Annotated in this window: 58 protein-coding genes and 4 pseudogenes (1 of these 62 only partly in view); 46 read left to right on the forward strand and 16 right to left on the reverse strand. The window is 36.8% G+C overall.

Translation table 11 applies throughout. From position 1 onward, the window contains the following. Window positions 1–1,485: 1,485 nt before the first annotated feature. On the forward strand, window positions 1,486–1,614 hold the full coding sequence (locus RCG21_RS32495) for a hypothetical protein (RefSeq protein WP_308914712.1): 129 nt from the start codon (window positions 1,486–1,488) through the stop codon (window positions 1,612–1,614). Window positions 1,615–1,626: 12 nt separating this feature from the next. On the opposite strand, the pseudogene RCG21_RS32500 reads toward RCG21_RS32495, so the two are convergent. From RCG21_RS32500 to RCG21_RS32510, 3 genes and pseudogenes are all read right to left on the reverse strand, one after another. Beyond that, window positions 1,627–2,022: pseudogene (locus RCG21_RS32500) on the reverse strand (stage V sporulation protein D); the annotation flags it as partial. Window positions 2,023–2,189: 167 nt separating this feature from the next. Beyond that, window positions 2,190–3,113 carry a TIGR03943 family putative permease subunit gene (locus RCG21_RS32505; protein ID WP_308914543.1) on the reverse strand — a complete coding sequence of 308 codons (924 nt, stop codon included), beginning with the start codon at window positions 3,111–3,113 and terminating at the stop codon, window positions 2,190–2,192. Window positions 3,114–3,122: 9 nt separating this feature from the next. Further along, window positions 3,123–4,130, reverse strand: a complete 1,008-nt coding sequence (locus tag RCG21_RS32510) for a permease (RefSeq protein WP_308914544.1) — start codon at window positions 4,128–4,130, stop codon at window positions 3,123–3,125. A 232-nt stretch (window positions 4,131–4,362) separates the two neighbouring features. On the opposite strand from RCG21_RS32510, the gene RCG21_RS32515 reads away from it, so the two are divergent. Together RCG21_RS32515 and RCG21_RS32520 are read left to right on the forward strand one after the other, a co-directional pair. Continuing rightward, window positions 4,363–5,301, forward strand: a complete 939-nt coding sequence (locus RCG21_RS32515; RefSeq protein ID WP_308914545.1) for a metal ABC transporter substrate-binding protein — start codon at window positions 4,363–4,365, stop codon at window positions 5,299–5,301. A 410-nt stretch (window positions 5,302–5,711) separates the two neighbouring features. Then, entirely contained in the window at window positions 5,712–6,341 is a 630-nt protein-coding gene (locus RCG21_RS32520; protein WP_308914546.1) for a L,D-transpeptidase, read from the forward strand. A 303-nt stretch (window positions 6,342–6,644) separates the two neighbouring features. On the opposite strand, the gene RCG21_RS32525 is transcribed toward RCG21_RS32520, so the two are convergent. Genes RCG21_RS32525 through RCG21_RS32540 form a run of 4 tightly spaced genes read right to left on the reverse strand, consistent with a single transcriptional unit; the run spans window position 6,645 to window position 9,720 of the window. After that, the gene (locus RCG21_RS32525; protein ID WP_308914547.1) at window positions 6,645–7,058 is read right to left on the reverse strand and encodes a Fur family transcriptional regulator; all 414 of its coding nucleotides are present in this window, start codon (window positions 7,056–7,058) and stop codon (window positions 6,645–6,647) included. Window positions 7,059–7,073: 15 nt separating this feature from the next. Then, window positions 7,074–8,006 carry a metal ABC transporter solute-binding protein, Zn/Mn family gene (locus RCG21_RS32530; RefSeq protein ID WP_308914548.1) on the reverse strand — a complete coding sequence of 311 codons (933 nt, stop codon included), beginning with the start codon at window positions 8,004–8,006 and terminating at the stop codon, window positions 7,074–7,076. Between the two features lie 48 nt (window positions 8,007–8,054). Further along, on the reverse strand, window positions 8,055–8,900 hold the full coding sequence (locus RCG21_RS32535) for a metal ABC transporter permease (protein WP_308914549.1): 846 nt from the start codon (window positions 8,898–8,900) through the stop codon (window positions 8,055–8,057). Between the two features lie 10 nt (window positions 8,901–8,910). After that, window positions 8,911–9,720, reverse strand: coding sequence for a metal ABC transporter ATP-binding protein (locus tag RCG21_RS32540; RefSeq protein WP_308914550.1), 810 nt, complete (start codon window positions 9,718–9,720; stop codon window positions 8,911–8,913). A gap of 232 nt (window positions 9,721–9,952) precedes the next feature. Between RCG21_RS32540 and RCG21_RS32545 the strand changes: the two genes are divergently transcribed. The 5 genes from RCG21_RS32545 to RCG21_RS32565 all read left to right on the forward strand — a co-directional run bounded on the left by RCG21_RS32545 (window position 9,953) and on the right by RCG21_RS32565 (window position 13,576). Then, window positions 9,953–10,969: a permease gene (locus tag RCG21_RS32545; protein ID WP_308914551.1), complete on the forward strand. Its 1,017-nt coding sequence runs from the start codon at window positions 9,953–9,955 to the stop codon at window positions 10,967–10,969. A 3-nt stretch (window positions 10,970–10,972) separates the two neighbouring features. Continuing rightward, on the forward strand, window positions 10,973–11,326 hold the full coding sequence (locus RCG21_RS32550; RefSeq protein ID WP_308914552.1) for a DUF1980 domain-containing protein: 354 nt from the start codon (window positions 10,973–10,975) through the stop codon (window positions 11,324–11,326). Window positions 11,327–11,680: 354 nt separating this feature from the next. Beyond that, window positions 11,681–11,950 carry a 30S ribosomal protein S14 gene (gene rpsN / locus RCG21_RS32555; protein WP_308914553.1) on the forward strand — a complete coding sequence of 90 codons (270 nt, stop codon included), beginning with the start codon at window positions 11,681–11,683 and terminating at the stop codon, window positions 11,948–11,950. A gap of 74 nt (window positions 11,951–12,024) precedes the next feature. Continuing rightward, entirely contained in the window at window positions 12,025–12,378 is a 354-nt protein-coding gene (locus RCG21_RS32560; RefSeq protein WP_308914554.1) for a hypothetical protein, read from the forward strand. A 22-nt stretch (window positions 12,379–12,400) separates the two neighbouring features. After that, a complete protein-coding gene (locus RCG21_RS32565) occupies window positions 12,401–13,576 on the forward strand; it encodes an FAD-dependent oxidoreductase (protein WP_308914555.1) in 1,176 nt (391 codons plus the stop codon). A 134-nt stretch (window positions 13,577–13,710) separates the two neighbouring features. Here the strand turns inward: RCG21_RS32565 and sufU are convergent, their stop codons facing one another. The 3 genes from sufU to RCG21_RS32580 form a co-directional block, all read right to left on the reverse strand. Further along, complete coding sequence (gene sufU, locus RCG21_RS32570) at window positions 13,711–14,163, reverse strand: Fe-S cluster assembly sulfur transfer protein SufU (RefSeq protein ID WP_308914556.1); 453 nt, start codon at window positions 14,161–14,163, stop codon at window positions 13,711–13,713. A gap of 99 nt (window positions 14,164–14,262) precedes the next feature. Then, entirely contained in the window at window positions 14,263–15,249 is a 987-nt protein-coding gene (locus tag RCG21_RS32575) for a CobW family GTP-binding protein (RefSeq protein ID WP_308914557.1), read from the reverse strand. Window positions 15,250–15,265: 16 nt separating this feature from the next. Further along, the gene (locus RCG21_RS32580) at window positions 15,266–15,658 is read right to left on the reverse strand and encodes a (2Fe-2S) ferredoxin domain-containing protein (protein ID WP_308914558.1); all 393 of its coding nucleotides are present in this window, start codon (window positions 15,656–15,658) and stop codon (window positions 15,266–15,268) included. A 517-nt stretch (window positions 15,659–16,175) separates the two neighbouring features. On the opposite strand from RCG21_RS32580, the gene RCG21_RS32585 reads away from it, so the two are divergent. From RCG21_RS32585 to RCG21_RS32610, 6 genes are all read left to right on the forward strand, one after another. Continuing rightward, window positions 16,176–17,195 (forward strand): CobW family GTP-binding protein, encoded by a 1,020-nt coding sequence (locus tag RCG21_RS32585; RefSeq protein WP_308914559.1) that lies wholly within the window; start codon window positions 16,176–16,178, stop codon window positions 17,193–17,195. Window positions 17,196–17,282: 87 nt separating this feature from the next. Next, the gene (locus tag RCG21_RS32590) at window positions 17,283–18,464 is read left to right on the forward strand and encodes a GTP-binding protein (RefSeq protein WP_308914560.1); all 1,182 of its coding nucleotides are present in this window, start codon (window positions 17,283–17,285) and stop codon (window positions 18,462–18,464) included. Window positions 18,465–18,487: 23 nt separating this feature from the next. Beyond that, window positions 18,488–18,637: a 50S ribosomal protein L33 gene (rpmG, locus tag RCG21_RS32595; protein WP_144548409.1), complete on the forward strand. Its 150-nt coding sequence runs from the start codon at window positions 18,488–18,490 to the stop codon at window positions 18,635–18,637. Between the two features lie 182 nt (window positions 18,638–18,819). Next, window positions 18,820–19,395 (forward strand): dCTP deaminase, encoded by a 576-nt coding sequence (gene dcd, locus RCG21_RS32600; protein WP_308914561.1) that lies wholly within the window; start codon window positions 18,820–18,822, stop codon window positions 19,393–19,395. A gap of 83 nt (window positions 19,396–19,478) precedes the next feature. Next, window positions 19,479–20,006, forward strand: coding sequence for a MogA/MoaB family molybdenum cofactor biosynthesis protein (locus RCG21_RS32605; protein ID WP_308914562.1), 528 nt, complete (start codon window positions 19,479–19,481; stop codon window positions 20,004–20,006). 54 nt (window positions 20,007–20,060) lie between these two features. After that, on the forward strand, window positions 20,061–20,348 hold the full coding sequence (locus RCG21_RS32610; protein WP_308914563.1) for a GTP cyclohydrolase, FolE2/MptA family: 288 nt from the start codon (window positions 20,061–20,063) through the stop codon (window positions 20,346–20,348). Window positions 20,349–20,531: 183 nt separating this feature from the next. Here the strand turns inward: RCG21_RS32610 and RCG21_RS32615 are convergent. Continuing rightward, a pseudogene (locus RCG21_RS32615) lies at window positions 20,532–20,960 on the reverse strand (IS110 family transposase); the annotation flags it as partial. A gap of 950 nt (window positions 20,961–21,910) precedes the next feature. Between RCG21_RS32615 and ltrA the strand changes: the two are divergent. Both ltrA and RCG21_RS32625 read left to right on the forward strand, forming a co-directional pair. Next, window positions 21,911–23,005, forward strand: a complete 1,095-nt coding sequence (ltrA, locus tag RCG21_RS32620; protein ID WP_308914565.1) for a group II intron reverse transcriptase/maturase — start codon at window positions 21,911–21,913, stop codon at window positions 23,003–23,005. Window positions 23,006–23,015: 10 nt separating this feature from the next. Then, window positions 23,016–23,345 carry a hypothetical protein gene (locus RCG21_RS32625; protein WP_308914566.1) on the forward strand — a complete coding sequence of 110 codons (330 nt, stop codon included), beginning with the start codon at window positions 23,016–23,018 and terminating at the stop codon, window positions 23,343–23,345. 449 nt (window positions 23,346–23,794) lie between these two features. On the opposite strand, the gene RCG21_RS32630 is transcribed toward RCG21_RS32625, so the two are convergent. Further along, entirely contained in the window at window positions 23,795–25,171 is a 1,377-nt protein-coding gene (locus tag RCG21_RS32630) for a purine-cytosine permease family protein (protein ID WP_308914567.1), read from the reverse strand. Window positions 25,172–25,565: 394 nt separating this feature from the next. Between RCG21_RS32630 and RCG21_RS32635 the strand changes: the two genes are divergently transcribed. From RCG21_RS32635 to RCG21_RS32690, 12 genes are all read left to right on the forward strand, one after another. After that, complete coding sequence (locus RCG21_RS32635; protein WP_308914713.1) at window positions 25,566–26,213, forward strand: GntR family transcriptional regulator; 648 nt, start codon at window positions 25,566–25,568, stop codon at window positions 26,211–26,213. Between the two features lie 4 nt (window positions 26,214–26,217). Continuing rightward, a complete protein-coding gene (locus RCG21_RS32640; RefSeq protein WP_308914568.1) occupies window positions 26,218–27,366 on the forward strand; it encodes an LLM class flavin-dependent oxidoreductase in 1,149 nt (382 codons plus the stop codon). Beyond that, on the forward strand, window positions 27,366–27,944 hold the full coding sequence (locus tag RCG21_RS32645; protein WP_308914569.1) for an amino acid synthesis family protein: 579 nt from the start codon (window positions 27,366–27,368) through the stop codon (window positions 27,942–27,944). The genes RCG21_RS32640 and RCG21_RS32645 overlap by 1 nt, the downstream gene beginning before the upstream one ends. Continuing rightward, on the forward strand, window positions 27,944–28,750 hold the full coding sequence (locus RCG21_RS32650) for an alpha/beta fold hydrolase (protein ID WP_308914570.1): 807 nt from the start codon (window positions 27,944–27,946) through the stop codon (window positions 28,748–28,750). Before RCG21_RS32645 ends, RCG21_RS32650 begins: the two co-directional genes overlap by 1 nt. 13 nt (window positions 28,751–28,763) lie before the next feature. Further along, window positions 28,764–30,248 carry an aldehyde dehydrogenase gene (locus tag RCG21_RS32655; RefSeq protein WP_308914571.1) on the forward strand — a complete coding sequence of 495 codons (1,485 nt, stop codon included), beginning with the start codon at window positions 28,764–28,766 and terminating at the stop codon, window positions 30,246–30,248. A gap of 37 nt (window positions 30,249–30,285) precedes the next feature. After that, on the forward strand, window positions 30,286–30,846 hold the full coding sequence (locus RCG21_RS32660) for an NADPH-dependent FMN reductase (RefSeq protein ID WP_308914572.1): 561 nt from the start codon (window positions 30,286–30,288) through the stop codon (window positions 30,844–30,846). A gap of 67 nt (window positions 30,847–30,913) precedes the next feature. Beyond that, window positions 30,914–31,222 (forward strand): hypothetical protein, encoded by a 309-nt coding sequence (locus tag RCG21_RS32665; RefSeq protein ID WP_308914573.1) that lies wholly within the window; start codon window positions 30,914–30,916, stop codon window positions 31,220–31,222. 35 nt (window positions 31,223–31,257) lie between these two features. Continuing rightward, on the forward strand, window positions 31,258–32,700 hold the full coding sequence (locus RCG21_RS32670) for an aldehyde dehydrogenase family protein (RefSeq protein ID WP_308914574.1): 1,443 nt from the start codon (window positions 31,258–31,260) through the stop codon (window positions 32,698–32,700). Between the two features lie 13 nt (window positions 32,701–32,713). Continuing rightward, window positions 32,714–32,971 (forward strand): YciI family protein, encoded by a 258-nt coding sequence (locus RCG21_RS32675; protein WP_308914575.1) that lies wholly within the window; start codon window positions 32,714–32,716, stop codon window positions 32,969–32,971. 198 nt (window positions 32,972–33,169) lie between these two features. Beyond that, window positions 33,170–34,132, forward strand: a complete 963-nt coding sequence (locus RCG21_RS32680; protein ID WP_308914576.1) for a D-2-hydroxyacid dehydrogenase family protein — start codon at window positions 33,170–33,172, stop codon at window positions 34,130–34,132. Between the two features lie 19 nt (window positions 34,133–34,151). Next, window positions 34,152–34,556, forward strand: a complete 405-nt coding sequence (locus RCG21_RS32685; protein ID WP_308914577.1) for a riboflavin kinase — start codon at window positions 34,152–34,154, stop codon at window positions 34,554–34,556. Window positions 34,557–34,825: 269 nt separating this feature from the next. Further along, complete coding sequence (locus tag RCG21_RS32690) at window positions 34,826–35,323, forward strand: GTP-binding protein (RefSeq protein ID WP_308914578.1); 498 nt, start codon at window positions 34,826–34,828, stop codon at window positions 35,321–35,323. Window positions 35,324–35,570: 247 nt separating this feature from the next. On the opposite strand, the gene RCG21_RS32695 is transcribed toward RCG21_RS32690, so the two are convergent. Next, window positions 35,571–36,629 (reverse strand): N-acetylmuramoyl-L-alanine amidase family protein, encoded by a 1,059-nt coding sequence (locus RCG21_RS32695; protein WP_308914579.1) that lies wholly within the window; start codon window positions 36,627–36,629, stop codon window positions 35,571–35,573. A 267-nt stretch (window positions 36,630–36,896) separates the two neighbouring features. Here RCG21_RS32695 and RCG21_RS32700 point away from each other — a divergent pair, with 267 nt between their 5' ends. The 5 genes from RCG21_RS32700 to RCG21_RS32720 all read left to right on the forward strand — a co-directional run bounded on the left by RCG21_RS32700 (window position 36,897) and on the right by RCG21_RS32720 (window position 40,878). Further along, the gene (locus RCG21_RS32700) at window positions 36,897–37,370 is read left to right on the forward strand and encodes an HMA2 domain-containing protein (protein ID WP_308914580.1); all 474 of its coding nucleotides are present in this window, start codon (window positions 36,897–36,899) and stop codon (window positions 37,368–37,370) included. Window positions 37,371–37,386: 16 nt separating this feature from the next. Next, window positions 37,387–37,923, forward strand: a complete 537-nt coding sequence (locus RCG21_RS32705) for an HMA2 domain-containing protein (protein WP_308914581.1) — start codon at window positions 37,387–37,389, stop codon at window positions 37,921–37,923. 22 nt (window positions 37,924–37,945) lie between these two features. Further along, a complete protein-coding gene (locus tag RCG21_RS32710) occupies window positions 37,946–40,036 on the forward strand; it encodes a heavy metal translocating P-type ATPase (RefSeq protein ID WP_308914582.1) in 2,091 nt (696 codons plus the stop codon). Beyond that, complete coding sequence (locus RCG21_RS32715) at window positions 40,008–40,589, forward strand: HMA2 domain-containing protein (protein ID WP_308914583.1); 582 nt, start codon at window positions 40,008–40,010, stop codon at window positions 40,587–40,589. Before RCG21_RS32710 ends, RCG21_RS32715 begins: the two co-directional genes overlap by 29 nt. Before the next feature lie 67 nt (window positions 40,590–40,656). Next, complete coding sequence (locus RCG21_RS32720; RefSeq protein ID WP_308914584.1) at window positions 40,657–40,878, forward strand: hypothetical protein; 222 nt, start codon at window positions 40,657–40,659, stop codon at window positions 40,876–40,878. A 45-nt stretch (window positions 40,879–40,923) separates the two neighbouring features. Here RCG21_RS32720 and RCG21_RS32725 read toward each other — a convergent pair whose 3' ends face one another. Next, entirely contained in the window at window positions 40,924–41,352 is a 429-nt protein-coding gene (locus tag RCG21_RS32725; protein ID WP_308914585.1) for an iron dependent repressor, metal binding and dimerization domain protein, read from the reverse strand. 210 nt (window positions 41,353–41,562) lie between these two features. Here RCG21_RS32725 and RCG21_RS32730 point away from each other — a divergent pair, with 210 nt between their 5' ends. From RCG21_RS32730 to RCG21_RS32755, 6 genes and pseudogenes are all read left to right on the forward strand, one after another. Continuing rightward, the gene (locus RCG21_RS32730; protein ID WP_308914586.1) at window positions 41,563–42,930 is read left to right on the forward strand and encodes an Nramp family divalent metal transporter; all 1,368 of its coding nucleotides are present in this window, start codon (window positions 41,563–41,565) and stop codon (window positions 42,928–42,930) included. Between the two features lie 224 nt (window positions 42,931–43,154). Then, a complete protein-coding gene (locus tag RCG21_RS32735; RefSeq protein ID WP_308914587.1) occupies window positions 43,155–43,847 on the forward strand; it encodes a ZIP family metal transporter in 693 nt (230 codons plus the stop codon). Window positions 43,848–45,420: 1,573 nt separating this feature from the next. After that, window positions 45,421–45,513 carry a putative holin-like toxin gene (locus RCG21_RS32740; RefSeq protein ID WP_308914588.1) on the forward strand — a complete coding sequence of 31 codons (93 nt, stop codon included), beginning with the start codon at window positions 45,421–45,423 and terminating at the stop codon, window positions 45,511–45,513. A gap of 596 nt (window positions 45,514–46,109) precedes the next feature. Next, on the forward strand, window positions 46,110–46,604 hold the full coding sequence (locus tag RCG21_RS32745) for a DUF1572 family protein (protein WP_308914589.1): 495 nt from the start codon (window positions 46,110–46,112) through the stop codon (window positions 46,602–46,604). Window positions 46,605–46,714: 110 nt separating this feature from the next. After that, a complete protein-coding gene (locus tag RCG21_RS32750) occupies window positions 46,715–47,206 on the forward strand; it encodes a DinB family protein (protein ID WP_308914590.1) in 492 nt (163 codons plus the stop codon). A 407-nt stretch (window positions 47,207–47,613) separates the two neighbouring features. Then, window positions 47,614–48,032, forward strand: a pseudogene (locus tag RCG21_RS32755) (recombinase family protein); the annotation flags it as partial. A 788-nt stretch (window positions 48,033–48,820) separates the two neighbouring features. Here RCG21_RS32755 and RCG21_RS32760 read toward each other — a convergent pair. Further along, entirely contained in the window at window positions 48,821–50,218 is a 1,398-nt protein-coding gene (locus tag RCG21_RS32760; protein ID WP_308914591.1) for an aminotransferase-like domain-containing protein, read from the reverse strand. Between the two features lie 113 nt (window positions 50,219–50,331). Here RCG21_RS32760 and RCG21_RS32765 point away from each other — a divergent pair, with 113 nt between their 5' ends. Together RCG21_RS32765 and RCG21_RS32770 are read left to right on the forward strand one after the other, a co-directional pair. Beyond that, window positions 50,332–51,249 (forward strand): DMT family transporter, encoded by a 918-nt coding sequence (locus tag RCG21_RS32765; protein WP_308914592.1) that lies wholly within the window; start codon window positions 50,332–50,334, stop codon window positions 51,247–51,249. Between the two features lie 803 nt (window positions 51,250–52,052). Beyond that, a pseudogene (locus RCG21_RS32770) lies at window positions 52,053–52,263 on the forward strand (hypothetical protein). A 259-nt stretch (window positions 52,264–52,522) separates the two neighbouring features. On the opposite strand, the gene RCG21_RS32775 reads toward RCG21_RS32770, so the two are convergent. Beyond that, window positions 52,523–53,761 (reverse strand): IS110 family RNA-guided transposase, encoded by a 1,239-nt coding sequence (locus RCG21_RS32775; protein ID WP_308914593.1) that lies wholly within the window; start codon window positions 53,759–53,761, stop codon window positions 52,523–52,525. Window positions 53,762–54,207: 446 nt separating this feature from the next. Between RCG21_RS32775 and RCG21_RS32780 the strand changes: the two genes are divergently transcribed. The 5 genes from RCG21_RS32780 to RCG21_RS32800 form a co-directional block, all read left to right on the forward strand. After that, window positions 54,208–54,822 carry a YgaN family protein gene (locus tag RCG21_RS32780; protein WP_308914594.1) on the forward strand — a complete coding sequence of 205 codons (615 nt, stop codon included), beginning with the start codon at window positions 54,208–54,210 and terminating at the stop codon, window positions 54,820–54,822. A gap of 601 nt (window positions 54,823–55,423) precedes the next feature. Next, window positions 55,424–55,702: a DUF8220 family protein gene (locus tag RCG21_RS32785; protein WP_308914595.1), complete on the forward strand. Its 279-nt coding sequence runs from the start codon at window positions 55,424–55,426 to the stop codon at window positions 55,700–55,702. Window positions 55,703–55,875: 173 nt separating this feature from the next. Continuing rightward, a complete protein-coding gene (locus RCG21_RS32790; protein ID WP_308914596.1) occupies window positions 55,876–56,226 on the forward strand; it encodes a DUF5412 domain-containing protein in 351 nt (116 codons plus the stop codon). Between the two features lie 121 nt (window positions 56,227–56,347). After that, window positions 56,348–57,598 carry a TraM recognition domain-containing protein gene (locus RCG21_RS32795; RefSeq protein WP_308914597.1) on the forward strand — a complete coding sequence of 417 codons (1,251 nt, stop codon included), beginning with the start codon at window positions 56,348–56,350 and terminating at the stop codon, window positions 57,596–57,598. Further along, window positions 57,595–57,671, forward strand: the 5' end (the start) of a protein-coding gene (locus RCG21_RS32800) for a conjugal transfer protein (RefSeq protein WP_308914598.1). The gene runs 997 nt beyond the window's last position; the window shows 77 of its 1,074 coding nt (coding positions 1–77); it begins with the start codon at window positions 57,595–57,597; its stop codon lies beyond the right edge, outside the window. The genes RCG21_RS32795 and RCG21_RS32800 overlap by 4 nt, the downstream gene beginning before the upstream one ends.

Raw genomic sequence — 57,671 nt, forward strand, 5'->3', positions numbered from 1 at the left:
GAATTATTTTAAATCCAACTAATAATGAAGTATTTATTAAAATATATGTGTAAATATATTTTAACTTTATCATCAAAATATATTTATATTATTAAATTTAATATGTATATTAACATATATGTTAATATACATATTAAATTTAATTGGTTTATTTTTAAATTCCAATAGATATTCATTCTACAATTTTTTCTTTATCTTCTCGATTTACAAGCTTTTAAAAAAGTACCATTATTCAGCTAATAGTAAGTATTTAAAGTTATTTTTAGCTATGCATGTGCTAAGTTTTTTTTATGCCAATTTACTATGTATTTAATAAATTAACATATATATTGTTGTATATTTATATGTGTTAATAATATATATGTATATTCTTAATAAGAATACAGGTTTTTCAAGTATTTTAGTATATCAATAAACTGAAATTGGACAGATTAAATGTTTTCATAGGCCATAACTGAATATTATCAAAGAACTTCCGCTCATCTTGTTTGAAAACTTAAATTTAAGATTTGTAACCTTGGAGTTCCTCTAGCCTTAATATAAAAACCACATAACCAATCCTTCCTTTCTTTCTTTCTTCAGAATTGACTAGTAACTTTCACATAAATGCTACGATTTTAAAAATAGATAAACTGATTTAAATTAGACAGTTCTTAAAATTTTATATACAGTCTTTTAAGGAGGTCGACATCTAATCATTTGAATCTATAAGTTTTGTAGCTTTAAAATAAATAAAAAACTCTAACCCTAATACGGTTAGAGTTTACTGTGTTTCATCTTTTTTATCTCTTTAACAACAAAATATAGTTAGACATATATATTAATGTATACATCTAAGTGTATTTCAAATTTATTATATTTATAAGAGTATATAATGTATTAATAATAACATATATGTCGTCATATATTTATATAAATGTTTATAATATATACATATATGTATATGGTATATATTATATGCTAGGTATAATTAATAAAGAAAAATAAGTGAGTCGAACTAGTGAAGTATCTGACTATAACTACATTCTGGCTGGCTGAGGGTAAATTAAACCTTTATTGACAAGGCTACAATGAAATTTATCAAATAAATCAATAATAACTTCAATAGATAAATTAACATATATGTTATATCTGTATGTGTTTAATAAAAAAACTGCGTTAACAGCAACTTATTCGCCGTTCTACTTAATGAATGATTTATGAATTTAGCCAGTATCCCTTAAAACATGGGGATACTCCAAAGAAGTAGCCATCCAATTTAGTCAATTGATGGCTGCCAAAAACGGTGGCTCCGATACGGAGATGTAGACTATGTTGATTATGTTCTACGCTATTATCATTCAGGAGAAGGAAACGTAGTTGTTGTAGGGGATGGCACTCAACGTTTTGATATGGAAAAGGTCCATAATTTTATGAAAAAATTCCTCTGCCAGCCATATAGCAGGCAGAACACCAGTAGCAGGAGGGTTTGATTGTTCTGGCTTAATGGAATATGCCTTTAGACAAATCGGTATTGATATGTCTGGTACAGCTCAAGCTCAATACGCACAAAACAAAGCCAGTTCCGAAAGATCGTATAAAACTGGGAGACTTAGTCTTTTTCTCTACATATAAGCTGGGACCGTCTTTGGAATCCTCACCGATGTAAACTCCTTCAAGATCCAAAGCCTTTATTTCCTTAGCCTTTTCATGTGAAATTTTTCGTCCTTCTTTTAGCCTGATGATGGATTTTCCTTGAGTAATTTCTTTATAGACAGCTTCTTGAGTAACAGGCAAAACGGATGCAAGTTTTTCAGATGGTTTTGCGGGATTTTTAATTTGCTTAGGAACCACCCAAACAGTCGGGGCACTTATATTTGTGGCCAATTCTACACCATTACGGTCGACAATTTCTCCCCGATTGGGCTCAAATGGGATATTCCGGCTCAAAGAACCTTTTGCAGTATCCGTAAGAAATTTACCAAGCACAATTTGCACATATCCTAATCGGACATCAATGATAAGAAAGACAAGAAGTCCAACAAATTACGGACAGTTACATTTGAACCCCGCATATAAGAACGGTCCTCCTATCTTTGCTTGTTCAATTTATATGTTTGTACTATTTTTACTAGACCGTTTGATAACTCCAGTTAGAACATGGCTATTTCTTTGCCCTTCATTCTTCATTTAGATAATGTTTTAAATGATTATTCAATTTTTATACCTACATCAAATACATATGGCTGCTTTGGAGAAGCAATTTTTGAAATCTGTTTTATTTTAATCATTGGAATTACCTCTCCATCATATCTGGTTTGATCAATCGTACCTGTCACTTGTACCCATTGATCTTTTTGCAAGTTCACTACATTCCCTTTTGCCATGATTCCATATACGGATGCATCTGCAACACAACAGGTAATACTAAATCGTCCTATGATAATTTGATTTTGCATAAAATTCTTTTCTCGATACACAAACCCTTTTGTCGTGATCGTTTTACCAATCATCCCCTTAAGGTTATCTTGAATGATATTCATCATGTTGACATACTGTTGATCTTCAATGTTTAATATTTTTGACTTTAACAATTTCTTCTTTAAAGCGTTGTATTCCAATTTTGTTATCGGCTCAGGTTGATAATCGAGAACACTTTTAGCAGTCGATGAGAAATTGGTTTTGCTCGCATTAGAAGACGAGTTTGATTTAGGATTTTTTTGAACTGTTTGTTTGGTATCATCTGAACCTGCTCCAAGTTTTATGGTTCTGTTCAATGCAACGGAGCTGCCAAGTACATTGTTCGAAAATAGAAATCCCGTGGTGATAGGAATAATAAACAGAAGGTAAAGAAAAAGACTTTTTCCAAAGGAAGTAGGGTAGGAGTGTTCGACGTCACAATCACAATGATAGGTATGTTTTTGACTCGAGGTCCCTCTTACGATTAAAAGAACACCTAATATAAGTAATACAATGAAAGTAAAGTAAATAAAACGAACCATTTTCGGTGCAATGAGAAGAGTAATATTTTGAGTTAAAAGTAATTTAAATAATAGCAATGTAAATCCAATTAGAATGATACCCCTGATAAGATGATGGAAGGAAAAATCTTGAACATCATTTATTTTCTTCATAGTACCCTCCTAGAGAAAAAATAGCTGAAAGAAATAAACAGTGAAATAGACAACAAGTGGAGTGACAATAAGCAAAAATAAAACAAACTTTTTCTTAAAATAGCCGAACAACATTAAGGTGTTTTTTATATCAATCATGGGGCCAAAGACCAGAAAAGCCAGAATAGAACCTTCCGTAAAGGTTGAACCAAATGATGAAGCTACAAAGGCATCTGCTGAAGAACATACGGAAAGGAGGTAGGCTAGTCCCATCATAACTCCTGGGGCGAATGTTGTGCTTGTCCCAATGGATAACAAAGCATTACGGTCTAAAAAAGCCTGAAATAGGCTGGCAAGAAAGGCGCCTATAAATAAATATTTTCCTGTATCAAATAATTCATCACTGGCATGGTAGAGCGTTTCTAAAAGTTTATTTCTTTTTGTGTGGTGGTGATGGTGGTGTTCGTGATGACCTGATTGGTTGGGTTTAAGAATATTTTCCCCTTTAAATCGTCGGTAAATAATCAATCCAATGATGATGGAACTAATAAAACCGATAAACATTCTGGCATTGGCAATATAGGGAGTACTTTTAAAAGCAAAATATGTGGAAGCATAGACAACAGGGTTCAGGATCGGTGCACTAAGCATAAACACAACTCCTACATGTGATGGCATCCCTTTTTTTATTAACCTGCGAACCACTGGAACAACGGCACATTCACAAATGGGAAAGATAATTCCAAGCAATGCAGCTGGGATAAGAGCTAAATAGGCATTTCGAGGCAATACCTTTCGAATCATATTTTCGGATACAAATGATTGAATAAGGGCTGAAACAAATACACCCAGTAGAATAAACGGAATCGCCTCTAAAATAATACTAAGGAAAATGGTATTAATATTAAAAAATGAATTAGGAATTCTATTAAACAAAGAGATGTTTTTTAATACTTCAGCAAAGAGAAATAGAAAAATAAATAAACAAAATAATAGAAATCCTGTGGTATCTTTTAACAGTTTATTTATAAAGGTCACAACAAAAACTCCCTCCTTGAATCTATCATTTCAATTCTATTGATATGCAAGATGGATGATTTAATTTCATTAAATTAAATTTAATTTGACTTATTTACATTACCGTTATAAGATACAATTCGTAATAGTTACGATTTATTGAATCTAAAAATCTGTAATACTACGAAAATATTTATGCATTTTAAATCGTAATAATTCCTAATTAAGACATTTTGGAGGGAGAAAAGCAAGAATGAAAAAATTTGTTTACCCATTTTTGATTTTTATCTTGTTGTTAAGCGGTTGCTCAAATGCAGTTAAGACAAGTGGTGAAAAGGCTAGTGATGGAACAAAAAAACTACAAATTGTCACCACGTTTTATCCAATGTATTATTTTGCCCAAAAAGTGGCTGGTAACTCTGCAAATGTTGACCTTCTAATACCAAATGGAGTGGAACCCCATGATTGGGAGCCCTCTACAAAGGATATGGAAAAAATTCAAAATGCAGATATTTTTATTTACAATAGCCGTTACTTTGAGACCTGGGTCGATAAAGTCTTAAGCAGTATTGACCAATCTAACTTGAAAATTGTCGAGGCTTCTAAAGGAATTAAACTGATCAATGGAATTTCTGAGGAAGAGGGGAACCAAAAAGCGAGTACTTCTTCCAAAGACCCACATGTTTGGCTTTCTCCTGTTTTAGCAGAACAAGAGGTTGACAATATTACGCAGGCATTGGAGCAGAAAGACCCCAAAAATAAAGAGCAGTATGAAAAAAATGCTTCAGCTTTTAAATCACAACTTGTTGATTTAGATCATTTATACAAAGATACAATTGATAAAGCGAAGAAAAAAGAATTTGTGACACAACATGCTGCATTTGGATATTTAGCAAAACAATACGGTTTAACTCAAATTCCAATTGCAGGGTTATCCCCTGATGTGGAACCAAGTCTTGGAAAATTACAGGAATTGGCTGATTTAACCAAAAAGAAAAATATAAAGATTATTTATTTTGAGGGATTAACTTCTTCAAAAGTTGCTCAAACGTTAGCTCATGAAATTGGTGCTAAAACAGAAGTATTAAACCCATTAGAAGGATTAACGAAAGACGAGCAAGAAAAAGGGCTTGACTATATTGGAGTTATGAAAAACAACCTAGAGGCATTAAAACTATCCATATTAGATTGATACACATAGGATTGGCTTATTCAATAAACTTTAATTCAACGACTTTTTGAATAGCCACTTTTTTGCAAGTTTGTGAAGTATATTACTTAAACGGGTGTATGAGTTGCATATCAAGCTGTCATTTTGGCAGCTTTTCTTAATGCACAAAAAGGGCAGTGAAAGCAAAATTATCTTTTAGCTCCCTATTTTAAAATGCCATTACGAAATCTCCCTCCTTAATCTAGTAGCTCTATCATATTGTTATACGTCATTCTGAAGTTCATTCATTAAAAATTGATTTACGTGTTAATAATGTTTAAATACTAAAAAAGATATTTTTTATTAAAAACCATTAAAAATACTCTTTTTTATACTGATGAATTATTTTAATATTTAAATGTAATGATTACTCTAAGAAAGAAGAGATAAAGATGGATAAACTTCGTCGATCATTAGGAATAGGCTTTGGCTTTTTATTATGCAGTATGATTTTTCTATCTGGATGTGGGAATTCTAACACACATGTAAATGAGAAATCAGCAGGAATGGATAAAAAAGTAAATTCAAAACGGCTTGTAAAAAAAAGTTTATCTAGCAAAAACCAAAAAGTTAAAGAAGTTAACTGGTTATTACCTACCGGAGGAGCCTATCCAAAATTAGGATCAAATGATCCAATATGGATAAAAGTTTCAAAAGCAAAGCAACGGGTATACATAATGAAGGGTAGCGCACTTATATATACTATGGTTGTATCTACAGGGATAGATTCTAATCCTGAAACCTCCACACCTGAAGGAACATTTTATATACAAAGAGAGCGAGGAACATGGTTTTACTCTCCAAGAGTAAAAGAGGGTGCTAAATATTGGGTTTCATGGAAGAATCATGGAGAATATTTATTTCATTCAGTTGCAATGGATGAAAATGGTAATGTGATTACAAATGAAGCAAAGAAGTTAGGGCATGAGGCTTCCCATGGTTGTGTAAGACTTGCAATTCCTGATGCAAAATGGATTTATGATAATATAAAATACAATACCAAAGTAGTAATTGGAAGCTAAAGAAAACCGAATTAAAGTCAAGAAAGAAGGAATAAAGATCTTCTTATCTTGGCTTTTTATTTTATTGGAAAAAACGATCAGATGACGTGGGATTTGAATATTTTTACTTGTGAAGAAACTCCCAAAAGATATATTGAAGAATTCGCCTATAGTCAATCTTAAAAAACCCTCGGTAACTCATACTTGAGTTACCGAGGGCTGTAAAGTCTTAATGTGTATAAATTTCTAGCTTAATTTAATGGAATCGCTTAATTGAGAGTTCGGGGGAGGACCCACTCCTATTCTATCGTTAGGTTCTATCTATTAAGCACAATCTTTACAATAACCGTAAATTTCAAATTTATGTCCAGTGATTTCAAATCCCTTGGGTACATTAAATATGTTTTTCATAGGACATTCTACAAAGGATATCGTTCTCCGGCATTTTATGCATATAATATGATGATGATGATGGTGTTCATCGGAACAAGCAAATCGAAAAAGCCTTTCTCCTTTAAATTCTGTCGTTTCTAATATCCCAAGTTCCTCAAATAAGGAAAGATTTCGGTAAATGGTGTCAAAGCTTAGGTTTGGATATTCTTTTTGCATAACTCCCAATACTTCCTTTGCAGACACATATCGTTTTTCATCATAAATACAATGTATCAGCAATTCCCTTTGACCAGTGTATTTATAACCCTTTGCCTTTAACAATTGTAGAGCGCCTTTCGTATTCATTTAACCATCTCCAAGTTACTTGCTTTCTATTGCTTTAGCAACATCGTCCAGTTGATCTACCATCCATTGGAGATAATTTTTCCCTTTTGGCTCAGTCTCGGTTACCTTTACAATTGGTATACTGTTGGAATTTGCTAGTTTAACGATATTATCTACCACCGGAGTTGAATTTTGAGTATTATGGACAAGTAATTTAACTTTCTTTCCATTTAAATCATTTTGCAAAGCTGCAATATCTGATGGTGCAGGATCAGTACCCTCGTCTATTGCCCTAGCAAACTTTGAATTATTAACCTTTAGGTTTAAAGCCTTAGCCATATAGTCAAATACCGGTTCAGAAACATCAATATTAGTTGTAGATTGTTGCTTTAGTTCTTGAACTTTCTCTTTTAATGGTTCAAGCGACTTTATATAAGATTGTGCTCTTTTATTAAAAGCTTCCTTCTGGATCGGATCTAGTTTGGATAAATCATCCGCCAATTTGATAGCTAATTTAGGCATGGTTGTTGGGTCATACCAAACATGTTCATTCTCTCCTTCTTTTACGCCCATGATGTCCTCAGCTACTTGAATTGCAGATTTTGAACTGGCAGAAGATGAAGATTTGATCACCTTATCCATCCACGCATCGTATCCAGCGCCATTATACACAATAACTTGTGCATCATTGACTAATTTCGAGGTTTCAGCAGTAGGTTCATAATCATGTGGATCAACGTTAGGATTATCTAAAATCGACGTAACTTCTACACGATTTCCTCCTACAGCTTTTGCTACTTCTCCGTAAAAATTCTCAGCAGCCACGATTTTGATTTTATTATCGGAATTAGCTGGTGCCGAAGTTGTTGTTTTTGAAGTATCAGCACAACCTGACAGAAGTAGAAGGGAAGCAGTACATCCTCCAGCTAAAATTGAATACCATTTTTTTCGCATGATTTTGTTTTCCATTTTAAGATTGCTCCTCTATTTTAAATATTTATTCCATAATTAAATTGATTAAGATGCAAAAGACTTTGTACTGGTTTTATCTAAAGACCCTTTTGTCCGAATTCGCTCACGGTAGTTCCTCCAACCTAGTGCAGCAAAATAAAAAATTGCTTGTATAGCGGTAATAAAGAAACTAACTGGTAGATTCGTATAATATCCAATTACTAGTCCCAACCATAAACCGATAACAGCAAGGAGAACCGAATAAAGAATCATTCGAGACACCTTTTGACTTAAGTGACGAGCTGTTGCAGCAGGCGTAGTCATCAGGGTAAATACAAGAAGGGCTCCTACAATTTGTACCGCGCCAACCACTGCAATCGAGAGAATAAGTAAAAAGGAAATTGAGATAACACGAACGGGCAAACCTGCAGCCTCAGCACCTACGGGATCAAAGGAGTCAAAGGTTAACATCTTAAACCCTATTAAAAGCAAAATCAGAACCCCAATGGATAAACCTAATACCTCCCATACTTGCTGTGTACTGATACTTAACACACTGCCAAAGAGGATAGAAAATGCATTTGACGCATTCTTAGTCGATAAAGATAAGAAAAGCAGTCCAAATCCAAGAAAAATACTTATGATTACATTGATGGACAGATCCCTTCGAAACACTTTAGTACCCAATTGACCAATCGCCAATGCACTAGTGGTGGTAAAAAGCAGTAATCCGTTTATTGGGTTCCAACCCATATACATAGCGAACGACGCTCCAGCAAATCCGATTTCTGAGAACATGTGGGCAATGAAAGATACACCTCTTGCAATAACATAGACCCCAATTACACCGCACATGATTGCAACGAACGTTCCCGCTACAAAAGCATGTTGCATAAAATTATATTGAAACATCATTTACCTCCTATGAAACTTCAGGATGTGGATGAACGCAGATAGGTGTTACAGGTTCCATTAAATTTGGAGAGGACATCAAAAACTTTGCACCCGACCTCATCACTTCAACCGGTACACCATATAACTTCGTTAATACTTCAGGTTGCATCACATCTTCAACTGTTCCTTTTACATATTTTTCTCGTGTTAAGTACAAGATCTGATGCGCATATTTAGAGATTAAATTCACATCATGACTTACAAATACTACACTGATTCCACGTTCCCGGTTGACTCGTTCAACTACAGATGCAAGGTTTTCTTGTGCACCAGGATCAAGGTTAGAGGTCGGTTCATCGAGTAATAACACCTCGGGGTCTCGAAGTAGTGCTTGGGCTAAAAACAGTCGTTGTCTCTCGCCACCTGAAAGTTTACCAAGTGGTTTATCAGCATATTTTTCTGAATCTGTCAAATGTAAAGCTTCTTCTAGCAGTATACGATCTTGCTTTGTAAGCCAAGGCCTATATTTATGCGGCAATCCAAAGCTTACAAAATCTCTCCCCTGAATAGGGGTTTCCGGATCAATCTGACGTGATTGAGGAACGTACCCAATCAAAGAAGATCCCGCAGACTTAATATTTTTCCCACCTACTTTCACCGTTCCATCCTGTGGTTGAATCATTCCTAATAACACCCGCAGTAAGGTTGTCTTACCTGCTCCATTTGGACCGATAATTCCCATAAATTCTCCAAAGGCTACATTGAATGACAAATTTCGAAGAATCCATTCTCCTCCAAGGTGGACATTCACGTTATTAAGCGTAATGGCATCGTTCACTTAATCCATTCCTTTCATACACTAGATTCAAAGATTACAATAAAAGTTATTCGTAACGATTACGATTTATACTTTAATAATAGTAATCATTACGAATTATAATGTCAACATTTTCTGAAAAAATCCAACTCGGATGATATCTTTTTTGTTGGATTACAAAAAACAGGAATGTCTTAAAGTAGACAAGCGTAATAATAAATCGTAATTATTTCGTTTTAAAAGGGGCTATATTATGACAATTTCATCTTCTTTAAAGGACATATTCCTATTTGGTTTATTTTTGTTTATTGTGTATCTTTTTTTCTTTGGAAATAATGAAATCCCCCAAATCATAGGAGTTATTTTTCAAGATGAATGGAAGACTGTATTTGTTGTTTTTCTTGGGATTTTACTCGAAGCACTTCCTATTATCGTCATTGGTGCATTTATGGCATCGGTGATTCAAATATTTGTATCCGAAGATATCATACAGAGATTGATCCCCAAAAGGCCAATCCCTGCAATGATTACAGCATTACTTGCATCTGTCATCATTCCTGTGTGTGAATGTGCAATTATCCCGGTAGTCAGAAGATTGATTCAAAAGGGGATGCCAGTGCATGCCGGGACCATACTTTTGATTGGAGCACCAATATTGAATTTTGTTGTATTTGGTTCTACCTATTATGCCTTTCAACATCAGCCTGAAATTTTATACGGACGATTTATTTTGTGTATATTTACAGCTGTTATTGCGGGAACAGTAATATATATTAGTTTTAACAAAGTGAACATTCTGAAGAATAATATGGAGGATTTGACTCTTAACAGATCATTAAATCAAAACCGAGGATCTTCAAAGTTAAAGGGGGTATTGCACCATACTTGCCAGGAATTTTTTGCTGTAGGTAAGGTCTTTATGATTGGAGCATTTCTTGCAAGCATTGCTCAAGTATATGTTCAGCAATCTACGCTAATTGAACCAGCTAAAGACCCTGTAAACTCAACAATCATGATGATGGCGTTTGCCTTTATTCTTTCACTTTGTTCAGAAGCGGATGCATTTGTTGCGGCTTCTCTAGGACATGTATTTCATCCAGGTGCGATATTAGCTTTTTTAGTTTATGGTCCAATTTTGGATTTAAAGAATGTATTTGTGATGTTATCTTCATTCAAAAGTAAATTTGTCCTTTTTTATTTTTTTGTTGTTACGATAACAGTACTTCTTCTGTCTTTGCTGGCAGGACACCTAATAAATGGAGGTTTTTAAAGAATGAAGGAAAAGCAAGTTCCTATTTGGCAATTTAACAATGAATTACAAGGAATCCTTTTAATTGGTTTTAGTTTAGTAATTTTTAAGCTTTATGTGTCAAACAAAATCTTGATCATACTGGAACCTAAGATGATTCCTTTTTTGTTGTTTGCAATGATAAGCCTTTTTATCATCGGTTGTTTCCGTCTTTTCAACAGCGATTTAAATGGGGCAGATTGCGATTGTGAAGTTTGTGATCCATCTTCTTCAATGTTCAGTATCTTCATGAAATCTTCTTTTTTCATCTTTGTGATTATATTGTCTCTGGTTTTAAATGATTTAATTGATACTGTTCATATCCCTTTCAAAGAGTAATGTTTTTCTAATTGAGAACGATGTGAACAACATGATTGGACCAATTTCCGTCTTTAGTTAAAGTAAAATCAGTTTTCCTGAAGAAAAACTTGAAAATAGTAATGATTACGATTTATAATAATATGCGATTATCAAAACAAAGGAAAGGAGAATGATCAACCTGTTTTTAATCAAAAAATACTTCAAAATTGATCTATTTTTTTAATGTGTAAATCGTAATAATTTTGATTTGCGTTCATTTAATGTACCGTTACTTGTTTCGGAATAAAGAGTGAAATCGGATGAACATGCTTTTTAAAACGTAATGATTACGTTTTAAATAAGGATGGGTGATAATAATAGGAGGTACTAGTAATGGCAAAAAAATCGAAAATAGTAAAGGAAAAGAAACGTCAGGAAATGGTGAAGAAGTATGCGGAACTTCGTATGGAGCTAAAAGAAAAAGGGGACTTTGAGGCACTTAGGAAACTTCCTAGAGATTCATCACCGACACGTTTAAAGAATAGATGTGAGGTAACAGGAAGACCAAGAGGGTATTTAAGAAAGTTTAAAATGTCTCGGATTGCTTTTAGGGAATACGCTCATAAAGGGCAAATTCCGGGAGTGAAGAAATCAAGTTGGTAGATGTTATATTCGTTCAGCCGTCATTTTGAGAAATTTGATGGCTGAACTTATCTGGAAATATGGAGGTGTACAGAATGAATCCAATTTTAAGGGGATTTTTACATCGTAGTGCTGTTTTAAAATTACCGGATCGGAAGCGAGAAATCTATCAGTTTATAGAGTGTAAAGAAAATCAATTGGAGGAAATCGCTATAAATGAGGAGCAGTTTATTCAGCTACTTGGTGAAAAGTCACCATTTAAAGCGGCAGCAGACCATTTTTCACTCCATATTTCATACATAAAGGATTTAATGGATGAGGCACAGGCAGAAATTGATCAGGTGATAGAGGAAAGGTGTAATCGCATGAACTGGATTGATTGTACTGAGATGATGAGATATGTGAAAGGAAGCAAGGATAACCAGTGGGCTTTTATATTTGTTTCTTAGTCAGTTATAGGCGGTGTTTTTTATGTATGAGTGGGTAATTATAGGCGGTGGAATTCAAGGAGTAACGCTAGCAGTTTTTATGCTGAAAACGGGAAAAACAAAGGTGGATAAACTTGCGATCATCGACCGAAATAACGAACCATTAGCGAATTGGAAGCGAAATACGAAGGTGATCTCGATGCCATATTTGCGTTCCCCATCCGTTCATCATTTGGACGTTGATCCGTTTAGTCTTCAATCATTTGTAAAGAAGGGCTCCTATCATCAAAGTACTGCCTTTTATGGTCAATATAAGCGTCCATCACTGGAAATGTTTAACGATCACTGTGATCATCTTGTAAATGACCTAATGATAAGAGAGACATGGGTTCAAGGAGAGGCACAGGAGGCATTTAAAACAAGTGAAGGCTGGCAGGTACAGTTGAAAAACGGACGTGAAATAAAGGGGAAAAAGCTTGTATTGGCCATTGGAATAAGCGAACAGTTCAATATACCGGATTGGGCAATGGATCTTGAAAAACAATCTCCTGGAAGTGTTTATCATATTTTTGATGAAACGATACCTGAATTCGAAAGGATGATGCTTCCCATTACAATTGTAGGGGGAGGAATTACGTCTATTCATTTGGCACTGAAGTTAAGTGAACTGTACCCAAATCAAGTCACGTTGTTGAAACGGCATTCATTCAGGATCCATGATTTTGATAGCGATCCAGGCTGGTTAGGTCCAAAACTGCAGAATGCTTTTCGAAATGAAAAAAATTATGTAAAAAGGAGGGAGGAGATTTTAAGTGCCAGACATAGGGGTTCCATTCCCCGTGACTTATATATAAAGCTATTAAATCGTATCAAAAATGAATCCCTTGTTGTTGAAGAAGGGGAGATCGTTCAAGGTCATATTAAGAATGCTTGCATTCATCTTTTAGACAAGGATGGAAAATTTATTAAAAAAACAGGGACTGTACTGCTTGCAACTGGATATTTACCATGCCTCCCTGGAAGTGAATGGATATTGCCAATTGTGGAGACTTTGGATTTACCTTGTGCGGAATGCGGGTATCCTATCGTAACGAAAACCTTACAATGGGGTCAGGATTTATATGTTACCGGTGCATTAGCAGAGCTTGAAATGGGCCCGATTGCTCGTAATATTTCTGGAGCCAGACAAGCAGCCGAACGGATCGTAAAGCATTTATAAAAGAATATACCTTTATTAACGGTTATTAATTTGAAAGTATTTATAATAAAATAAAACATAATAAAAGAACAAAAAAACTAATCCCTTGGAATTAGTTTTTTTGTTCTTTTTTGCAATAGTAATCAGTTCCAGAACTAATAACTCCTTAAAGGAGTACAATATTCCTTTTCATTTTTTAAAATCTTATCTAAAGCTTGCCAGGTCATTAATGCACAATTGTGTCTAGCTTTTAACTGATGTACCCCTCGAAGTGATAGGCAGTCACCAAGGTCGATCCCATCAGTTGTATCCCCATGTCGGATTAACTGTTCAAAAGCAGTTCGTAAACATGAAATTTCTTTAACTGATTTATGTTTAATGAGTTCCGTCATCATTGAGGCAGATGCCATACTAATGCTGCAACCCTCCCCTATAAACGCTGCGTTTCGTATCTGATTTTGGTCAAGTTCAATAAATAAAGTCATTACATCCCCACAAGTAGGGTTTTTATAATGCACTTGTCTGATTGTACTACCGTAAAGTTCCTTAAAATTTCTTTTGTGGCTATAATGGTCCATGATAACTTGTCGGTACAGGTTATCAAGCATGGTATAGATGTTTCCCCCTTTTATCGTAACTTTACATAACTTTTCTTTCTAATATCCCGATAGTTGATGGTTAGTATCATAAAGAGATTTGTCAATTTGCTATGCAATGCAATTTTTAAATTGCTGTTCTAATTCTTCTTTATTTAAATCCTTACCAATAAAAACGAGTTCACTGATTCTTTTTTCATTCTCTTTCCATTGTCTGTCAGGTCGTCCTGAAAACAGCATATGAAGTCCCTGAAAAACAATCCGTTCTTGTATACCCTTAACATAAAGTATACCTTTATAGCGTAATAAGTCTTCCCCTTTCTCTTGAATAAGGGAACCCATCCATTTTTCTACCTTGTCAAGATCAAGGGGCTTTCCTTCTTGAAAAGCAACTGATGACACCTTATCATCATGGTCGTGATGATGATGATCCTCTAAGAAATGGGGATCAATTTCAAGCTTTCGGTTCACATCAAATGTGTGAATACCTAAAATGTTTTCTAGCTTTATATTGCAATTTTCTGCATGCAATCTTTTTGCTGTTGGATTCATTTGATTAATCCTTCGTTCCAACATAGTTAAATCATCTTCCGAAACTAAATCTGTTTTATTTAAAATGATGACATCTGCAAAGGCAATTTGTTCCTGCGCTTCATCATAGCTATCCAAATGTTTTGTAATATGTTTGCTATCGACTACGGTTATAATGCTGTCCACTTCAAATTTTTCGGAAAGTAATTCATCCATAAAGAATGTTTGGGCAACTGGAGCAGGATCCGCTAATCCCGTAGTTTCAATCAAAACTCGATTAAAGCTCGTTTTTCCGTGTTCCATTGAAAAAACGAGTGTACGTAAAATGCGAATTAAATCCCCACGTACTGTACAACAGATGCAGCCATTGTTCATTTCTAAAATTTCTTCATCTGCACCAACCACTAGCTGATTGTCGATTCCAACTTCTCCATATTCATTGACAATAACCGCAATCTTTTGGTTATGCTTTTCCGTTAATATTCGATTTAAAAGTGTTGTTTTTCCTGCACCTAAATATCCAGTCAGAATGGTGACTGGGATTTTCTTTGATCCTACAAAAGTCATTATTTTTCCACTCCTTTTAAAGTATTTTCGAAACTTTGCTTACTTTTTCTTTGTCTTTCTGTATCCCGGTGACTACTCCGTTTACTCGTTCAAAACCTTCACCATTAAATAAATGGCTTATCTTTTCTTTATAATCCTTACCTGCAAGAAGGGAATCAATGAAGATGGAGGCATCCTCAGGTTTTAAATCTTTATACCAAGTCCCATTAGGATAGGAGATGACAACACATTTATCTTGGCATCTTCCATTGCAGCGAGTTCGAGTTGTATGGATTGCTTCGTCCGCATTTCGGTCAGAGATTTCTTTACGAATTGCTTGTGTTAGTTCCTCTGCACCCACCCTGCTGCAGCTGCTCCCATTACATATAAGAACATGATTTTTAGACTTACTTAAATCCCATGTAGCCATATTTTTCATTCCTTTCTTTTAATCGAAATCATTACGATTTAAAATTGATAGCTGTCTTTACTCGATTTTTTTACTACACCTATTACATCCTTTCCTTGTATTTACAACTTATTGGAGATAAAACGAAATCATTACGATTTAAATGATGTTATTTTAACCTATGTTTAATCCATTTGCAACATAAATTGGATAAACATGGGTTCAATCAGTAAGTAGGGGACGTGCTGTCTTATTCGCGTTTAAGTAGAGAATGCCACAAGGAGCTAAAATTATAGAACTTACGGTATAACACAAAGGTACAAATAATTTTAATATTTTTAACAAAGAACTTGCTCAAAAAATAAAAAAGTGGTAAATTAACAATTGCTATCATATAAATCGTAATGGTTACGATTTCAATTTCGTTGGGAGAATGGGGTGTTTATCAATTATTTATGGGTGATGTTGGTCATATAAGTTGGAATATAGGACTAAATTTTAGGTTTAATTATCCCATTGATATTCGAGGAGGATTATTTTGAAAAAAATACCGACTTATATTATTTCAGGATTTTTGGGAAGCGGAAAAACAACATTACTGCTACATTTATTAAAATATTGTAAATCACAAAAAAAGAAGGCTGCCATTCTCTTAAATGAGTTAGGAAGTGTGAATGTTGAAAATCACTTGTTTGAAGACGAAAATGTATTTGAGTTATTGGATGGATGTATCTGTTGTTCCATTCAAGAGGATTTAAAAGCTACCTTAACAACTCTGGAAGAGTCACACATGGAAAAACCGATAGATGTATTATTTGTTGAAGGAACAGGTGTTGCCAATCCGTTAGAGATCGTAGAAGTAATCGCCAGTCCCCCTTTTGTGAATTCGTTTGACATACAATCCGTCATTAGTATGATTGATGCAAATGCATACTTAGATAATCAAGATATATTTACTTCGAAAACCATTCGTGATTTGCTTAAAAACCAAATTAAGGGGGCAACAGTGGTTGTTCTCAATAAAGTTGATCTTGTGAAAGAAAAACAATTACAAAAAATTGAAGTGAAAATAAGTAAGTTGCTAGATACCAATACACCGGTAATAAAGACTTCTTATGGAAACGTTGATATAAGAGAATTATTACAAAAACGATCGAACACGACTGTCTTTTCACATCAACATCAAACCAATTGTTGTGGGGATTCACAGCATTCATCTTGTAATGACCATAAACACCATCATGACCATAAACATCATCATGATCATGTACAGCACTCCAGCATTAAAACCATAACATTTCAAGATGTGCCTTCTGTAACGAAAAGACAATTAAAAAAATGGTTAAAATCATTACCAGAAGGGATTATGCGTGGAAAAGGATACATTTTCTTGCAGGATAAACCGGGATTGTATTCATTTCAGTACAGTTCAAATCAAGTGCACATAGGGGATTTACCGCTAAAATTTGTAGTAGATCCTTGTATAGTGCTAATTGGGAAAGATATAGACATTACGACTATTCAAAACTCTTATGCTTCCAAATTTTCGTTATCTTAATTTCGTACGAAAGAATAATTCAGATAATCAGGTGTAAAGGTATATTATCTAAATCGTAATCATTCAGGTTTAAAAGGAGAAATAAAAGTGAAGAAAATACCAGTAACCGTATTAAGCGGATATTTAGGAGCAGGAAAAACAACATTATTAAATCACATCTTAGCTAATCGGGAAAATAAAAAGGTTGCTGTGATTGTTAATGATATGAGTGAAGTCAATATTGATGCGTCTTTAGTAAAGCAGGGAGGCTTTTCGCGTACAGAAGAGAAACTGGTGGAAATGCAGAATGGATGTATTTGCTGCACGCTGAGGGAAGATTTAATCAAAGAAGTAGAGAAGCTTGCTTCTCTAGGAGACATTGATTACATTGTGATTGAATCAACCGGCATTAGTGAGCCGATACCTGTTGCGCAGACGTTTACCTACGTTGATGAAAATTTAGGAATTGATTTATCGGCTTTTTGCAGACTGGATACGATGGTGACTGTGGTTGACGCGAATCGTTTCTGGCATGATTTTTCCTCTGGTGAAAGCCTGCTTGATCGGAAACAAGGGACTGATGAAAGTGATACAAGGGAAGTAGTCGATTTGTTAATTGACCAAATCGAGTTTGCCAACGTTATTTTATTAAATAAAGTAGACTTGATAGAAAAAGAAGATAGACGTGAATTAAAATCAGTCCTTCAAAAACTAAATCCGGATGCTTGCATTATTGAAACAGATCATTCCAAAGTTCCAATGGAACAAGTATTAGATTCAGAACGATTTGATTTTGAAAAAGCAAGCCAAGGTGCGGGCTGGATAAAAGAATTAAATAATGAACATATACCAGAAACAGAGGAGTATGGAATCACATCTTTCGTTTATCGCAGACGCCTTCCTTTTCATCCGGAAAGATTAATGAACTGGTTAGAAGAGTGGCCAGTGGAAGTTGTTCGGGCAAAAGGCTTCATATGGCTGGCATCCCGTAATAATACAGTAGCATTGTTGTCACAAGCTGGCCCGTCCATCACATTTCAAGGGGCTGGAGAGTGGATTGCAGCTTATCCTAAAGAGGAACAACAAGAGATTTTTCAGGAAGACCCTGAATTATTGGATAGATGGGATGAAGTTTATGGTGATCGATTAACAGAGCTTGTAATGATTGGAATCGACATGAACCAGGAAGAGATTGAAAAAACTCTTGATGACTGTTTGTTAACCGAAGAAGAACTAACGATAGAGTGGTCTACATTTAAAGATCCACTACCGCCATTTGTGGAAGCATAAAACAAAATTAGGAGGAATTTATGATGAGAGTAAAAATAACTTTAGCATGTACAGAAACAGGTGATCGAAATTACATTACAACCAAAAATAAACGAACACATCCAGATCGATTGGAATTAAAGAAGTATTGCCCTCGTTTAAAAAGACATACATTACATCGCGAAACAAAATAAAAAAGATTTACGTAATTAGGAACGTTTTATCCCTTGTGCGCCTTTATTCGACAAAGGCGCATACTTTTTAGAATCACTTTAAGGGAACAATACACTAATAGTACTTCTTCTTAGAATAATAGAATTCTACTAACCTAAGCATTTTGGGCAAAAGCAAATAGAATATGATAGGAGGTTAGAGTGTGATTCTTTCTGATAAGACCATTTTGAAGAAGTTAAAAGAGAAGGAGCTAATAATTGAGCCTTTATCACAGTTGCAACTACAGCCTGCTTCTGTTGATTTAAGGTTATCCAATCATTTTTTAACAGTGGATGAAAAGGTTGTTCCACTTATTAAAATTGACAAACCCGCCGACTATAAAGAATTTTGTAGAGATACGATTATTATACCACCTCAATCCTTCGTATTAGGATCTGCCCTTGAGTGGATCCGCTTACCTAATAATATGACTGCTTTTGTAGAAGGAAGAAGCTCCATTGGAAGATTAGGTCTATTTATTCAAAATGCCGGATGGGTGGACCCAGGTTTTGAAGGGCATATCACTTTAGAACTTTATAATGCTAACCGTGTTCCAATCGAATTAAAAGCAGGAATGCGTATCTGTCAGTTGGTCCTAGCTACTTTAGATCAAGAAACGACTCCCTATATGGGGAAATATTGTTGTCAAAACAGGACCACTGAAAGCAGAGTCTATTTAGATGAAGAATCTGTGGAATTAAATTCGAGGTACAACTACAAGTTTAAAGAATTTGATTAACTTTTTCTCTCTATTTTTGGATTTAATGCGAGATTAGTTCTCTAATAGATAAAAATAAAAGTAATCAAAAGGAGGGATAGAAAATGGGTGTTGAGCAGCATAAGAAAGAATCGCCTAAAAAAGTAAATTGCAAAGTTATCACAGTTAGTGACACACGGACGAACGATACAGATAAAAGTGGAAACTTAATTATCAGGTTGTTAGAAGAAAATTCTCATATAATACATGATTATGAAATCGTTACAGATGATTTTGAGGTAATTGAAGAAGCAATTAAAAAGGGATGTCTTGATCAGAAGATTGATGTTGTCTTAATAAATGGCGGAACAGGTATTGCAAGTCGTGATGTTACAGTGGAGGTTGTTCAAAGTTTATTAGAAAAGGAACTGACAGGATTTGGGGAGATATTCCGAATGCTTAGTTATTTAGAGGATATTGGATCTGCAGCGATTTTAAGCAGAGCGGTTGCCGGTGTAGCTTATAATACTGCTATTTTTTCCATGCCAGGATCTAGTGGGGCAGTCAAGCTAGCTATGGAAAAACTCATTATACCAGAGATATCCCATGTAGTCAGAGAAATACGTAAAGACTCCAAAATGGAGAGTTATTAAAATGGTAATAATTTAATAGTTATGTAATGCTTATTGAATTATAAAGGAGTATGTATGAAAGATTTTAAACTTCCCCCGAAGAGTGAGAGATTAAAGCTGTTTGGCTCCATAGAACCAGGATTAAAAACGAAGCCAAGCGAAAAAGATAAGATGTCAGATTTACAAAATATGAAGAAAAATTTCTTGTTTGGACTAGATGCCGTTGGTATTACAAACCTTAAAACTCCTGTTACTGTTATCTCAACGATAGAGCCACTAACGCAAACTACTATTGCTACCTTTACGCTGACATCCACTATTCCTCATAATGTAAAGGGAACAAATATGAGTCGTTTTACATAACAATTGGAGCTGTATCGAAGACAAGGATTAACCTTAACCTTTTCGCAACTATCCGATTTTATTAAAGATTTATCAGAACGTTTGGGCCAAAAGGATGCAAAACTAGAAGTAAGTTTCCCTTGGTTTTATGAACAAACGGCTCCTTCATCTCTTCTTACAGGATTGAACTGTGCTGATGCAAGAATCTTGTTTTCGTATCGAAATGGAAAGATTGTAGAAAGAAAGGTTGAATCGCTTCTTATATGGCTCTAATTCCTCTTTATAAAACAGTTCACAAAGATGATAAGCATCAATTGCATCTGTTTTTACCTTTCGCAGGCTTGAGCTCTTGGCTCTATGTGAGATAAGAGGATTTAAGATAATATAAACATATTTTTCTTCCTCTAAGAATTGAATAACAGGAAAATGGTAGTGTCCAGTTGATTCTAAAACAACCGAAGGTTGATAACCACCAGCTGCTCTTTTAACTTCTTTTAGGAACTCCAATAAATTCCCCAAACCTTCAAGATTATGTTCATTACTAAAGCTCTTACGATATGGTTTACCTTTATCTAAAAATGCTTGGACCTGACTTTCACCCTTTGAAACATCCAGACCAATGACTGGATTCATACTTGAATCTCCTCCTCCTAGAAATACAATATTAGTCGGTTTCCCCTAAAACTCCTTGTAATGTCATAGGTTCGCTTGTTAAACGGGATCTTTGTCCCAACCAGCCTGAAACATGATTATACAAGTAGGGGGTGGACAGTTTACTTGACGGGTTCAAGACCCACGGGTGCTACGTCCTCCCCCGACTACTGATATAATAAAACCAAATAAAAAAAGGTCAACCAGAAAAAAAATCTGGCTAACCTTATATTACGAACGGGTGCAAGAGTTGTAGTTCCACTGCTGCCAATTTGGTGGCTTTTTGTGCGACGGGCAGTCGCATGGAGTGTTGACTTAGTCAACACTCTTCTTTTCTTTATCTGACAGAGACGTCATTTCGATGAAACGACTGGTTCAGGATAACGAGCTGAATCCCAGATGGTGAAAATCCATACCCGAGGAGACTGACCTAGCTCGGGAAGCTTAATAATCTAGGGCAACACCGTGAGGTGTTGTCTGAAGGAGATGCGGAAAATCGAGAGATCCGTAGGCGAATAAGTAGACCCTAATGCAATAAGTGTGAAGCACGGCGGCGAGATAAGGTTGGCGACTTTTCGAAAAGTGAGGAAGCCCACTCATTGGGCATTTTCTTTAGAAGTCAGATCGAGAAAATGTGACTTATAGCGTGATGGTGCAGGGTATGCTTAGAAGGGAAATGCGATGACCCCGTGAGGACTCCATCTTACCGAACAGGCAGGGTTCTAGTCTATAAGGGTAATCCGAAATGACGAAGAACTGGTGGAGTAGTCAGACATTCTCATAGTACGGAAGTACCTTGATGACCATAACATCAAGTGAACGGAAGGGGAATGGCCCATGGCTCCAAGTCATGAACAAGATGTAATGCCAACAATCATGTTACTGCGGTAAAACCGTTTGGATGTACATCAAGGAAAGGCGTGGAATACGCAATGAATCAAGAGTGGAAATTTAAATTACACAGCGTCTATGGACAAATATTATTTGACCGAAAACTAACCCAAAGCTTCGAACAAGTAAAAGCAAATAAAGGAGCGGGCGGGATTGACGGAGAGACAATAGAAAGCTATGACTCTAAATTAGAAGAAAACATCATGTTACTCCTAGATAAATTAAGGTCAAAGTCCTATCAAGCTCAACCAGTTAGAAGAGTATACATTCCAAAGAAGAATGGGAAGAAGCGACCACTCGGGATTCCCACAATTGAAGACCGTATTGTCCAACAAAGTGTAGTGAATGTTCTTCAGCCAAAATTCGAAGATAATTTATTTCATAATTGGTCAGTAGGTTATAGACCAAATCGTGGTGTTCAAAGAGCATTACAAATAATCCTTTGGAACATTGAACAGGGATATAATCACATTTATGACTGTGACATTAAAGGCTTCTTTGACAATATACCCCACAAGAAATTAATAACTGTCCTGAAAAAGTATGTATCGGACCGTACGGTCCTTGGGTTGATCGAACAATGGCTGAAAGCAGGACACATGGAAGAGGGTAAGCTAATCCACTCCAATTATGGAACACCGCAAGGGGGAGTAATCTCTCCACTTTTGGCAAACGTGTACTTGAATGAAATGGATTGGGAATGGGACTTAAATGGAATTCGCTTTGTTCGTTATGCAGATGATTTTCTCCTCTTCGCTAAGTCAAAAGAGGATATTCTGAAAGCAGCTTCTCTAACTAAAGAAAAGTTGGCAGAATTGGGATTGGAAATCTCAAAAGAGAAAACAAGAGTAGTAAATTTTAAAACTGATGACTTCGACTTTCTTGGGTTTACTTTTCATCACTGGGAAACAGGAAAGAAGGATAACAAACCCATCTTTCAAGTTACACCAAAGAAAGACTCTATTAAAGATTTTAGAGTGAAAATCAAAGAGAAAACCAAAAAGACGTTAACATTGAACAAAGAAGAATGGATAAGTCGAGTTAATCCTATTATTAGAGGGAAAGTAAACTTTTACGTGACCATTATCAAAGCAATAAAGGCTAAAGAAGAACACGGACAGAAGAGTCACTGGTAGGACACGATTAATGAGGAATATACTTTCAAGGATAGACGGATACATTAGAAGAAGACTGCGTGTAGCTTTTATTCATAAACACCCTAACCAAAGAACAGGGAAGAAAATGAACAGTCTATGGAACAATGCATTTTTCCTTAGAATTAACCTCATTCCTTCCTACTGGCTTTATTTGAACAAAGCTTACGGTTACACGAAAGAGCAATATCTGAATGATACGATTAATACCTCTAAGAGAAAGACAAAGAAAAGGATTGAGCAAATAAAAGCAAGAGGTGAGGAATACTATACACCTCACCGACTCCAAAAGATGCAAAATGCCTGGAATGCATCCTCTTGATAAACATTGCAACATTTGGTAAGCCGTATGCCTTAATAGGGCACGTACGGTTTGATAAGGGGAAAGCCTTGAGAGAGGTTTCCCTACTTTATTTATCGCATTAATGGGGCGAAAAGGAATATACAAACGAAATAAAGAATATTTAAAAGGCATTGGTATTTAAGGGTACGAAGGGATAAATGGAAATGTATCAAAGTAAAATAAATAAACTGATTAATCAATATGACCAGAGGAGGAATTTTTTTGAAAGTGCAAATTGATGAAATAAATTCGGGAATAAAGGCTATTTATCACTGGGAAAAAATTTTTTATATGCACTGAGATACCTTTGTGAAGATTAGTTAGTTAAGCACCGTAAATCAATTCGGTAGAGCGGATTCTTAGGAGGGTTATACATAATCGTCAAAAAACGAGTGGTGCCAGGCACCACTCGTTTTTTGGCGAATTAACTATGAAATGTTTTCTTGTGCTTCAAGATTAGTTTGCGATGAATTTAATTTTTTCTTCATTGGATAGTAGTATGAAACGGCTGGAACAACTAGTCCAACTGCCCATGCAAGATCAGCCCCGTCAAATGCTTTCGCGAATGGCCCTACATAGAAAGATGCATTGATAAATGGAATTTCCGCGAGAATGGAAAGCAAAAAGGCTATACAAGTAATCATGTTCACCTTTCCGTATTGACCATTCGGGTCAAAAATATCTTTCACATTGTATTTGCCGTGGCGCAGTAAATAGTAATCTACCAAGTTAATGGCAGTCCAAGGGATTAAAAAGTAACTCATGAAAAAGATAAAGTTTAAGAAAAATGATAAGAAGTTACTTTTTCCTAGCAGGCACAAAATCGTTCCGATAACGGTTACTGCGAAGATCATGATTACGCGGACCTTTGCCGTTACTTTCAGCTTCATAAACGGTTCAATCGTCGTAATTGTCGACATAAAGGCACCGTATAAATTAAACACGTTAATAGCAAGCTGTCCAAAAAGAATGACTAAAAACATAATAATCGCAAATTTACCAAACAAATGGGCAAGGTTTGACCCGGAATTGTCAAGAAATTTCGGAATCGCAGTCGTCAGGATTGCTCCTAGAGACATCATCCAAACAGTGCCAATTGCTGTACCAGCATAGCTATACCAAAATGTATAGGAAGTTGGTGTTGTGACTGGGAGATAACGTGAATAGTCTGCAACATATGGAGCATATGCAAGCTGCCAAGTGGCGACCATACTGATTGCTAATAAAAACTGTGCTATATTTACATGTCCGACATTCCAGCTGCCTGCAGGAATGGATAATTGAAAAACAAGAATGGTGGCAATAAAGTAGGCGACCAAAGTGGTCCATGACAACACTTTTTGCATTTTATGGATAAATTGATATCCAAAAATCGTCACAGCAAAACAAATCGCATTCAGGATTAAAATACTATAGGTTTGATCCATGGAAGTTAAACTGCTTAATGTTTGAGCTGCTAGCAAGCCGCTGCTGGCAAAATATCCAAAGTAAACGAACATAACAAGAAATAAAGGAAAAATAGCACCGATTACACCAAATTGTGCCCGGCTTTGGATCATTTGTGGGATGCCGAGTTGGGGACCTTGAGCGGAATGGGAGGCCATAAAAATTGCCCCAATCAAGGTACCGATCACAATCGCTACAAGACTCCAGAATAAATTAAGGCCTAAGGTGATTGGCAATGCCCCTGTAACAAGTGTAGTGATGTGCATATTTGCACCAAACCAAATGGGAAATAAGTCGCTAGCTTTTCCGTGCCTCTCTTCTGGCGGTATGTACTCAATACTACGAGATTCAACTTTCATTCATAAACCCCCTATCAAAATTTTGTTCTTGCATCCACCATGTACCATGCAAGTTGATGTTACAAGAAACACTATAATTGGAAGCGTATCCATATGTCAATATATTCTGAAAAATTTTTAAAATAAAAAAACATTAATCATTTTAGATGAGGGTCTAAAGATCCTTTAACAAATAGAATAGGGTGAAATGGAAGATACTTATAGTTATAATGGATACATTTTAATATATGAAGTTTAATATTCACTGAAATATCACTATTTAAAATTTTCTAAAATTTATGTTGACGTGCTATTTTTAGTAGCATATAATTCCATTTAGAAGCACCTTGTATGGTACATGGTACATAATTAAAACAAGAGGGGGCTGATTATTACGGCGATCTTAACATTAGGAATTACGGCTCAAGTTACAAATGCCATTCGTGAGGCGATTGTTACTGGAGAGTATGAGCCGGGGCAGAAATTATCAGAAACAGCATTATCCGAGCATTTCCAGGTTAGTAGAACACCAATCAGAGAAGCGTTGAAACAACTAGAAAGAGAAGGATTAGTTGAAATTATTCCTAGAGTAGGGACCTGTGTAACCAAACCTACAGAACAAGAGTTAAAAGAGTTATTTACATTAAAGGAAGTTTTGGAAGGACTTGCGGCCGGCTTGTTTGCAGAGAAAGGCGATGCTGCCGAAATCAAAAAGGTGCGGCAAGCTGTTGACGATATGGAAGAGGCATTATTGACATCCGATAATAAACTCTATGTAAATGCAAACAGTGTCTTTCACGATACTATTTTAGAAGGCGCCAACAACTCGAAATTAAGTTACATGCTGAACCTGATGCTTAATCAAATTCCTTATAACCGATATGTTTTTATCACAATCGGCGACCCTGCTCGCCGTGAAAAATCCCTTAATGAGCATAAGGTGATTTTGGCTGCCATTGAAAATGGTGACCGCGAGAAAGCAGAGAAAGCCATGCGTGAACACGTAAGAGCAAGTGGAGAGGTACTTAGAAAAGATATTGAAAAGAAACTTAAGGAGGAATAAGTTTATGAAATTTGGAATTTTTGCTAACCTTGCTGGTCCTGGAAGACACGATGAATATTATAAGGTTCTTGATGAGGCACGTGAGCAGGCAGTCTATTGTGATGAAAACGGGTATGATTCGATTTGGTACACGGAGCATCACTTTGGTCATGAAGGCAATGAGTTAATTTCCAATCCGGTTTTAATGGGGGCTGATATTGCTGCAAGAACAAAGAACATTCGAATTGGACAGGCCGCAAATGTTGCTACATTCTGGCATCCACTTCGTTTAGCAGAAGACGTCGCCATGCTTGACCAGCTAAGCAAAGGCCGTGTTGAGGTTGGTTTAGCACGAGGTTTATACGGAAGAGAAGCTGCCAATTTAAACTCATTAGCCGATCCAACTAATCAACAACAAAACCGTGCTCTTTTTGATGAAACACTAGAGATTTTAAGAAAAGCATGGTCTAATCGATTCTTCTCTCACCAAGGAGATATTTATCAATTCCCTCCACAAGGATTGAAATGGAGTCATCCAATGAGCCCGTCATCCGATGAATTCATGGATATGGAGAAGGGGGAAATTAATAAAATTGCGCTTATGCCTAGACCTTATCAAAAGGAACTGCCAATATGGCAAGTAATTGATTCACCAACTTCCATTATTGCTGCAGCAAAAAATAATATTAAAGGTATGTTCTGGATGCCAACTGTGCAGGAATTAAAAGGCCGTTTTGAATTATACCGTGAACATGCATCAGAAGCCCGTGGACATGAAGTGGCGCTTGGTGAAGGAATTGCCTTAGTTCGTGATGTATATGTAGCAGAAACTATGGAGCAAGCCCGCCAGGACGCAGCAGAAGCTGTGTTAAACAACTACCGTTGGATTTGCCACTGGAGAGGACTTGGTAACCTAATGGATCCAGGCGAACAAGTAAAACAAGGTCAAGTGCTAAACTATGAATTCTTACACCCTAGAAATCTATTATTTGGCACACCTGAATATGTAACTGAAAAAATACAAGAATTACAGAAAGAGCTTAACCTGCAAGAATTATTACTTTGGGTTAATCACAATGGATTACCTCATGACAAAATGATGAGAAGTCTAAAACTATTCACAGAAGAAGTAATGCCTAAATTTTCAAATAAAAATGCGGAGGTACTAGTCTAATGTTAGAAGTTCGTAAAGTTTACACAGCAATTGAAGAAACACGTATCGAAGGTGGAAAAAAAGTAGAAGAACCAATCAGAATGATCATCACCAGTGCTGTAATCAAAAATCCATGGGCGGACAGAGGATTTGTAGAAAACTTGAAACCAGAAATTGATGAATTCGCACCTCAAATTGGCGAATTGTTAGTGAGTGAATTATTTAAGCACATTAACTCTGCTGACGATGTAGAAGCATTCGGAAAAGCTGCAGTTGTTGGAGTTGACGGAGAAATTGAACATGCATCTGCATTCATTCACACATTAAAATTTGGTAATAAATTTAGAAATGCGGTAGATGCAAAAAGTATCTTACCCTTTACAAATAAACGCGGTGGGGCTGGATCAGCTGTAATGATACCGATGGTTCATAAAAATGAAGATTCAGAGCGTTCTCACTTTATTACGTTTGAAGCAACAATTCCAGATGCGCCGAGAGCAGATGAAATTGTTGTAGCTATCGGTGTATCTACAGGAAGCCGTCCGCATCCTCGAACAGGGAACCGTCATTTAGATATGGTGGAAATGGGGCTTGTCTAATGCCAATTGCCGTATACAAACAAGGAAAAATCTTTTACGAAGAAAAAGGATCTGGAGAACCGTTGATTTTCATTCATGGTGTGGGCTTAGACCACACCATGTGGAATCAGCAGATTAATAGCTTATCTGACTCTTTTCGAGTGATTGTATACGACATGGTAGGACATGGGGGATCAGAACATCCCCCTGGTCCGTATTCCCTTTCTCAATATGTTGAACAGCTTTCAGGATTGATGGATTATTTACAAATTGATAAAACCCATCTTGTTGGCTTTTCAATGGGGGGCATGGTCGCACAAGCATTTGCACTGACATATAAAAACAAGTTGAAAACGGTTACCATCATGAACGCTGTTGCAAATCGAACTTACGAGCAGCGAAAAGGAATTCTAGCAAGAGTAGAGGAGGTCCGGGAAAATGGACCATTATCTACAATTGAACCAGCCATTAAAAGATGGTTTAATCCAACTTTCTTACAATCACGTGGGGAAGTAGTGAACCAAGTTCGAAATAGGCTTCAAACTAATCAACCTGCTTCCTATTTAGCTGCCTACACCCTTTTTGCAACGGCAGATGCCGAGTTATGGCCAAAATTGCAAAACATTGAAACACCGGCTTTCATTATTACAGCTGAAAATGATATTGGATCGAATCCAGAGATGGCTAGAATGATGCATGAACGAATTAAAGGATCAGACATAAAAATTATCCCAGATATGAAACACATGCTGCCAGTAGAAGGGGCAGATATCATCAATCAAGAGCTTCGCCTATTCATAGGTAAACAGACGATTTCACTGGGGTAAAGGAGGGGCGAAAATGACACAGTTAAAGAAATACCAAATGTACATTAATGGCGAATGGACAGAGTCATCAAGTGGTGAATATTTCGAAAGCTATAATCCCGCAACAGAGGAAGCATGGTGTCTTGTTGCAAAAGGGGAAGCAGATGACGTTGACCGAGCTGTTCAAGCCGCTCATAAAGCTTTTTTACATTCAGAATGGACGTCCATGACTTTCACACAACGAGGCAAATTAGTTCGAAAACTAGGCGATTTAATCGCTGAACACGCAGAAGAACTTGCGATGGTAGAAACACTTGATAACGGAAAGTTAATCCGTGAAATGCGGGGGCAAGTCAACTATTTACCGGAATTCTTCTATTATTATGCGGGACTTGCGGACAAAATTCATGGCCAAACTCTACCTATTGATAAAAAGGATATGTTTGCCTTTACATCAAAGGAACCGTTGGGAGTTGTAGCTGCCATTACACCTTGGAACTCCCCTCTTTATTTAACAACTTTGAAGTTAGCACCTGCACTTGTTGCAGGGAATACAATCGTTATTAAACCCTCTGAAGTGACTTCTGCCTCTCTTTTGGAATTAGTGAAATTAGTGGAGAAGGCTGGATTCCCGCCAGGAGTCGTCAATGTGGTAACCGGTTTTGGAAATCCAGTTGGTGATGCTCTTACTTCTCATCCACTTGTAAGTCGTATTGCCTTTACAGGCGGCTCTGAATCAGCTCGTCATATTGTTCGAAATTCAGCTAAAAACTTTGCACAATTATCACTTGAACTTGGAGGGAAGTCTCCAAATATTGTGTTTGAAGATGCGAATCCAGATAATGCGGCGATGGGCATTATAGCAGGAATTTTCGGCGCAACTGGTCAAAGCTGTGTGGCTGGTTCAAGAGCCTTTTTGCATAAGGACATTTACGATCAAGTAATGGAAAGGCTGGTTGATCGTGTGTCCAAAATCAAAATTGGCGATCCGTTTCAAGCTGAAACAGAAATGGGGCCATTAGCGACAAAAGCGCAACTAGAACGTGTGGAAAACTATGTATCGATTGGATTACAAGACGGGGCCAAGCTTGTCTGCGGAGGAAAACGGCCGCAGCATTTAGAAAAGGGCTGGTATTTTGAACCGACGATCTTTGAACATCGAGATAATAGTCATCGAATTACAAGAGAAGAAATCTTTGGACCAGTTTTAAGCGTAATTCCTTTTGAAAATGAAGATGATATCATAGAACTAGCAAATAGTACTGATTACGGTCTTGCTGCTGGTATTTGGGTAAAGGATGGGGCAAGAGCTCATCGGGTTGCAAAGGCCATACGTGCCGGTATTGTTTGGGTGAACACCTATCGCAGTATTTCACCAGTTGCAGCAATCGGTGGATCCGGGCTAAGTGGTTACGGTAGAGAAGGCGGTTTAGAAGCGGTTCAAGAATATATGCAGGATAAAACGGTTTGGATCAACACATCAACTGAACCGATTCCGGATCCATTCATCATGAGATAAAAGACATTATTTTTTAAAAAGACTAGGAGGAATTAAGATGAAATTACTAGGAATTTCGGGAACGATTACTGGCTCAAAAACAAAAGTAGTGGTTGATAAGTTATTAGCGGAAGTTAAATGTAACCATCCGGAAATTGAAGTTGAATTACTTGATTTGAAACAATATGATGTTCAGTTTTGTGATGGCCGGGATCCATCGACATATACAGGAGATACAAAAAAAGTAATTGACATCGTATCCTCTGCTGATTTTTATATTATTGGGACGCCGATATTCCAAGGTTCGATTACAGGTGCTCTGAAAAACCTGTTTGATCTTATTCCTCCGCAGGTTTTCCGCAATAAAGTAATGGGATTTGTCGCAACGGGAGGAACATATCAGCACTATTTAGTGATTGAAAATCAGTTAAAACCGATTGCAGGCTATTTCCGTGCATTTGTTGCACCAGGCTTTGTTTATGCACATAATGATCATTTTAATAAAGCCAATGAAATCGTTGACTTGGATGTTTTAGAACGTATTTCTGCACTAAGTGAAGAAGTTGTTTTTATGCAGAAATCACTTAAGGCTGAGAAAAAAGAACACCAATATAATTAGGATTTATCATTCCATGGAACTTATAGTTTTGTTGTTTGAACAACAAATCGAATAAGGAGGCAACAAGATGATGTTTTTTGATATGAGAGAAGCCATCCATTTAACGGATTTATTATTTATTGAACATTGTAATGAAGAATATGGAATAAATCGGGGCGTTTATAATACCATTGATAATTGGTTTTATGAGCAGGGGGTAAAAAACTTATTAAAAAGACGTGATACCATTATTTCCTTTCTTGAATTTATTAAAGGAAAATCTGAGTTTAAAAATAACCGCTGTAAATTTGGCAACGGCGGATTAACGATAAAATTAAACGAATTTTATTTTCAAACATTCGATACGGCTGATGCTAAGAATGCTTCTAATCTTTAAAAACGCAGACCTAGTGAGGGAAGGTTGGCAAAAAAATGACAATCACAGATAAGGTAACAAAAAAAGGTTTATATATTGGCGGACAATGGCTAGAGGCTAAAGAGTATACGTCATTACGTTCTCCCTATTCCGGCGAAACTATAGCGGAAATTCCGATCGCAACGGCTGAGGATGTTGAACAGGCTATTCAAGCTGCTGAACAGGCAAAAAAAGTGATGGCAGAAATGCCGGCATTTGAGCGTGCAAATATTTTGGAAGCATTAGCGAGGAAACTTGAAGAACGCAGTGATGAAGCGGCTAAAATCATTGCACTTGAAGCTGCAAAGCCTTTTACAACAGCAAAGGGAGAAGTGGAGCGTACCATTGAAACCTATAAATTTGCTGCTGAAGAAGCCAAGCGAATTCATGGAGAGACGATTCCGTTAGACGCTGCGAAGGGCGGTGTCAATCGCCTTGGCTATACGGTACGTGAACCGATTGGGATTATTGGGGCGATTACCCCTTTTAATTTTCCAATGAATCTCGTTGCTCATAAAGTGGGACCTGCCATTGCAGCAGGGAATACCATTGTATTAAAGCCAGCGACGCAAACGCCACTTTCTTCCCTTTTCATTGCAGAGCTATTGGAAGAAGCCGGATTACCAAAAGGGGCATTAAATGTGGTAACTGGTGCAGGAAGAGTTGTAGGAGATAAACTAGTGACTGATCCAAGAGTAAGTATGATTACATTTACGGGCAGTCCAAGTGTTGGAATCGGAATTCGTAATAAAGCCGGCTTAAAACGTGTCACATTGGAGCTAGGATCAAATGCAGCTGTCATTATCGATAGAAATGTAGATATTGATAAGATTATCTCTCGATGTGTAACAGGTGCCTTTTCCAATCAAGGGCAAGTATGTATCTCACTTCAAAGGGTCTATGTACACGAAGATGTGTACGATTCTTTTGTTGAAAGATTTGTAGATGCAACGAAAAAATTATCACTAGGTGACCCGCTTAATCCAGGAACAGATGTTTCAGCATTGATTTCACCTAATGATGTGAAGAGAACACTTCTTTGGATTGATGAGGCAAAACAAGCAGGAGCAACGATTGCGACAGGAGGGGTTGCTGAAGGCAATATTGTCCACCCGACTGTGATTTTAAATGCTGATCGCCAATTAAAGGTTTCTTGTCAGGAAGTGTTTGCACCGATTGTGTTAGTTAATAAAGTTAAGTCTGTTGATGAGGCCATTGCATTAGTAAATGACTCTAATTATGGTCTACAGGCAGGAATCTATACAAATGATGTCGATACAGCGCTGGATGCATCAGAAAAGTTGCATGTTGGCGGTGTCATGATCAATGACATTCCTACCTTCAGGGTAGATAACATGCCTTACGGCGGGGTAAAAGAAAGTGGAACAGGACGTGAAGGATTAAAATATGCAGTTGAAGAAATGACCGAAATGAAGTTGGTTGTTTGGAATCGCAATTAAGGAGTGGGAAATCATGCCTTACTATGCAGCCATTTTGCATATGTTGGATAAAGAAAAAAATCTGCAAGTCCGTCCACGGCATATTGAGTATTTAGACAAACTGGATGAAAAAGGAAAGATTTTTGCTAGAGGGCCTTTTTCGGATGAATCTGGAGGCCTAGTAGTTTACATAGCAGATTCATATGAAGAAGCTCTCACATTAGCGGAAAATGATCCCCATGTCGTCTGTGAATCGCGACGCTTAGAGCTTAAAGAATGGAAGGTCTTGTAAAGATACTTGTAGAAGCCTTCAAATATGGAATGTAATCTGTACCTCTGGGTAAGATGGCGAATTTTATTTCATACAAACATAACAAGAGAAGGCTTTTTAAAGGGACTGGCAACGGTCTCTTTATTTATATACGTCGATACTGGTAGAAAAGCTATTTAAAAGAGTTTTATAAATTTAATTAAGGACTAGGTGTGATTAATGGGAATATTTCGTTGCGCAATACTTGATGATTTTCAAAATGTTGCAGCTGACTTCGCAAATTGGTCATCTATCTCAGAAAGAGTAGAAGTTCATACATTTAGTAAGCATTATGACAATGAGGATGAACTTGTCAATGCTATCAAAGATTATGAAATCCTTGTAATTATGCGTGAACGAACTGCATTTGGTGCATCTGTTCTATCGCGATTACCGCGTTTAAAACTACTAATTACAACAGGTATGAAAAACTCATCTATTGATCTTACTGCGGCTTCGTCGCAAGGAGTGGTTGTTTGCGGGACGGAAAGTTATCCAGAGCCGCCAACCGAGCTTACATGGGCATTGCTACTGGGCCTTGCCAGGAATATTGTACCCGAACATAATGCCATTCGAGCGAATGGGCCTTGGCAAAGCTCAGTCGGTACCGATCTATATGGAAAACGGTTAGGTTTATTAGGGCTGGGTAAGATTGGCAGCCGCGTTGCACGCATTGGGCAGGCCTTCGGGATGGAAGTAGCAGCATGGAGCCAGAATCTAACGCAAGAAAGGGCTGAAGAGGCAGGGGTTCGTTTAGTCTCATCGAAAGAAGAGCTGTTAGAAACAAGTGACTTTGTTTCGATTCATCTTGTACTTAGTGACCGAACTAAACACTTGTTAGGCAGAGAAGAGTTTAAAAGGATGAAGAAATCTTCGTATTTAATTAATACGTCGCGTGCTGCTATTGTAGACCAAAATGCACTTATAGATACTTTAAAGAATGACTGGATAAGAGGAGCGGCTCTCGATGTATTTGAAAAGGAGCCTTTATCACAGGAAGATGTATTCCGCTCACTACCCAATGTACTAATGACACCCCATCTTGGATATGTCTCCGAAAGAAACTATCTGGCATACTATCGACAGGCAATAGAAGACATTCAAGCATTTCTATTGGGTGAGCCAATTAGAAAGATAAACTAAGAAATTGGGATGTGACAATATGAGCACGGAATTAATAGAAGAAACAAAGTTTTATTTAGAAGGAAAGGTTGTCTATGGTGAGCAAAGAGGAAGGACAATCGGGTTTCCAACTGCAAACATTGATTTTTCAGCCCCATGGTTGGAAAAAGGGGTATATGGCGTTCATATAAAAGTAAATGATTTCGACTATTACGGTGTGATGAATATTGGGGTAAAACCAACATTTCATAAATCATATGAGAAAAGCATCGAAGTTCATATCATTGATTTTAATCAAAACATATATGGGGAATTTGTTCAAGTGAAGGTCCTTTATAAAATTAGAAATGAACAAAAGTTCAATAATATTCAAGAACTCAAAGCACAAATTAACAAAGACATCGAAACTGCTAAAAGTCTAATAATGCCCGTTCTAAATTATTGAATTAAGAATTAAGAATGATGATTTGAAAGTCCCAAGAGAGGCTATGAACATAAAGAGCTTCGTCCAAGCAGTATTATTTACAGCAACCAAGAAAGAGAATTGAAATTTCAATATTAAGAGAGAGGTAGCTATCATGGCATTAATTACCGCCGAGTTAAACCAGACATAATTACCATTGAGTCAACAGGGATCGCTAATCCTCTTGAGCTTATTGAAGGGATTAAATGCTACTTTAGAGGCAGACATTGAGTTAAGACTAGTGACAACAGTTGTCTCTGCTCCACTTTCTTGGGCTTGCACATCGTGAAAGAGGCAAGAGCCTTCGCCTTATAAGGGAACAAATTCGTTGTGCCGATTTGATTCTGTTAAATAAAACTGACCAACTCACAACTGAATATATCAACGAAGTCAAGAACATGCTTGAAAAATTAAATCATCATGTAAAGATTATAGAAACTGTGCGTTGTGAAATTGATATGGGCCTAATGTTTAATTCTATCCATAGAGAATCTGAACATTATGACCAGAATGAACAGCAATATCCCTCTATTGAAAAAACGAACGAGCATTTTCAACATCATACTCATAATCACGTTATGACCTATACTCATCGATTCAATGGGGTAGTTAATCGTGAGAAATTCGAGAAGCTGTTTAGTATAATACCTGCTGAAGTGTATCGAGCTAAAGGAGTTGTTAAATTCGAACAGGATCAGGAGTATTATTTGTTTCAATTTGCATATAGAGAAAATGAAATTGTTAAATAAATTCACAGCAGTCAGTAGAACCAGTAGCTGTATTCATCAGTGAGCATTATGATAAGAATCAAGTTCAACGTTCCATTCAGTAACTTACAAATATAAATTGATTTGAAGCAGGCTACAGCTGTTTTTATAAACATTTTCTGTTTGTAACGAACTATTACGAAAGATTGCTTTAGTCAAGCGTTAATAACTAATCTAAAAAAACAAATAGGATCAAAGACATCATATTTTATAGTGTCTTTGATGTTTTTTAAGTTACTTGTTTTTTGATTGAAAAATAATCGAGTAACCCTAAGTAAACCCCTTGGGCTACCCTATCACGGTAAGCAGAGCTTTCCACAACTGAATCATCTTGTTTATTAGAAAGGAAGCCAAGTTCAATTAGTGTACTTGGTCGTGAATTGTTTCGTAAAACATCCAAGTCATCGAATCTTGTTCCATCGTTTTTTAACCCCGTTGATTTGATGACCCCCTCTAAAATATCCGATGCCAAAATGTAATCTCTTGATTTTTGATAGTAAAAATCAGTCAATCCATTTATAGATGGATCTTCTATCCAATTGTAATGAAAGCTTATAAAAGCATCCGCATGGTTTTTGTTTGAGAGGTCTGCCCGTTGTTCTAAGGGAATATAAGTATCGTTTGTCCGAGTCATAATAACATTAGCACCTGCATCTTCCAGCTTATGTTTAACAACTTTAGCTGTTACTAAGGTCAATGTTTTTTCATGTGTTCCAATAAAGCTGGTCGTCCCATCATCACTCCCTCCATGACCTGGATCAAGAACAATGGTTTTTCCTTTAAGGGGCTCCTGACTATTTTGAGTACGGTCTGTTGATGTTGTGGATCCACTAACAGTTTGTGTTTCATTGGTGCTAGCTGTGTCTTTAGCGATGTAATTTGTGTACACCCACCCCTGAACGCCAGAAGAAGATTCAATTTTTGCCCATCCAGGTTGTTCATCTTTGACGGTTATTTTTGTTCCCAAATTTAATTTTCCTATTACTGAACTAGATAAACTTGGTTGGTCTCGAACGTTTAAACCATTGACTCCTACGGTTGCTTCTATATTTTCAGTTGGGGTAACCTGTTTGGGAGTTTTAGTTTTAGGTTTCACCTGCGAGTGAACTCGTTTGGGAGTTTTAGTTTTAGATTTCACCTGTGCTTGTTTATTGTTAAAAATGATAACCCATCCAGCTTGATTCCTTGATATGTTAATTTGATACTTCTTTAGAGAAAGAACAACAGGGAAGGACATTACTAGAAAACTAAGAATTGCGAATACCTTAATTAGTCTTAAGTTCTTCATTTTAATTTCTATTTAACCTCCATGATTTTATAAACTTAAAACTAATATGGTCAAATGTTTATCTAAATATAATAGTTTTTTGAAATGAATGAAAATTCTATAAATAAAACGTAATAAAAGAAGGCTTTTTAATGCGTAACTATTGTTTTGTTATGTTGGTATGATTTATTCTTCGCTTGCAGTTCTTGGTCCTGCTTTGTCTTAAATAAAGGAAGGAGATTAATACCGGGAGAAGACGGCAGTTAAAAGAAGTGGATGACTTTGGTTGTGTGTATTTATCAGAAAAACAATCAGTGGACAGCATCAACCTACTTTCACATCCATGAAATAAAGCTTACAATTTATCGAATGAATTTACATTATTTTAACAATATGTTGCCTAAAGGAAACTTAATTGGTAATATAAAAAAGAAGGTGTGGAGGAAAATGTTGGATAAAATTACAGATTATATATTAATTAAACATGTGGAAAGAAAACTTGGAAAATATAAAATTAAGCTGATGCATTTTATACCTGGACGTATTCGTCTTCAGTCTCAACAATGGAAAACGAATATCAGTTTGATGGAAGAAATTGTGAAAGAATTACTAGTGCAACCTTATGTTTTTTCTGTTCAGACCACTACTGTATCAGGAAGTTTGGTTATTACATATGATGCTTCCTATGTCACAAATGTTCAAGAGCTGGATTCATGGTTTCGAGTACTTGATCAAGTTTACACAACAGATTATCTGAAGTAAGGAGAGATGCAGCTTGATGTCTACCATTGTGGGGATAGGTGCATCCTTAGTTGCCCCAAAAGTGATGTCTCAGTTTCGAGACCAAAAAGTAAAAGTTGTACACGCGATGCCGGGCAGACTGCGTCTGCAATGTGATAGTTGGAAAAACAATGTAGTGGCGAACGCTTTAAGCAATAAGATAGAGAAGCATCCATTAATTTTAACTTCAGATGCTTCGCCTATTACCGGGAGTCTGACATTGAAATTTGTTATACCTCATATTAGTCAACAAGAGCTAGATGAAATCATACAGATTATTGTTCAAACGGCATCAGATGCACTGCTTTATACAGATGCCACGCTTATGAAAGAAATGAAGAAAACATTAAGTTTAGTAGATAAAGGGATTAAAAAACAAACGAACGGCTTTGCTGATTTCGATAGTTTGTTTGTTTTGTTCTTACTAGGGAAAGGTATACATGCCTTTAGTAACACACCTGCTTTCTCAGCGAGTTTATTTTATTGGGCTTACACGATCATAAAAGGGAAAGGCAGTGATCAACCGCATGTTTAGTGCTGTGCACGAGGTTCACTCCTTGCCAGGTCGATCCCGCGTTCACATAAAAAGTTCTGTTAGTCCGCCTATGGTGGAATTTTTTATTCGCTCAATCCCTTGTGTTTACTCAGCTACATATGCCAAAGAAACAGGAAACGTACTCATTTATTACAATCCTAAGGTGTCCTTTAATACGATTAAAAAGTTTCTTCAGCAATTTTCCGTCAAAAAGAAAGAGGAAATACGGCCATATACATGGAGAAAACTCGTACCTGTGGCGGCTTGTACAGCTATATTTCTAGCAAACTGGTATATCCAGCGCAGACCATTTGCTTTAGCAGTGAAAAATGCCGGACATTGGGCAGCTGTGATCACCTCTGTGTTTACATCACTTGATGTGATAAAAGATGGCATTTTGGGTCTCTTCAAGAATCGAAAAGCGAATGCCAACACCTTAACAGCTGCTTCTATATTTGCTTCACTATATACAAAAAATCCAGGATCTGCCCTTGTTATTACGATTATGTCCACTATTAGTGAGTATTTAACAGAATATACCTCTGAAAAAACAAAGGAGTATATAAATTCTGTCTTGGAGCTTGATACGAAATATGCATGGAAAATAAACGAACAAGGTAATGAAGAAAAAGTAGCGATAGATCAAGTTCGCGCAGGTGATACGATTGTTGTGTTTACAGGAGAGAAAATTGCTGTTGATGGTGTGGTATCTAATGGATATGGAAAGGTTGATGAATCTTCTATCACTGGAGAATACATGCCTAAAGAAATAGGGGAAGGGCAGCAAGTTTATGCAGGAAGTGTTCTGCAGCATGGCCAACTTACTATTCTTGTAGAAAAAGTGGGAAATGATACCGCTATTTCTCGTATTGTTCAATTATTAGAAGAGGCACACGAAAAACAAGCTTCCATTCAAAACAAAGCGAACCGTTTAGCCGAAAAAATGGTTCCTGTTTCGTTTGGGTTAGCGTTTCTTACCTTTTTGTTAACTCGAAATGTACATCGAGCTTTGAATATGTTAGTTATTGACTTTATTTGTGGAATTAAACTTTCTACAGCTACAGCCTTCTATGCTTCCATCGGAAGAGCGGCCAAACAAGGAGCATTAATAAAAGGAAGCAATTATATTGAAGAGATGGCTAAAGTAGAAACCGTTATTCTGGATAAGACGGGTACCATTACGGAAGGGGCCCCTGTTGTACAAAAAGTGATTTCGTGTGAAGGATATGGACCAGAAGAAGTGATCCGTTTTGCAGCAGTTGCAGAAAAGAATTCGTCTCACCCGATTGCTGATGCAATCGTCAAACAGGCAGAAGAATGGAAGATAGAGATACCTGCACGTGATGAGAATGCACAGGTAAACACTGTGATCGGAAAGGGGATTACGACCTTTTTACAAGGAAAACAAATTGTAGTAGGCAGTCTTCGCTTTATGAATGAACTTAAGGTAAACATGGACCATTTTGTTCATCAGATTGAAAAAGATGAAAACCTGATTTATGTAGCGTATGACAAAACCCTAGTGGGTGTCCTTAGTATCTTTGATCGGATCCGTTCTGGCATGCACCGTGCGGTCAACCAGTTACGGGATCTAGGAATCCATGACATTATTATGCTAACGGGCGATAAACGAACAGTCGCAAAAGAGATGGCGAGGCGCCTTCGCCTCAATTGGTACCATGCTGAAACATTGCCTGAAGATAAAGTAACCTATGTTAAACAATATAAACGGAATAGTACCGTTATGATGGTCGGAGATGGAATTAATGATGCCCCGTCCTTGGCCCACGCGAATATAGGCGTGACAATGGGAGGAAAAAGGACGGATATTGCTTGTGAATCGAGTGATATCATCATTACGTCTGATAATCCAAAAGTGCTGCCGGAATTAGTTGGACTATCGAAAAAAACGATGAATATCATCAAACAAAACTTTATTGTTACATTTTTGATTAATGGAGGGGCTATTTTATTGGGAGCACTTGGCATCATTTCTCCCATTGCAGGGGCAGCTATTCATAATGCGGCTACAATTGGTGTAGTACTGAATAGTGCCAGAATTTTATGGATAGGAGGAGAGAAGTATGGGACCCAAATTCTACATCCTGCATGATATTCCGGGGCGCTTGCGTGTTCATATTCCTGCATTAAGGGAACATGAGGATTATGAACACATTCAAACCATGTTTTCCTCTCTAAGAGGTGTTCAAGATGTACGCATTCAGCCCATTATTCAAACCATGTTAATTCAGTATAAAGCAGATGAAATCTCACGTAACCATTTGTTAAGGTGTGTGTCTTTATTTTTTCGTCAGGAGCCTTTTCGTCCACTAGGTAACTTTATGATTCATGTAAGGTCTAATGTACGTGAAAACTTATTTCGTTCTCTGATTGCGGGTGGTTTACTCCTCTTTGCCTATATTCAAAATGCATCATTTAAAGAGCCAACTGCATTGGTATATGGAGCCGTTATTGCGACAGGGTATGCGGTCCTGTCACATGGAACTCACAACAAGCTTCGCCATCCTGATATCCTCACGGGGATCTTGAGTTTAGGCTCATTAGGAACAGCTAATATGTTACAAGGCGCGATGGTGACATGGGCAGTTAATGTATTAGAGCTATTACATGAAATGCGGGACAATAAAATAATCTATTCATTATAGATATATCTTCATACAATCAGTATGAATGTGTATATAACAATTAATTGTGAAATGGGAGGAAATAAAAATGGCATTAAACAAGGACTTTTTAATGGGATTCTTATCTGGAACCGTGGTAGGAGCAGTGGGCTATCGCTTATATGAGCAAAACAGTGGTCAGTTACAGCGCCTAGTACAACCAAGAGGGGCTTTTCCCCAAGCTGCAGGTTCATTTAAACCTTCTGTAGAGGAATTAGTAGCCCAAAAGGAACGTTTAGAAGATATGATTGCGGAACTGCAAGTAAATTAAAGAAAAAGGAGAAATAGTTGCCGGCTGTTTCTCCTTTTTTTACACTTATAGTAACGGGGGAATTGTATTATTACGAAATTGGTAAAACGACTGAAGTCGTAATTCATCCTGACTAAAATATTGGTTTAGAATTTCAATTTGTTTAATCAGGTAAGGACTTATGTGGAATTCAATCTCATAGAGTTCTTTTACAATATAGGCATCTTCCACTCCGATCATCTTCAAGAATTGTTCTAATACCTCATGATTTTTGACTAGAGTTTGACCTAATTGTTTTCCTTTTTTGGTAAGATACATTTTCCCATAATGCTCGTATTCTATCCATCCATGCTTAGCTAGTTTCCTCGTCATCTTCGAAACATTAGAGGGATTAACACTAAGTGTATTTGCTAGTTGTGAAGGGATTACCTGATTAGTGGGATTCACAATTATGTACATGTTCTTCAAATATTGTTTTGCCACAGCGGTAACCATGATTTTCACCTAACCTTTCTTCAACTATAGATTTTTTCCTTGTACTCATTATTTTATACTGGACTAAAAAAGTTGCGTAAGGTAAAATGTCATTATCAAAAGTATACTTCATTTTCAAAAAATTAACAAATACCATTAGTGGTTTTTTTTACCTTATTTTTTGCCTTTGGTAAAAAAAGTTGGAGCTGGGTAAAGGGGAGGAGAGAGAAAATGGATCAAACAGAAGTAACGGTCATGCAGGATACAGTTGCAGTGACTAAGCCTAAGGGATGGAGGAAAGAAAATAGTAATCCTAGTTTACCTGAAGTACACAAAAGTATGAATGTTCCGAAAAAAGGAGGTTTTTTTCGGAAACTTCTTGCGTTTATGGGACCTGGATATCTTGTGGCCGTGGGGTATATGGATCCAGGCAACTGGGCTACTTCCTTAGCAGGGGGATCTGCTTATAGCTATACACTATTATCAGTTATTTTAATTTCTAATGTTATGGCGATTATTCTTCAGGCATTATCGGCAAAATTAGGGATTGTAACTGGACGTGACTTAGCACAAGCATGTCGTGATCACTTCAGTAAGCCAGTCTCATTTGTTTTATGGATTTTGTGTGAGCTAGCGATTGCGGCTTGTGATTTAGCGGAAGTAATAGGGGCAGCCATTGCTTTGAATCTGTTATTTCATATTCCTCTCGTATGGGGTGTGTGTATTACTTCCTTTGATATCTTACTGGTGCTTTTATTACAAAATAAAGGGTTTCGATATATTGAAATTATCGTGATTAGTTTGATTGCGACCATTACGGTCTGTTTTGGGGTTGAATTGTTTATGTCACACCCACAATTCAGTGAAGTCGCAAAAGGCTTTGTTCCAAGTGCAGAGATTATTAAAAACCCACAAATGTTATTTATTGCTCTTGGCATCTTGGGGGCTACGGTAATGCCCCATAACTTGTATTTACACTCATCCATTGTACAAACAAGAAAATATGAAGAAACATCTACAGGAAAGAAAGAAGCCATTAAATTTTCAATCATTGATTCAACGGTTGCTCTCATGTTAGCGCTATTTGTTAATGCGTCGATTCTCATTTTAGCTGCATCTGCATTTTATACAACAGGACATACAGAAGTAGCTGAGATTCAAGATGCCTATAAATTACTCAATCCAATCCTTGGAAGTGGGATAGCCAGTGCATTATTTGCAGTAGCCCTGTTAGCATCTGGTCAAAATTCTACCTTAACCGGAACACTGGCTGGTCAAATTGTGATGGAAGGATTCTTAAATATTCGATTGCGACCATGGGTTCGTCGCTTAATCACTCGATTAATTGCAATTATCCCAGCTGTAATTGTGACCGTAATATATGGTGAAAAGGGAACAGCAGATCTTCTTATATTAAGCCAGGTTATTTTATCCCTTCAGCTTTCATTTGCTGTGATTCCACTTGTCATGTTTACAAGTAACAAAAAGAAAATGGGTGAGTTTGTTAATTCAGCATTGACGAAAGGCATTGCTTGGTTTATCGCCATTGTGATTGCAGTATTAAACGCATATCTCCTGTTTACAACATTCTTTAATTAGATGAATAACCTATAGAAGCAACTCGAATTAACTTTATACGAGTTGCTTTTACTTTTTTACATAAAGAAGTAATTCGAAGATAATCTACAACTAAAGCATTCTTCAATCTCTTCTTTTTACACAGGGTTTAAAGATCAAATGAGGATTTGCGATATTGATGATTCTAGTGCAAAATCTATTCTCTAGGAACATAAAATGGAGCAATAACAGTTTGGAGGATTGTGATGAACATTTTGCCTATTGTTATATCTTCATTGTGTACAAGCATAGGAGCTATTCCTATTTTATTTATAAAAAATGTTTCACATAAAGGAAAGGATGTAATGTTATCATATACTGCCGGAATAATGGTAGCAGCTTCAGCGTATGGTTTAATTCCATCTGCTATAAAACTCTCTAATACTACTATTCTAATAATTGGTATTTTAATTGGAACGTTGGTATTAACATTATTAGAAAGTCTTATACCCCATACTGATTTAGATAACTCAAAAAAGGATTCAGGTAATTCAAACCTCATTTTATTTATAATCGCTATGTCAATCCACAATTTCCCGGAAGGATTATCAGTTGGTATTTCTTATGGAAGTAATGATCTTGAACTAGGCCCGCTCGTTTCATTTGCGATTGGATTACAAAATGTTCCGGAAGGTTTCTTAATTGCTTTATTTTTAGTAATTCAAAATGTTAATCGTTGCAAAGCTATTTTTTTTACAACCATTACGGATGTTATCGAATTGTGTGCTGGAATAATGGGTGTTTTTTTTGGAAAATTCTTTGAATTTGTCATCCCCTATGGTCTAGCTTTTGCTGCAGGATCCATGCTCTTTGTTGTTTATAAAGAGTTAATTCCAGAAAGTCATGGTGATGGAAATGAAAGAGCCTCTACAATTACATTTATTTTAGGATTTATTTAACAGATTGGTTAAGATAAATTGATACTTTTATAAAAGCAATTATTTTTGGCCTTCTTCAAAAATTAATGCGTTCGTTAAAGTACACTTTTCCGAACGGGATCTGTTTTTAAAACACTTTTCCGAACGGTATATAGTAGAATAAGAGAACAGAATGTAAAAAATGGGGAAATTAAAGTTGACGTTAGAAAGTTTGGATACGTGCGAGTCAGTAGTAAAGATCAAAATAAAATATTAATTTGAAGCTATTAAGGAAAAAAGGGATAGACGAACGGGATATTTTAATTGACAAAAAAGCTGAAAAGATTTTAAACGGATTCAATATCAATTACTTAAGCGTATTTTACGAAAAGGGGGACGCTTTCTTTTTTCATTCCCTCAATCACTTTGGACGAAATAAAGTAGAAATATTTCAGGAATGAACGCTATTACAAAAAACATACATGCTGATTTTGTTTTATTGGGTCCTAAAAAAGTATTAAATTAAAATAGAAGAAACTCGTCAAAAATAGCCTTTACTCATAAAGAGCAAAAGCTATTTTTTAATGGAAAAGTGAATTTTTACGAATTGAAGACTAAAGGGAAATAACCACTAAAAGGCCGACATTTTTTGTTGTTGAACTATCATGAGTATTCTAAGAAATAGAATCATTTATTTAATACTTTGTGGAAGGAATATATTCAGAAAGTATTTATTGTAATGGAGACCTTAAAAATCAAATTGGTAAAACATGGGGGATTATCTTTTTCCGGGGTGGAGCTTTAAACTTAACCTTTTTGCTTTTTGCTCTGAAAAATCTTTTGGTCCTAGTCCGAGGGCGGTTAAATGGATTAAGGACACTAGTTTTTATATAAAACTATCATACAAATATTAAATGTCATGATCACTCCGCTTCTGAGTTTGTTGTGTCTCTGCACTCCCAGCATTCCACTCGATTCCTCTCCATAATAGATAATTCCTCTCCGCAAGAAATACAAATATCCATTAACAATCACCCTTTCCGTGTTATTTATTGAAAACCAACAACTTAATATAGTAAATAAGTTGGTAGGATAATTATAACGCTAAGTTTTCTGAAAAAAAAGAAAATAGACATATTAATTAAGTTTCATAAATTGCAATCAGATTACTGTGCCATCTCGAAGGAAAGTAAAATCTAAAAAATACAACTTCAAATTTTCAGGAGATAACTAGGGAGGAGGGATATCAATAAAAGTGATAGGACTAATGACGTGTGAGTTCATTCTTTAGAAAAGATAAGATATTTGAAATTGGAAAAGCGTATAATATATTCATTATATACGTTCATGCTAACTTTTACTGAGTTAGCACTACACCCCGACCAATGTTCCAACTTCATCATTACTTGTATCTAATTTATCTATACCTTACAAATTCTCTTATTTTTACGCAGGGGATCAGCAATTTTGATTTATCGTTTTATAGATCTAGCTAAACCGTCTAATTTGTAGACCAAAAATAATTATTTTTTGAGGTGATTATTAACGATAATAATTTCCTTTGTATAGAAAGAGTTTGGATTAGGGTAGGCTGATTTTAGGAGGCGATGGATGAATGAGTACTTTTGAAGTCTTATCTCTGATGATTAGCTTTGGTATGTTTGTTATCGCCATTCTGGAATTTAAAAATAAAGATAAAAATTCTTGAACACGCTGAAAAGGCGTGTTGTTTTTTTAGATCTACTTATGGCGGTATCACTACGGACTAAACGGAAAGGAAAAGCGTCTTTCTGTATTCTGCATTTGTCACTGTGCTATTAAATGGCCCGATAAACTCGGTCTGTACGGCTAATGCCTACATTTTGCAGGGGTTCTGTTCCATTTATGACGGGTCGCCTTACAAACGAGCCGTACACTTTTTAGACCTGGGGCTCCTTACCCAAACTCAAACCCATCAAACGGTAGTCCGTTGGATGGTACAACATGGGCCAAGTATCTCTCCTTCTTTGTTCTCCTTGTTGTAATCGTATGCTTATAAGGGGCGATCAATGTTTTTGCGCTAGCGCTTCAAAGATTTGTAGAGGTCAAACAAAAAAGGATTGATATGAAAACAAGTTATGGGCAATATAATATATTCCGTTTCTTTCGCTAATTGGGGCTTAAGTTTAAGAGCACTGCTGTCATTTTGGCAGCTTTTTCTTGTTTAACTAACGGAGCAGGATAGTTTAACTAAGTTCTAAAATAAAGGGTTTCACTAATAAATTAAAGAATAAATAAAAAATACTTTGTGACGAGGTGATTTGTATGAACATCGGTAGAGAGTATTTGAAAACAGTTATCCAACGATTTAGAGAAATGAAAATAAACGCTGAAAAAGCAATAGAACAATTAACCGAAAGTGAATTATTTTGGTCTCCGAATGAAGATTCCAATAATGTCGCTATTATTGTGAAACACATGTCTGGTAATATGGTCTCTCGCTGGACTGATTTCTTCACTACAGATGGCGAAAAACCTTTTCGAAATCGGGATGATGAATTTGTGGGAGATATACATACCAAAGAACAGGTTATCAAATTGTGGGAGCTAGGTTGGAATACTTTTTTAACTGCATTGAAAGATATTCACGAAGATGAACTATTAAAAACAATCACTATCCGAAATGAACCCCATACAGTTCTAGAAGCGATTGAACGCCAAATGTACCATTATTCTTATCATGTTGGTCAAATCGTATATATAGCAAAAAATTTAAAATCAAGTAATTGGAAGACACTAACTATTCCTCGGAAAAGGTAACTAATGGATAGTTTATTAAACTATCAGGAGTTTATGTTGAAGAAGAAATTGGGATTATACGGTAAAATATATGTTTACATGGTTACAATACGCGCTAAGGAGGATTGGGAATGAACAGAACGGAATCGTTACTTCAAAACTGGGACTTTTGCTACGATAAAGAAGATTGGTATCCGCCGCTCGCTGACGCACTCAAAGCGCTTACGGCGGAGCAAGCAGATTGGCGCCCGGCTGGCGAGCATGCGAACACGATTTGGGAGACAGTTGAGCATTTGATTTTTTACAAGGAAAGGTTGCTCAAAAGAATTACCGGTAAGGAATCTCAGTATCCGGAAGGGTTAACTAATGACGATACGTTCGCAGTAGCTTCGAAAACGGAGAGCGATTGGGAAGCCACGCAAAATAGGCTAAAAAGCGTCCATCTTGGCATCCGTGAGCGTATTACGAATTTAAAGTTTGACCAATTGCAAGCACTTGTTACTAATCGTCCATTAGACGAGTGGCTTAACAGCCTCATTCTCCATGACGCTTATCATACGGGCCAAATTATTCTGATCCGCAAGTTGCAAGGCTCTTGGCCATCGCGCCGCTCTTTTGAATAGGGCAAAAAATTGCACCTGTTCGAGAACGTGGCGTCCTATATATCACGAATTACATCAAATATTTGTCGAGCTATTTTACGAAATGTCGGCAACGGAGAAAACGCCAACAGCAGCTTTAGCAGAGATATGCTACAGACGGCATTAAGCAGCAATTCCTATTTATTCAAAGGGATGAGCGCGGTTATTTACCTAAGGAAATTGCGGAACAGCTCTGTTAACATTTATTTCTGGTCTACGGGTTTGAAACAAATAAAGTAGGTCTGCCTTAAAAAAGTTAAAATAGGATGATTGAGCTAACGAATACGATACTTGAATGACAGAAAAAAAGCAGGCCAGACTGAATTGTTCCAGTTATGGCCTGCTTTTTGTGATGCCCCCACAAGAATACATTGAATACATGTAAACAATTGCTTAAGGAATTAACTGAAGGTGACACAGTAGTGGTTACCAAGCTTGATCGGTTAGCCAGGAATGTACGTGAGGGAATTGACGTTGTAGAGGAATTATTCAACAAGGGTGTTCGTGTCCATGTGTTGATTGTGGGTTTACTTGAAAACACACCTATGGGGCGGTTCTTCCTTCAAACCATGCGGTCGCGGAAATGGAAAGAAATATGATTGTGGAACGAACCCAAGAGGGGAAAGCATTAGCCAAGCAGCGCGAGGATTTTAGAGAAGGCCGACCGAAGAAATTCAAAAAAACACAAATTGAACACGCATTGAAGATGCTTGAAACTAATTCTTACAAGCAAGTGGAGGCTATAACCGGGATAAGCAAAAGCACTCTTATTAGGGCGAAGAAACGGCAGGAGCAGCTCTTCCAATAAAAGTAAAAACTATGTACAATAAATGGACCTGCACAGGTCGCAGCTTCGATCAAGTTGCAATAATGGTAACTTTTTCTTTTTTAACTAACTAGACAGAAGAGTTTAATAAGGGATAGTACCATTGCCGGGACCCTTGACATAAACGATTTAAAGCAGAGGTTGGGGACCTTTTTGGTACCCGTACCCAACACATCGCAAATGATATTTTCTCTAAAAAAATCCCGGTATCAGAACCCATTTTCTTCTTCTCTTCCATTATGTAGGTTTATCTCATACCATCTTGTGATCCAAACATCTGATTAGCATAGAGAACTCCTAGACCAACTGGATTCATTTTTAAAACTCCTCCTTCAAATATTTATTCACCGGTACCCCTAATCCTTCTTGAAGTATCATAGCTTCGCTTGTTATACGAGATCGATGTCCCAACCAGCCTCAAACATGTTTCTACAGGGGCGAACTGTTTAGCTGAAGGGATCAAAGTCCCACGGGTGCTTACGTTCTACCCCGGCTACCGTTATAATAAAACCATATGAAAAATGGTCAACCAGAATTAAACCCCATCTTTAAATAATTCTTCTTCGGCTAACAGGGTGCTTTAATGTAGTAATAAATAAGAACCCAATTTCTCTAATTTAATACAGAAAAATTGGGCTTTTTAGGCTAATAGGAAAGTATAAGTGCAACTACGGCTCTGTCTTCGCCCTTAGGGGCTCGCCAATCGGTGAGTTTTCTTTATATTGAAATTTCCTTAACGTTGTAAATCCGCATTTACTTGATGCTACCCTTTATTGAGTAGAGCGTACTAATTTAATAAACTTCCTAAGTCCTTCCGAGATTTGTTCTTCATTGGCATAGGAATAGCTTAACCGAAGCCATGAGGATGGCTCCTTTAAGGGGTCACATATTTGTCCGGGAACAAAGGATATTGATTGCTCCAGACTCTTGACCAACAAGTCTTCTGTTGAAAGGCGGTCTGGGAGCTGCACCCATAAATTTAAGCCACCATTTGGACTGGTCCATTGCCAATCTGTTACGGACAGTTCTTCCTCCATGATTTCCTTTCGTATTTGCAGCGCAATTCGCAGTTTCTCAACATGTTGCTGTAGTCTTGGTGATGAAAAGTAATGCAGGAAAATCTTCTGATTTAAAAGCGGTGATCCATTATCGGCCAATGATTTTACTGCTAGCAGTGATTTCATCACGGAAGACTGACCGTTCATCATGACGGCTATTCGCAGCCCTGGTGATACATATTTGCAAAAGCTTTTGATATAAATCACCATGCCGGAAGTATCATAGGTATACATGGGCGGTGGCGGCTCTTGGTCAAAAAAGATGTCGTAGTAAGCATCGTCTTCTATTAACAGACAGCGGTAGTGCTCGGCTAACTGGACTAATTGCTTTCTTTGAGCCGATGGGACCGTGTATCCGGTTGGATTATGGAAGGTTGGATTCAGATAAAACAGACGAGGTTTGTGTTTTTTCATGATGAATTCAATCTGATCTAAATCATATCCGTACGGATAGATATCGACGCTTACAATATTGGCTCCTTGTGCTCGAAAAATATCAATGGCAGAACTATAGCTCGGTCGCTCTAAAAGGATAATGTCTCTTGATTTTACAAATGCCTGTGCTATCAGATGAATGGCTTGCTGGGAACCTGCCGTAATTAATAGCTGATCTGGATGTGTAATCGTTTTAAAATGCTGATTAAAATAGTCAGAAAGTGATTGACGCAGTTCATGATCGCCTTGAACGGTGGAGTAGGTGGAAAGAACCTTAGGGTAGAGATCAAAAACTTTTTTTACATAGTCCGATATGAAGCGATTTGGCAAAAGATTAGGGTCAATTAATGCCTGCGAAAATTGATAGGAAACAGGGACCTGATGGATTTCCGATAAATGATTTTTTTGCACATATGCAGAAACGATCGGATTTTCCAGGCTTTCAAATTTATTAATTTCACGGGATTGGACATAATAGCCGGATTTATCTTTGACATAGACTTTATTTTCCTGTTTAAGATGCTGGTAGGCCTTTAATACGGTTAAACGATGAACCTTCATCTCAGCGGCTAAATTTCTAATTGACGGGAGCTTTTCATTCTCTTTCCATTCATTGAGTTCGATTCGGTGTAATACATAATCGTATACTTGTTTAAATAAGTAATCTCTATTCATTTCTTTCCCTCCCAATCCCTTTGATTTTAGCATGTTTCTTCTTAATCTGTTCTAATGATTTTCATCTGTTCTATTATCCTTCACCTATAATGGAGCAAAAAGGAGGAATTGACATGGTATTGTTTGGTTATTTGTTTATGTGTCTGATTTTTAGTACAACATTTCTTGCGATAAAAATAGGGATTGATGCAGGCGTACCGCCTTTTTTCTCAGCAGGCATTCGCTTTTTTTTAGCAGGTTTGATTGTATTTGTCATTATGAGGTTAAAAAGAAAGACTACACTAAGGATGTTTTTTCGTATGGAGATGCTATTGTCGGGGATTGGGCTGACTTTTGGTACTTTTGCCACTTTATATTGGGCAGAGCAGTTTGTCCCGTCAGGAACTGCAGCCGTCTTGTCAGCTACCGGGCCGATGATGATACTGTTGATTCAAACTTTTATTTTAAAAACGAAAGTAAATTCGAGTTCCTTTATTGGATGTTTTATAGGAATAGCGGGGGTCTTTCTCCTCATTTTACCGAGCTTTACTTTTCTTGTTAATTCCTTGGTGCTGGGCGGCTGTCTCTTAATTATGGCAGGTGAGGTGTTTTATGCATCAGGAACGATTTATTCGAAAAGGGTGATCAATCGGTTTGATACATTTTCCCCGATTGCTTTAAATGCCGTTCAAATGATGCATGGCGGGATCCTATTAATGATTTTGTCTCTTGGGACGGAGGATTTCCAAGTGTCTGCTTTAGTAAGTCCGGCTGCTATCGGATCGTCCCTTTATTTGATAGTAGTTGGATCAATGGGCGGACATAGTCTCTATTACTGGCTTGTCTCCAAGACAAACACGGTTTTCCCTTCAACCTGGCTTTTTGTTTCACCAATTCTAGCTTTGGTGCTGGGAGTCGTTTTTTATCATGAAACTCTTTCATGGTTGTCTGGTATAGGTGCATTGACGATTATCCTTGGAACCATAATCATTTCGCTGCCAAATTTGAGGTCTTATCCGCACTCCTCAGTTAAATTTTTAAGTGGCAGATAAAGAAGCACGGTGTTGGGCATTTCCCCGCTGGAGGTTGCTTTAATAAGGATGATATACTCTTAAACCAAACTTCATATTCGACTAGTAATTAAAGATTAATCTTCAGAAATCGGGCGCTTTAATGGAGGAACGACAAAAGCCCAATTTCTCTATTGTCATACTGAGGAATTGGGCTTTTTAATATTGGAATATCCTTAACGTATGTTTTCAGTGTTTCGTTGGTGACACTCCTTTGAGGACTTTTATTTAAAAGTGACAATTTACATAAGCTTTATGTTCCTTAATTGTTTGTACATGCTTTTCGTGTAAATTGGAGTAGTAGACCTACTCCTTTCATTCAGCACCTAGCTGGACTTTTTTTGTTACATTTCTCTTGGTCAAACATAAAAAATTGTAAAGACAATCCTAATCCCGTCCCCCTCCGAATTAGGACACCCCAAAATAGGCCCAGTATCGGCAGTGCTGTAACCAGGGGCAAAGTAGCAAAATGCTATTCCACAATCGGTCGCAATCCTGGAACAAGTATAAGAGCTCATTTTCATTTTAGGGCCTGATTGAGGAGAATCATTTTAAAAGAAAATTGGGTATTTATCGAGGAGATTGTGAAGAATTGTACTTAAGCTAGCGGGTGCAATAGTTAAAGATCAAGTTGCAAAATTGGTGGCATTTTTGTTATTGTCTTGACGGTTAGGATATTTAAGGGAGTAAATTATTCATCGTGTAATTCTGTCTTTCGAAGACAAAATATGTTAAGGGATTTTACTGGAAATGCACTGCCCATTTTTTAATAAGGAGTGAAATGAATGGCTGATAAAAACGAACTCAATCGAGTCGATAACGATACTGGTGAGGCTGTAGGTACTGTTGTTGGTGCTGTCTCTGGTGCTGCCGTGGGTTCTGCTTACGGTCCGATTGGTACTGTAGTAGGAGCAATTACAGGTGGGAGTGATGGGTAACAATCTCGGCGAAGGAGCCGATGAAGCTAATGACGGTGATGCGAACCGAGAAGATTAGATTTATACAAAGAGGTACATGCATTAAGACTTTCAAAAAGGGAGTCTTTTTATTTTTCTATTAATTTATTCAGCTTTTTTAGGTAAATTTCCAAAAAAGATTGTGGATTGTTTCACTTAAAGTAAACCAGCTAATAGTTTGTCAACATTTTTCAATAAAATGTTTGATCACGTCATGATATACTAAAAATGTCCATGCCAAATAACCTTCCTCATTTCGCTTATTGGAAGGTTTTGCTGTATTTAGTTGGATATAGTTTTTATGCTATATCTTGGAAAGTGGTTCTGCTTTTTAGTAAGGCGTAAATCCAGTGTAAGAGCTTATTTACACACGCAATCATGGCTACCCTGAAGGGTTTTCCTTCTTCTCGTTTCTTGTCATAAAACTCTCGTAGTCTTCTATTACGTGGAATGATCTCATCAGTGGTTTTCTTTTTACGGGCATCCCGAATGCCACTTTGCACAGCCATATACAAGGCGTGGCGGAGTCTACAGGAACCACGTTTGGTTATTCGGTTTACTGATGCAGTGAACTTTCCAGAAGAATATACACTAGGATCTATTCCAGCGAATGCAACTAACTTCTTGGCATTATTAAACCGATCTATCTCTCCAATTTCAGAGATAATCGTGGCAGCGATTTTTTCTCCGATTCCAGGGATAGATTGAAGGATCTCGTATTCTTCAATTTCTTTAGCGAGAGCATCTATTTCATTCGCAATGTTGGATAGGTGCTCTTCATATTGAAGAACAATCTTTACTAAGATTTCAAGGTTGAAGATATGACTCTCGAAGAGATTATTTTGAAAAGGATTTTGAAGAGCAGCTGCTCTTAATTTCTGTGCCTTATCTTTTGCCCAAGACTCTGAACGACTCATACATAATGAAGCTATTCGATCCGTTAACTCTTTTTCACTTACACTTAACACAGCCTTAGAAGTAGGGAAGGCTAGTAAAGTAAGCAGAGATACCTTAGAATAGAGGCTTCCAAACACCCCACGGTACTCAGGAAACACCTGGTCGATTAAAGAATGTAGCTGTATCTTTGTTTTCGCTGATATTTCTGCAATACTCTCTTGTTGTCTTGTTAGATTACGAAGGTTTAAGAGTTGAACCCCACGCTTCTTGTATGGCTCTAATTCCTCTTTATAAAACAGTTCACAAAGATGATAAGCATCAATTGCATCTGTTTTTACCTTTCGCAGGCTTGAGCTCTTGGCTCTATGTGAGATAAGAGGATTTAAGATAATATAAACATATTTTTCTTCCTCTAAGAATTGAATAACAGGAAAATGGTAGTGTCCAGTTGATTCTAAAACAACCGAAGGTTGATAACCACCAGCTGCTCTTTTAACTTCTTTTAGGAACTCCAATAAATTCCCCAAACCTTCAAGATTATGTTCAATACTAAAGCTCTTACGATATGGTTTACCTTTATCTAAAAATGCTTGGACCTGACTTTCACCCTTTGAAACATCCAGACCAATGACTGGATTCATACTTGAATCTCCTCCTCCTAGAAATACAATATTAGTCGGTTTCCCCTAAAACTCCTTGTAATGTCATAGGTTCGCTTGTTAAACGGGATCTTTGTCCCAACCAGCCTGAAACATGATTATACAAGTAGGGGGTGGACAGTTTACTTGACGGGTTCAAGACCCACGGGTGCTACGTCCTCCACCGACTACCGATATAATAAAACCAAATAAAAAAAGGTCAACCAGAAAAATCTGGCTAACCTTATATTACGAACGGGTGCTTATGTTGAAGAATAGGGGCTGCTTCGGCAGTCCTTTTCTTGTTCAACTAAAGGTGCAGTTTAGTTGAACAATCGTCATTAGCTTTTTTTCAACAATCGGACCATTTAACGGAGTAATACTTATTGTGAAAATGGGGGAAATTTGAAATAATTTTATGAAACATTGGTTAATTGGGGGAGTAAAAGATGCGAAATTTTAAAGGGTATTGTTTATTTATAATTTTCACCTTGTTGCTAACAGGGTGTACCGGTGTAGAGAAAGAAAAACCGTCATCAAATACGAAAATAACCATTGAGCCATATAACATGAGTGAAAAGGAAAAACTGCTTATTAGCAAGACAGGTGTAGGGCAAATTGAATTTTTCAAGCTGAATGGCAGTCTGAAAGAAGATGATAATTTGCAATTTTCAGTGGAGGAGTTTGAAAACGGTAAGTTTAAAAAGGACTTGCTAAATACTTCGGATGGACCGAAAACAAAATTTAAAGACAGCCTCATTTCTTTTGGAATAAGTGGTATCGAGGATGAAGACCATTCTTTAAAGCTGTTAACGGGTGTACCATCTGGACTTGATACAACGAAGTATTCAAATAATATGACAATGTCTTCCTTTAGTAAGCTAATAAGCGAAAAGGTTACTTTAGAGAAAAATAAACCTGCATATTTAGTAGCTTGGTTAGGCACTACTAAAAACAGTTTGCGTTCTGTTGAAAGCGAAAATGGCGAATTACCTACAGGTATTGAAGAAGCCGAGATTGCACTTTTATACAAAGTTTTATGGACCGATAAAGAAAAGAAATAGCTTTCTTTTGTTTAACAATCAGGCGCTTATCTTTAGTAAGAAGTCGTCTTTTTGATATGCTCCTACACATAAAGGGATTAGATTTTGTTAAGGTGAAAAAATTGTGAACATTTTCATTTAAACTATCGGGTGCTTTACTCTAAAAAGGAGTAAAGCATTTTCTTACGACCTAGCTGAACGGAGGGATTGATTCCCAATATTTCTGGTGGGTTAAATCGATTATTATAGAGTATAAATACATCCTATAATAAAGGCGGTTCAGTTAACTTCTTAATCATCTTGGAAAAATTGGAACATCGTTTTGGCTATCTACCTTGTATAGTATAATATTATTTTTTGGAGTTTCGTTTATTTTGTCAAAAATCCAATTCCTCCAGAAGCCAGTAACAAATAAAATTGGCTGGTTAACTTTAATTGCATCATTCATTTTCATAGAAGTTTTGTTTTATTTATTTTAAAAAACTAATTCAACTAACAGGTGCATTACTGGAACAACGATAATGCTCATTCTTATTGAAGTAACGGATTTAGGATAGCTGAATGAGGAAATCCATTCTTTAAAGGTGAATTATAGTGGTAGCAACTTTATGAGGAGAATGTTATGAAAAAAAATGTTCAAGTGATTGACGGTGCAATTAACAGTATCTTTGAGATTTATGAAGTAGATGTCGAACTGTTTGATATTCTTTTTCCAAATGGCGATGATATTGCATTTGCAAGTGATTTTCCATACCTTGAGGATACTGATTTCTATAAAAGATTTTACTCAAAAATGTTGGATAAGAAAAAGGTTAATGGTATTCACGGAACACTTCATCTTGAGGACATAGCAAAGGAGAGTTTTCCGAATAGAAAAGAAACGGACACTGGTAATTTTTAATAAATTGATAAGTGCTTATTCAGCTAAAGGGGTGCAGGAGTTAAAGATTGGGATGGCTGCGGCGATCCCGTTTTCTTATTCTGCTAAAGGTAGCAGGGTAGTTCAAGAAGGATATGCATTAAAAAGAGAATAATTCATTTTAGATAATTGAGGCAAAAGTAAGGGGGAAAAGTTTGAAAAAGAGACAAGTTATTTTTTCATTATTAATCCTAGCGTTAATAGGATATGGTGTTTATTGGGCATTTTTTGATATGAGTCGATTGCCAAAAGGCGATAAAATTGCAGAGGAAAGTTCGCCGGATGGGACATATACGATAAAGGCATATGTTTCAAGTGGTGGGGCAACAACAGATAATGCAGTTCGAGGAGAACTCAATTTTAACAAAGAAAACAGAAAACCAAAAAATATTTATTGGAATTATCACGAAGAAACGGCAAAAATAAATTGGATAAACGATAATACCGTTATTATTAATGGTCACAAATTAAATGTACCTAATGAAACTTTTGATTATAGAAGATAATTATTTTTTAGAGATTGTGAAGAAGTGTACTTAAACGACGTTAATTGGAACCATTATTGAGGCAGCCCTTCAGAATGAAAAGCCTGTTATTTTTGTAGATGGGAAGGGCGAGCGAAAATCGATGCTTGAATTTAAAGCTTTGTGTGAAGCTTATGGTCGAAAGGTTTATCTGTTTTCTGAAATGGATGATTTAACGTATAACCCTATTAAAAACGGAACACTGACAGAAACACGAGATAAACTCATGTCACTCTTCAATTTTTCGAGTGAGGGTGATGGAGCTTATTACACAGATATAGCCTCTCGATATTTACAGTTAATCGTAAAGCTGATGGACGAAGCCGGAGTTTCAAGGGATATTGAAACGATTGCGAAATTAACAAATTTCAAGTCTATGAATCAATTTTTTAAGGAACACAGCATTGTGGAAGAGATCGAAGAAGAGTTTGAGGTTGAAGTAGAAGAAAAAGTTGTTATTGAAAATGAAGTGGCAGCGGCACTGGACGACGATTTAAGTGGCTTTATAGGTACAAAAGAGCCAAAGACTGAAACGATCAAAAAAACGGTTTTAGAAAAGCGAAAGCGTACCGTTAGGAAACTTGGAGAGGGTATGCAGCGGATTAAGAAAGTTTTAGATGATGAGTTTCCAGAAGAGATTGTTGAAGGCTGCTTAACACGTTTGAAAATGCAACTAGGTGAGCTGTTAGAATCCGACCTTGGCCATTTGTTTATAGAGGGTGAAAAAGGTATTGATCTTCAAAAGATTACAGATCAGAACGACGTCGTGATTTTCAGTATTTCAGGGAGTCGTTACGCGGATTATATTCGGAAAATTGGGAAAATGATCATCTTAGACGTGAATAGTTTGGTTGCTTATCGACAAGCACAAGGGCGTAAATCGATTCTTGCCATATATGATGAGTTTTCTGCCTATGGTGATCGTCGAATTGTAGACATCGTGAATAAGTCACGATCTGCGGGCTTTGAATGCATCATTTCTACCCAAACTTTGTCTGACATTGACGCAGTTGATCCCATTATGACAGAGCAAATTATTTCGAACTGTAACATCATTGCAACTGGCCGAGTTAATTCATCCGTGGATGCCGAAAGAATCGCACAAGTTTTTGGTACGTTTTCGGACCGAGAAATTACGCAGCAGATTGAAAAAAAATACCCTCATTTGCGTTATGAGTCAAACATGGGAACAGTTCGAGATGTGGAGCGTTTCAGAGCACATCCAAGCGATATTAAAAACTTACAAATCGGTGAAATTTTTATTAATCGTAAGATGGTTGAAGAAGAGGAAGGAGATACTTATTTCCGTCGTGTGTATGTCCGAAATGCGCTTGATTTAGGAGGGATTGAATGATTAATAAGCTTATTGGTGGCATTAAAGTAAATGCTGATCGTGGGCGTAATAAGGTCTTGAAAGATGAACGACG

It is taken from the genome of Bacillus salipaludis (assembly GCF_030938565.1).
GTDB classification, from domain to species: Bacteria; Bacillota; Bacilli; order Bacillales; family Cytobacillaceae; genus Neobacillus; species Neobacillus salipaludis_A.

Coding starts and splice junctions, on each gene's coding strand:
- RCG21_RS32495 (WP_308914712.1), top strand. CDS start 1,486: ATGGAATATGCCTTTAGACAAATCGGTATTGATATGTCTGGTACAGCT.
- RCG21_RS32505 (WP_308914543.1), bottom strand. CDS start 3,113: ATGAAGAAAATAAATGATGTTCAAGATTTTTCCTTCCATCATCTTATC.
- RCG21_RS32515 (WP_308914545.1), top strand. CDS start 4,363: ATGAAAAAATTTGTTTACCCATTTTTGATTTTTATCTTGTTGTTAAGC.
- RCG21_RS32520 (WP_308914546.1), top strand. CDS start 5,712: ATGGATAAACTTCGTCGATCATTAGGAATAGGCTTTGGCTTTTTATTA.
- RCG21_RS32525 (WP_308914547.1), bottom strand. CDS start 7,058: ATGAATACGAAAGGCGCTCTACAATTGTTAAAGGCAAAGGGTTATAAA.
- RCG21_RS32530 (WP_308914548.1), bottom strand. CDS start 8,006: ATGGAAAACAAAATCATGCGAAAAAAATGGTATTCAATTTTAGCTGGA.
- RCG21_RS32535 (WP_308914549.1), bottom strand. CDS start 8,900: ATGTTTCAATATAATTTTATGCAACATGCTTTTGTAGCGGGAACGTTC.
- RCG21_RS32545 (WP_308914551.1), top strand. CDS start 9,953: ATGACAATTTCATCTTCTTTAAAGGACATATTCCTATTTGGTTTATTT.
- RCG21_RS32550 (WP_308914552.1), top strand. CDS start 10,973: ATGAAGGAAAAGCAAGTTCCTATTTGGCAATTTAACAATGAATTACAA.
- rpsN (WP_308914553.1), top strand. CDS start 11,681: ATGGCAAAAAAATCGAAAATAGTAAAGGAAAAGAAACGTCAGGAAATG.
- RCG21_RS32560 (WP_308914554.1), top strand. CDS start 12,025: ATGAATCCAATTTTAAGGGGATTTTTACATCGTAGTGCTGTTTTAAAA.
- RCG21_RS32565 (WP_308914555.1), top strand. CDS start 12,401: ATGTATGAGTGGGTAATTATAGGCGGTGGAATTCAAGGAGTAACGCTA.
- sufU (WP_308914556.1), bottom strand. CDS start 14,163: ATGCTTGATAACCTGTACCGACAAGTTATCATGGACCATTATAGCCAC.
- RCG21_RS32575 (WP_308914557.1), bottom strand. CDS start 15,249: ATGACTTTTGTAGGATCAAAGAAAATCCCAGTCACCATTCTGACTGGA.
- RCG21_RS32580 (WP_308914558.1), bottom strand. CDS start 15,658: ATGGCTACATGGGATTTAAGTAAGTCTAAAAATCATGTTCTTATATGT.
- rpmG (WP_144548409.1), top strand. CDS start 18,488: ATGAGAGTAAAAATAACTTTAGCATGTACAGAAACAGGTGATCGAAAT.
- RCG21_RS32605 (WP_308914562.1), top strand. CDS start 19,479: ATGGGTGTTGAGCAGCATAAGAAAGAATCGCCTAAAAAAGTAAATTGC.
- RCG21_RS32610 (WP_308914563.1), top strand. CDS start 20,061: ATGAAAGATTTTAAACTTCCCCCGAAGAGTGAGAGATTAAAGCTGTTT.
- ltrA (WP_308914565.1), top strand. CDS start 21,911: ATGAATCAAGAGTGGAAATTTAAATTACACAGCGTCTATGGACAAATA.
- RCG21_RS32625 (WP_308914566.1), top strand. CDS start 23,016: ATGAGGAATATACTTTCAAGGATAGACGGATACATTAGAAGAAGACTG.
- RCG21_RS32630 (WP_308914567.1), bottom strand. CDS start 25,171: ATGAAAGTTGAATCTCGTAGTATTGAGTACATACCGCCAGAAGAGAGG.
- RCG21_RS32640 (WP_308914568.1), top strand. CDS start 26,218: ATGAAATTTGGAATTTTTGCTAACCTTGCTGGTCCTGGAAGACACGAT.
- RCG21_RS32645 (WP_308914569.1), top strand. CDS start 27,366: ATGTTAGAAGTTCGTAAAGTTTACACAGCAATTGAAGAAACACGTATC.
- RCG21_RS32650 (WP_308914570.1), top strand. CDS start 27,944: ATGCCAATTGCCGTATACAAACAAGGAAAAATCTTTTACGAAGAAAAA.
- RCG21_RS32655 (WP_308914571.1), top strand. CDS start 28,764: ATGACACAGTTAAAGAAATACCAAATGTACATTAATGGCGAATGGACA.
- RCG21_RS32660 (WP_308914572.1), top strand. CDS start 30,286: ATGAAATTACTAGGAATTTCGGGAACGATTACTGGCTCAAAAACAAAA.
- RCG21_RS32665 (WP_308914573.1), top strand. CDS start 30,914: ATGATGTTTTTTGATATGAGAGAAGCCATCCATTTAACGGATTTATTA.
- RCG21_RS32670 (WP_308914574.1), top strand. CDS start 31,258: ATGACAATCACAGATAAGGTAACAAAAAAAGGTTTATATATTGGCGGA.
- RCG21_RS32675 (WP_308914575.1), top strand. CDS start 32,714: ATGCCTTACTATGCAGCCATTTTGCATATGTTGGATAAAGAAAAAAAT.
- RCG21_RS32680 (WP_308914576.1), top strand. CDS start 33,170: ATGGGAATATTTCGTTGCGCAATACTTGATGATTTTCAAAATGTTGCA.
- RCG21_RS32685 (WP_308914577.1), top strand. CDS start 34,152: ATGAGCACGGAATTAATAGAAGAAACAAAGTTTTATTTAGAAGGAAAG.
- RCG21_RS32695 (WP_308914579.1), bottom strand. CDS start 36,629: ATGAAGAACTTAAGACTAATTAAGGTATTCGCAATTCTTAGTTTTCTA.
- RCG21_RS32705 (WP_308914581.1), top strand. CDS start 37,387: ATGTCTACCATTGTGGGGATAGGTGCATCCTTAGTTGCCCCAAAAGTG.
- RCG21_RS32715 (WP_308914583.1), top strand. CDS start 40,008: ATGGGACCCAAATTCTACATCCTGCATGATATTCCGGGGCGCTTGCGT.
- RCG21_RS32720 (WP_308914584.1), top strand. CDS start 40,657: ATGGCATTAAACAAGGACTTTTTAATGGGATTCTTATCTGGAACCGTG.
- RCG21_RS32725 (WP_308914585.1), bottom strand. CDS start 41,352: ATGGTTACCGCTGTGGCAAAACAATATTTGAAGAACATGTACATAATT.
- RCG21_RS32730 (WP_308914586.1), top strand. CDS start 41,563: ATGGATCAAACAGAAGTAACGGTCATGCAGGATACAGTTGCAGTGACT.
- RCG21_RS32735 (WP_308914587.1), top strand. CDS start 43,155: ATGAACATTTTGCCTATTGTTATATCTTCATTGTGTACAAGCATAGGA.
- RCG21_RS32740 (WP_308914588.1), top strand. CDS start 45,421: ATGAGTACTTTTGAAGTCTTATCTCTGATGATTAGCTTTGGTATGTTT.
- RCG21_RS32745 (WP_308914589.1), top strand. CDS start 46,110: ATGAACATCGGTAGAGAGTATTTGAAAACAGTTATCCAACGATTTAGA.
- RCG21_RS32750 (WP_308914590.1), top strand. CDS start 46,715: ATGAACAGAACGGAATCGTTACTTCAAAACTGGGACTTTTGCTACGAT.
- RCG21_RS32760 (WP_308914591.1), bottom strand. CDS start 50,218: ATGAATAGAGATTACTTATTTAAACAAGTATACGATTATGTATTACAC.
- RCG21_RS32765 (WP_308914592.1), top strand. CDS start 50,332: ATGGTATTGTTTGGTTATTTGTTTATGTGTCTGATTTTTAGTACAACA.
- RCG21_RS32775 (WP_308914593.1), bottom strand. CDS start 53,761: ATGAATCCAGTCATTGGTCTGGATGTTTCAAAGGGTGAAAGTCAGGTC.
- RCG21_RS32780 (WP_308914594.1), top strand. CDS start 54,208: ATGCGAAATTTTAAAGGGTATTGTTTATTTATAATTTTCACCTTGTTG.
- RCG21_RS32785 (WP_308914595.1), top strand. CDS start 55,424: ATGAAAAAAAATGTTCAAGTGATTGACGGTGCAATTAACAGTATCTTT.
- RCG21_RS32795 (WP_308914597.1), top strand. CDS start 56,348: ATGCTTGAATTTAAAGCTTTGTGTGAAGCTTATGGTCGAAAGGTTTAT.